The organism is Roseovarius halophilus (ex Wu et al. 2025), assembly GCF_047086965.1.
Genome location: NZ_JBKOTX010000002.1, coordinates 1 through 55,547, shown reverse-complemented (window position 1 = coordinate 55,547; position 55,547 = coordinate 1). Strand labels below are relative to the sequence as shown.

Sequence of the window (55,547 nt, the reverse complement as noted above, 5' to 3'; positions counted from 1 at the left end):
GCAGGTCCAGCAGGCCGGTCTCGTCCTGGTAGGTCAGCCGCGCGCGTTCCTCGGTGATCTGCCAATGCTGACCATGGGCCAGGACAGGGGCCGCCCGCCGCGCGGCCTGCCGCTCGATCACGTCCAGCGCCCCGTCATGCTGGCGCCCGATGATGCAAGGTACGCCCCGCTTGATGATCCCGGCCTTCTCGGCGGCAATCTCGGGCAGGGTGTCGCCCAGGAACTGCTGGTGATCCATGTCCACGGGGGTGATGATTGTCAGCGCCGGGCGGTCAAACACATTGGTTGCGTCCAGCCGCCCGCCGAGGCCCACCTCGAGCAGGGTGTAATCCGCCGGCGTCTCTGCAAAGGCCAGCAGGGCCGCGCAGGTGGTGATCTCGAAATAGGTGATCGGCGCGTCGCCATTGGCGCGGTAGCAGCGGTCGAGAACCCGCGCGAGGTGGTCCTCGGAAATCAGATCACCGGCCAATCGGATTCGTTCGTGGAACCGGGCGAGATGCGGCGAGGTATAGGCATGAACGGTCTGGCCGGCCCCTTCCAGCCCGGCGCGGATCATGGCCTGGGTCGAGCCCTTGCCATTGGTACCAGCGATATGGATCACCGGCGGCAGGCGATCCTGCGGGTTGTCCAGGGCCGCAAGCAGGCGCCAGACCCTGTCAAGCGTCAGGTCGATGATCTTGGGGTGCAGTGCCATCATCCGTTCGAGGATGACGTCGGACCCGGCGCTCACGCCTCGGCGTCCTTTTCCGCTTCGGAACCCTCCGCCGCTTCGTCGGGGGCCTCGTCTGGTGGGGCCATCTCGGCGGGGGGCGGCAAGTCGCCCGCGATGGCCGGGCCCTCGCCCATCAGCATCCGGGTGATCGTGATCAACTCGTCCCGCAACTGGGCCCGCGGTGTGACCCGGTCGAGCATGCCGTGATCCAGCAGGTATTCCGCCCGCTGGAACCCCTCGGGCAGTTTCTCGCGGATGGTCTGTTCGATCACCCGCGCCCCGGCGAAACCGATCAGCGCGTTGGGCTCGGCGATCTGAACATCGCCCAGCATGGCATAGGACGCCGTGACGCCGCCGGTGGTCGGATGGGTCAGCACCACGATGTAGGGCAGGCCCGCCTCCTTGAGCATCTGCACCGCGATGGTGGTGCGCGGCATCTGCATCAGGCCCAGGATGCCTTCCTGCATCCGGGCGCCCCCCGCGGCCGAGAACAGGACCAGCGGACGCCGCGTTTCAATCGCGCGCTCGGTGGCTGCGATGATGGCATTGCCGACATACATCGACATCGACCCGCCCATGAAGGAAAAGTCCTGCCCGGCGGCAACGATGGGGGTGCGACCGATCTCGCCCTCGGCGACCAGCATGGCCTCGCGCTCGCCGGTCTTCCTCTGTGCCGCACGCAGGCGATCGGGGTATTTCTTCTGGTCGCGGAATTTCAGCGGGTCCTCGACCGGTTGGGGCACCGCGACCTCGGTGAAGACGCCGCCGTCGAACAGGGCCTTGAAGCGGTCGCGCGGGGTGATGCCCATGTGATGCCCGCAGGAGGGGCAGACATTCAGCGCCTCTTTCAGCTCTCGGTGAAACAGCATCGTGCCGCATTCATCGCATTTCGACCACAGGTTCTCGGGCACTTCGCGGCGCGAGAAGATCGAGTTGATGCGCGGGCGGACGTAATTGGAAATCCAGTTCATGGGCGCCTCTGACGTTGCGCGACAGGGATAAGGCGGGCGCGAATGGAATGCAATCGGCGGCGGGTCCGGCCCGTTCGGCCCGGTCTGTCGGGCTTGTCCCCGTCCGGCCACCCCATTAAACGGGCGCGGAGGAACGGGCGGAGGAACTCCATGCGCAAGACCATGCTGGCGCTGGCCGGGCTGATCGGGCTGACGGCCTGCGCCGAGGGGCTAGACCTGGCCGGATTGGGGCGCGACGGCACCGGCGAGGGCACCCGCACCCTTGCGCTTCTGGACGGGGCGGTGCGCGTGCGTGGCCCCCGCCGCTACTGCGTGGACCAGTCTGCCAGCGCCGCCGCGCGCGGATTCGCGATCATGGCGGGCTGCGCCGTGCTGTCGGACAGCGCCACGGTGATGCCGGATCGCGCCGGGCTGTTGACGGTGCAGTTCGGGGCGTCGGGAAGCGCCCTTGTCGGCACCGGGGCCGATGACCTGGCTGAGGTCCTGGGCAGCGACGCCGGCCAGGCGCTCATGGCCAGTGGCGACGCGGGTGCCGAGATCGCCGAGGTTGAGGTGCGCGACACGCGCGTTGCCGTGCGGTTCGAGGATCGCGCGGGGCCCCCGCTGCCGGGCACGACCCCTGCGATCTGGCGCGGCTTCGCGGATGTCGGCGACCGGCTGGTCACGGTCTCGGTGCTGAGCTACGCGCGCGATCCGCTGACCCACGAGGCCGGGCGTATCCTGCTTGACCGGACGCTCGATGCGATCGAAAGTGTTAACCGGCCGGCCCCCGGCACCCCCTGAGCGGAGACCCGGACCGGAAATCCCCCGATATCGCCGGTATTTGTTTCCTTTCGCGAAGCGATTTGGCAGGTTCGGTACCGTAAGCGAGGCAAGGCGAAGGCGTCACATGGCAAAGCTGCGCAAAGGGCTGCTGGCATGGTTCGTGAACCGCCGGATGCGGTGGTACTGGTCGCGTGCTGCGGCCCAGGCCCCGCAGACGGAATTGGCGGAATTGCGCCGCCAGCGCACCGCGGCGCGAAATCTGCGGCATACCCTGGATGAGTTGACTTACCAGGCCGACCACCGCCTGGCCCTGCCGCGCATCGGGTCGACGACATTTCCCCGCCCGCAGGGCACCGACTGGTCCTGGCGGCCGCAGGCCTGGCGCGAGGCGCTGCCGGTCAAGGGGCGCGCGGCGATCGAATCGCGCACGACGCTGGGCGAGGAGGTCGCGCTGTTCCACGATTGCCGCATCTCGGAGCTGACCCTGCGCCAGCTGCGCAACACGCGCGAGGCGGATCTCGCTCCCTTTGGCCTGCGCCTGGATGTGTTCCAGTTCGACGGGACCTTCCTGAGCCTTGTCGTCAACCTGCCGCAGGATGCCTGCGACGGGTTGCGCAAGCGGCACCTCATCCGCATGGACATTATCGCCGAGATCGAGACGCCGCTGAAGATCTTTGCGCGCCTGAACGTGCGGCACGGGCCGAATACCGAACAGATCGCACGGGAACTGCCCCTGCAGGAGGGTCAGGTGATGGTCGAGTTCGACCTCGCCTATACCAAACTCAATGAAAAACGGGTCGAGTCCGCCTGGGTCGACCTGATCCTCGAGGGGCCGCAGATGAACCAGGTGACCGTCCGCGATGTCACCTTCTGCCGCGTGCCCCGGGCCGTGCTTTGAAAGGGATGCCATGGACCAGGATGCGACACTGACCAAGCTGCAGATGATCGAGGGGGTCTGGCACGGCGTGCTGAAACGCCCCGGGCACGACGGCTGGCAGCCCGACCTGGCCGTCACGCACCTGGACCAGGAAATCGAGGGCGTCGCGGTCGAACAGGATTTGACCGAAGGTTGCTGGTATGTCCGCGTGCCTATCCCGGCCGAGCGCATCGCGGACGGCGTGCAGACCTTTGTGATCCGCGACCGGTGCACGGATCAGGGTCTTGCCTCCTTCGCCATCGTCGCGGGCGATGCCCTGGCCGAGGATATCCGCGCCGAGATCGGCCTGCTGCGGGCCGAACTGGACATGCTGAAAAAGGCGTTCCGGCGGCATTGTGCAGCGACCATGAGCGACTGAGCCGGCCCCGCATCCCGCCTGACGCAGCGTTGCGCGTGACCTTTGGATCGATGTCCGGCATCAAGCCGCTGAAGGGAGGCGCCATGACCGATTATCCGCACCTGCTGGCCCCGCTGGACCTTGGCTTCACCACGCTGAAGAACCGCGTTCTGATGGGGTCGATGCACACGGGACTGGAGGAAACGAAGGACTGGAACCGTGTGGCCGAGTTCTATGCCGAGCGGGCGCGGGGCGAGGTCGCCCTGATGGTCACCGGTGGGATGGCTCCCAACCGCGAGGGCGGCGTCTTTCCCGGCGCGGCGGGACTTTTCACCCCCGAGGACATCGCCAACCACCGCATCGTCACCGACCGGGTCCACGCGGCGGGCGGCAAGATCGCCATGCAGATCCTGCACGCGGGCCGCTATGCCTACGGAAAGGACTGCGTCGCGCCCTCGGCCATCAAGTCGCCGATCTCGCCGTTTGTCCCGACCGAGTTGGACGAGGCGGGGATCGAGACGCAGATCGCCGATATCGTCACTGCCGCGGCCCGCGCCCGCGAGGCGGGCTATGACGGGATCGAGATCATGGGGTCCGAGGGCTATTTCCTCAATCAGTTCCTTGTCGAACATACCAACAGGCGCACCGACCGCTGGGGCGGCTGCCTGGAAAACCGTCAGCGCCTGCCGGTCGAGGTGGTGCGCCGGGTGCGCGCGGCCGTAGGGCGCGACTTCATCCTGATCTACCGGCTGTCCATGATCGACCTGATCCCCAAGGGCCAGACCTGGGACGAGGTCGTCACACTCGGCAAGAAGATCGAGGCGGCGGGGGCCACCATCATCAACACCGGCATCGGCTGGCACGAGGCGCGCATTCCGACCATCGCCACCAGCGTCCCGCGCCGCGCCTTTTCCTGGGTCACGAAAAAGCTGATGGGGCAGGTGGGTATCCCGGTGATCACCTCGAACCGGATCAACACGCCGCAGGTGGCCGAGGACGTGCTGGGCGAGGGCTGTGCCGATATGGTCTCCATGGCGCGGCCCTTCCTGGCCGATGCGCATTTCGTCAAGAAGGCGGCCAGCGGCAAGGCGGCGCTGATCGCGCCCTGCATCGCCTGCAACCAAGCCTGCCTGGACCATACCTTTTCCATGAAGGTCGCCTCGTGCCTGGTGAACCCGCGCGCCGCGCATGAAACGGAAATCACCCTGGACCCGGCCGCGCAGGCAAAACGGATCGCCGTGGTCGGCGCCGGGCCGGCAGGCCTCTCCGCAGCGGTGACAGCGGGCAGCCGCGGCCACGACGTGACGCTTTTCGACAAGGCCGAGGCCCTGGGCGGGCAACTCAACATGGCGCGCCGCATTCCGGGCAAGGAAGAGTTTCACGGGCTGGTCGACTGGTTCACCGCGAGCGTCGAGGCGGCGGGGGTCAGGACGCGCCTGGGGACAGAGGCGACCGCCGCGATGCTGGCCGATTTTGATGAAGTCATCATTGCCACCGGCGTTGTGCCGCGCGACCCGCAGATCGCGGGGCAGCACGGGCCCAACGTGTTGTCCTACATCGACGTGCTGTATCGCGGCGCGCCTGTAGGCAAGCGCGTGGCGGTGATCGGCGCGGGGGGAATCGGCTTCGACGTGGCCGAATTCCTGACGGTTGACGACAGCCCGACCGAGAATCTGGACGACTGGATGGCGGAATGGGGCGTCGGCGACCCCGAGCAGATGCGCGGCGGGTTGCGGCCCGAGGGGCCGCAACCGGATGCACCGGCCCGGAGGGTCACACTGCTTCAGCGCAAGGCGCAGAAGCTGGGCAAGGGGCTGGGCAAGACGACCGGATGGATTCACCGCGCCAGCCTGCGGATGCGCAACGTTGAGATGATCGGCGGCGTGAATTATGAAAGGATCGACACGGAGGGCCTGCACGTGACATTCGGCGAGGCCCGTGAAAACCCGACCCTGATCGAGGCCGACACGATTGTTCTTTGTGCCGGGCAACATTCCGAGCGCGGCCTGGCCGACGCACTGGAGGCGGCCGGACAGAGCCCGCATGTCATCGGCGGGGCCGATGTCGCGGCGGAGCTTGACGCGAAACGGGCCATTGACCAGGGCGTTCGGCTGGCCGCCGCGCTTTGAGCGTCAAAGCGCGGGGCCCGGACGCGTTTCCGGGCGCTTAACGGTGCGCTGAAAACCCCTAAATTGTCAGGCATGTGCCGCAGTCCTGCCCGATTTCCCGGTCACCCTTTTCGGGTGAACAGGGCCGGGACCGAGGACGCAGGATGGATCGTCTGACCGAGATGGAAGCCTTTGCCACCGTGGTGGACCAGGGCGGATACACAGACGCCGCACGGAAGATGGGGATATCCAAGTCTGCCGTGTCCAAGCACGTCTCGGCGCTGGAGGCGCGTCTCGGGGCGCGGCTGCTCAACCGGACGACGCGCCGCGTCAGCCCGACCGAGATCGGCCTGGCCTACTACGACCGGGCGCGTCGGGTGCTGACCGACGCGGGCGAGGCGGATGCCCTTGTCACTTCGATGCAGTCGGACCCCGCGGGCCTGCTGCGCATCTCGGCGGCCATGGATTTCGGAGTTAATCACCTTTCGCCGATGCTGGGCGATTTCCTGCATGAATTTCCGGATATCACCGTGAACATGGTACTCAACAACCGCTTCGTCGAACTGATCTCCGAAGGCTTCGACATGGCCGTGCGCATCGGCGAGTTGGAGGACAGCAGCCTGCGCGCCCGCAAGCTGACCGAGACCTCGCGGCGGATGGTCGCCAGCCCATCGTATTTCCAGAAACACGGCCGGCCGCAGCGCATCGACGACCTGAACGCACACAAGCTGCTGCACTATTCCAATGCCGCGAATTCCGCCGTCTGGAAACTGACGGCCCCCTCGGGCGAGAAACGCCAGGTGCGCACCGCGGGTTGGCTCACGGTCAACGACGGGCAGTCGCTGCTCAACGCAGCGATCTCGGGGCTGGGCATCGCCTATCTGCCGAGCTTTCTTTATGCTGACGCGATGGAACAGGGCCTGGTCGAGGACGCGATCCCCGACCTCCCGGTGGAAACCCACGGGATCTATGCCGTCTACCCGCCGGGCAGGTTCACCCAGCCCAAGGTGCGCGCCTTCATAGATTTCCTGGCCCATGCATTTGCCGAGAAAGGCCCCGAGCGCTGGTAGCGCCAAGGCGCAGGATCATGCCGGAACAAGGGCCGCCTGTCGTCGCTGCGCTGGCAGGACGGTGATCGCTTTGCAAGGCTGCGGTGTCATAGTCCCAGGTCGGTGGCCAGCCGGGCCACGGCCGCCTCGACCTGCGCGCCATCGGCCCCGCGCACGACGACATGCGTGCCATAGGCCCCGTCCTTCTGAAACGGGTAGGAACCGATGGACAGCTCCGGGTAGGTCTCGGCCAGCCGGGCCAGCGGGGCGGCGACGTCGCCTTCGCCCCGCTCCACGCGCAGGGTCTGGCTCAGCATCGGCGCGCCGCCCACCAGCAGGGGCAGGACGCTGGCCACCATGGCCTGAAAGACGGCAGGCACCCCCGCGAGCACATGCACGTTGCCAAGCGAGAACCCCGGCGCGGCGCTGACGGGGTTGTCGATCAGCGCCGCCCCGTCGGGGATGCGCGCCATGCGCAACCGCGCCTCGTTCAATGTGGTCCCGGCCCGGTCGTAGTGCGCTTGCAGTACCGCGCGCGCGTCGTCGCGAACGTCGATGCCCACGCCGAAGGCTGCGGCCACGCTGTCGGCGGTGATGTCGTCATGGGTTGGCCCGATCCCGCCCGAGGTGAAGACCGTGTCGAAGGCCGCGCGCAGGGCATTCAAGGCGGCGATGATGGCGTCCTGGTCGTCGCTGACCACGCGGACCTCTTTTAGGTCGACGCCGATCCGCGTGAGTTCCCCGGCGAGGAAGTGCATGTTTGAATCGCGGGTGCGCCCGGACAGGATTTCGTCCCCGATGACGAGCATGGCGGCGGTTGGGTTCGGCATGGTCTTCTCCTTCGTTGGGCGCTGGTATAGGTCATGGCTATGCGCTTTGCCACGCCCCTCGTGCCCGGTCGGCTGAAACGCCGCTACATGCGGTTCCTGTCCGACGTGATGCTGGACACGGGCGAAGACGTGAAGGCCCATTGCCCCAATCCCGGTTCCATGCTGGGGCTGAACGCCCCGGGGACAAGGGTCTGGCTCGAGCGCAACGACGACCCGAGGAAGAAACTCGACTGGGGTTGGCGGCTGGCAGAGCTGGACGGCGGCTTCGTCACCATCGACACCTCTCTGGCCAACCGGGTTGTGGGCGAGGCCCTGCGCGCCGGGGCGGTGCCCGCGCTGGCCGGGGCGGGTGCGGTGCGTGCCGAGGTGAAATTCGGCACGGGCAGCCGGGTGGATTTTTGTCTGGGCGGCGACACGTTCGTCGAGGTCAAGTCGGTGACGCTGGCGCGCCGGCCCGGCCTGGCCGAGTTTCCCGACAGTGTGACCAAACGCGGCACCAAACACCTGCATGAGCTGGCCGAGGTCGCCCGGATGGGGCGGCGCGCGGTGATGTTCTACCTGGTCCAGCGCACGGACTGTGTCGACATGAGCCTGGCCGCGGATATCGACCCGGACTATGCCAGCGCCTTCGAGGATGCGCGCGCGGCGGGCGTCGAGGTGATCTGCCATCGCGCCGCGATCACGCCCGAGGCGATCGAGCTTGGCCCCGCCTGCACTTTCCATGGCCCGAATTCGGCGAAATAGACGCAGCGCCGGGCCTTTTGCACCGGGCCGTTTTGCCGTATTCCGGGATCAATCAAGAAGGTAGGTGCCATGGACGACACGCGCGGCAGGATCACGAAGGACGGCATCCGCTTGCACGAGCAGGCGGATTTCGAAGGCATGCATGCGGCCGGTCGCCTGGCGGCCGAGATCCTAGACCGGATCGCCGATCACGTGGTGCCCGGTGCCACCACCGGCGATCTGGACAGGAAGATCACCGACTGGGTGCGCGCGGCCGGGGCGGAGTCTGCAACCATCGGCTACAAGGGGTTCCAGCACGCCAGCTGCATCAGCGTCAATCACGTGGTCTGCCACGGCATTCCCGGCGCGCCGATCCCCAAGGCGCGGTCCGAGACGATTTCGAAGAACTTCGAGAAGCGCCGCGAGGATGACGCGCTGCAGAGCGGCGATATCCTTAACATCGACGTCACGGTGATCCTGGACGGCTGGTTCGGCGACACCAGCCGCATGTTCGTCGCGGGCGGCAAACCCAACCAGAAGGCCGAACGGCTGATACAGGTCACGCATGATGCCCTGATGAAGGGGATCGAGGCCGCGCGGCCGGGCAATACCTTCGGTGACATCGGTCATGCGATCCAGTCCCATGTCGAGGGCCAGCGCATGAGCGTCGTGCGCGATTTCTGCGGCCATGGGCTGGGCCGAGTGTTCCACGCCCCGCCCAACGTGCTGCACTACGGGCGTGCGGGCACCGGCCCGGTTCTCGAAGAGGGCATGTTCTTCACCATCGAACCCATGGTTAACCTGGGCAGACCGGAAACGGTGGTTCTCAAGGACGACTGGACGGCGGTGACCCGGGACAAGCAGCTCTCGGCCCAGTTCGAGCACTCCGTCGGCATCACCGCCGAGGGGGCGGATATCTTCACCCTGTCGCCAGCGGGCTGGTTCCACCCGACCTACTGATCCCCGTCCGGCAGCGGCGCGGCGCGCAGCAGGGTGACATGCGTGTCGCCATAGCGGCGGCTATCGAGCATGGCGAACCCCGCGGACGCGGCCTGCGGCGCGCTGTCTTCCCAGACGATCAGGGCGTCCGGGGCCAGCCAGCCCTGCCGCCGGGCGACACCAAGCGCCGGCCCGCCCAGGCCCTGCCCATAGGGTGGATCAAGAAAGACCAGACCGCAGGGCGCCTCGGCCCGTGGCAGGCGGTCGGCGGCGCAGGTCAGCTGGCGGGCATCCGCCTCGCGCCGCGCCTTGGACAGGTTTTTGCGGATCAGGCGCTGCGCCGTACGGCCCTTGTCCACGAGGGTCGCATGGCTGGCCCCGCGCGACAGCGCCTCGAGCGCCAGCGCGCCGGTCCCGGCGAAAAGGTCCAGCACCCGCGCGCCTTGGGGCAACCCGTAACCCGCCAGCACGTTGAACAGGCTTTCGCGCACCCGGTCCGGCGTGGGGCGCAAATGCGCACTCGCGTCCCCCTTGCCGACCGAGGCGAGCGTGAGTCCGCGATGCTGGCCGCCGATGATCCTCACGCCTTCAGCAGGGCCTTCATGTCGGTTGCCAAATCGGTCACGACCTCGGGTGCGGGGGATTTTCCGGCCTCGATCAGGCGCTTGGCCACCATGTAGGTACGGGCGTCGTTCATCGCGTCCACCGCGATCAGGTCATCGCCCTTGTAATACCAGTGCGACCGGGCTTCGCCACCGTCGCGGACATGCACGGCGTCATAGCCCATGTTCAGCCCGGCGATCTGCAACTTGCAGTCATACTGATCCGACCAGAACCACGGCTTGGGCGCATAGGCCACATCCTCGCCGGCCATGTTCCGGGCCGCGATCTCGGCCATGTCGATGGCATTGCCGACGCTTTCCAGCCGGATGCGCTGGCCCTTGAAATGGCAGGTCGCGCAATCGCCCGCGGCATGGATGTCCGGGTCGGAGGTGCGGCACTGCGGGTCGGTGACGATGCCGTTGTCGATCTCCAGCCCCGCGCCCTCGGCCAGGGCCGTGGCGGGCTGGATGCCGACGCCGACGATGGCGAAATCGACCTCAAGCTCGGTGCCGTCGGTCAGGATCGCGCCGGTGACGCGGTCAGTGCCGGTCAGGTTCTGCAGGCCCACGCCTTCGCGGATATCGACGCCATGCGCACGGTGCAGGTCACGGAAAAAGGCCGAGGTTTCGGGGCAGGCCACGCGTTGCAGGATGCGGTCAGCCATTTCCACGAGGGTGACCTTGACGCCCTTCTTGGCCGCCACTGCCGCGGCCTCCAGACCGATATAGCCGCCACCGATGACAAGCAGCCGCGCACCGTCGCGGAACGCGGGCGCCATGGCGTCTGCATCGCGCAGGTCGCGCACGGTATGGACGCCCTGCAACATGCCGCCGATCTCAGCTGGAAGGGTGCGCGGATGCGCGCCCGTGGTCAGGGCCAGCTTGTCGTAGGTCAGCACCTCGCCGGTATCCAGGTGCAGGGTCTTGTAATGGGCGTCCAGCTGCGTCACCCGCACGCCGGTGCGCAGGGTGATGTTGTTGTCGGAATACCATTGCTCGGGCCGCAGGAAGAGCCGGTCGAGTGTCATGTCACCCAGAAGATAGGCCTTGGATAGCGGCGGGCGCTGATAAGGTGGCACCGGTTCGGCACCGATCAGGGTGATATCGCCGTCAAAACCGCTGTCGCGCAGTTTGGCCACGAGCGATGCCGCCGCCTGTCCACCGCCGATCACGATATGATGCGCCATTATCCACCATCCCCATCTCGCTTTTCCGTGGCGCGACCCTATAGTCCAAGCGGAGCGAAACGCAATTGACGAAAGGGAATGCCGAATGACGATTTCAGTAGGGGACAAGCTGCCCGACGCCAAGGTCCTGCGCATGGGCGCCGAGGGGCCGGAGGAGGTGCAGATCACCGATCTGGCCGGGTCGGGCAAGGTGGTGCTGTTTGGCTTGCCGGGCGCCTACACCGGCACCTGCACAACCGCGCATGTGCCCAGTTTCATCCGCACCAAGGCGGCTTTTGCGGCCAAGGGCGTCGACGCGGTGATCTGCGTCAGCGTCAACGACCCCTTCGTCATGGGCGCCTGGGGCGAGAGCACCGGCGCCGCGCAGGCCGGTGTCCAGATGATCGGTGATGCCTCGGCGGAGTTCACCAAGGCCATCGGCATGAATTTCACCGCGCCGCCGGTTGGCCTGATCGACCGATCCAAGCGGTTCGCCCTGTATGCCGAGGACGGGGTGGTCAGGGTCCTGCACGTCGAGGAAAACCCCGGGGTCTGCGAAACCTCGGGCGGTGAGGCGCTTTTGGCCGAGCTTTGAAATGTCTCCGGGGCGCTGGTCCGGGAATCCATCCCGAACCGGCGCCCCGGTCTTTGCAGGATGCGTGATCCGGGCGTCAGCCCGCCTGCTGGACCATCGTCCGGGTCGGGAAGGGGATTTCCACCCCCTGCTGGTCGAAGGCTTCCTTGACCGCACGGGTCAGGTCGAACTTCAGGTTCCAGTAGTCATCGGCGGCACACCAGGCGCGCACGGAGAAATCTACCGAACTGTCGCCAAGGTTGGTCACCTTCACGAAGGGTTCGGGGTCGGACATGACCCGTTCGTCCCTTGTCACGATGTCGGTGAGGATCGTCTCGGCCGTCTTCAGGTCGGTGCCGTAGGACACGCCGAAAACCAGATCACAACGCCGCGTGTCATAATGCGAGAAGTTGGTGATCGCACCCGAGAAGACATTGCCGTTCGGCACGATGATCTTGACGTTGTCTGGCGTTGTCATCTCGGTCGTGAAGAGGGTGATCTCGTCGACGGTGCCCGACTGGCCGGCCGCGTTGACATAGTCGCCGGCCTTGAAGGGGCGGAAGACGATCAGCATGACCCCCGCGGCCAAGTTTGCCAGAGACCCCTGCAGGGCAAAACCGATGGCCAGACCCACCGCGCCGACCAATGCCGCGAGCGAGGTCGTCTCGATCCCGAATCGTCCAAGGATGAAGATCACCGCGATGGCCAGCACTGCGTAGCGCACCAGGCTGCCAAGGAACCTTGCGAGCGTGAGATCGAATTTCCGGTTCTTCTCGGCGGCCTTGACGATGCGGCCCCTGAGCCAACCGCTCAGCCAGAGCGCGACAACGAAGATCGCCAATGCGACGGCGATATTCAGGACAAGGTCGAAAATGAAGTCTTCTGACATGGCAACAGCCCCTGTGGTGAATCACACTGGAACCGGACAATAGTCCCGGCCCGGGTGTCGCACTAGCCATGCGACCGGGGCGGTGCAACTCCCCCGGTCGGGGAAAGTTGCGCCGCCGGTCCCCTCAGGCGGACAGTTTGTCCATTTTCTGGGCAAGCTTCAGGTCCAGCTCGCTCAGCCCGCCGATGTCATGGGTCGAGAGCGTCACCTCGACCGTCTTGAAGACGTTGAACCATTCGGGGTGGTGGTTCAGTTTCTCGGCCCAGATCGCCGCGCGGGACATGAAGCCCCAGGCCTCGACGAAATTGGCGAAGGTGAAGGTCTTGGTCACCGCGTCGCGACCCTCGACGGCGGTCCAGCCCGCCTCTTGCAGGGTCTTGCGCCCGGCGTCGTCTATCGCATCGGCCATTGTGATCTCCTTTGCTCAGTCGTGGTCCTCGGTCTCGGCCCGGCGGAACGGGCCATAGCTGGTCAGCACTTCGACCTCTTCGTCAACCGCGCGGCGCTCGGCCTGCAGGTAGTTTTCCACAGCATCGCGGAACCCGTCATCGGCGAACCAGTGGAGCGAATGCGTGGTCACGGGCAGGTAGCCGCGTGCCAGTTTGTGTTCCCCCTGCGCGCCCGCCTCGACCGTGCGAAGCCCATGTGCGATGGCATGGTCGATGGCCTGATAATAACAGATCTCGAAATGCAGGAAGGGATGATGCTCGGTGCAGCCCCAATAGCGCCCGAACAGGTTGTGCCGACCGATCAGGTTCATGGCCCCTGCGACGGGTTGCCCGTCACGCTGGGCGAAGACCAGAAGGATGTCGTCGCGCAGCCTTTCATGGGCGATGTCGAAGAAGGCCCGCGTCAGGTAGGGCGTGCCCCATTTGCGCGCACCGGTGTCCTGGTAGAAGGTCCACATCGCGTCCCAGTGTTCGGGCCGGATCGCATCGCCGGTCAGTTGCACGATCTCGCCGCCGAAATCCTGCGCCTCGCGGCGCTCCTTGCGCAGGGTCTTGCGCTTGCGGCTGGACAGGTGGGCCAGGAAATCTTCCCAGTCGGCATAGCCGTTGTTGGCCCAGTGGTATTGCTGCGACGTGCGGCGCAGCAGTCCCGCCTCTTCCCCGGCCAGCGCCTCGTCTTGTGTGCAGAAGGTCGCGTGGACCGAGGACAACCCGTTGTCCGAGGCCAGTTGAACCGCCCCCTGCACCAGCGCTGCAATGCCCTGCGTCTCGTGCCCCGGCCGGGTCAGGAAACGGCGGCCGGTCACCGGGGTGAAGGGGACGGCGATCTGCAGCTTGGGGTAGTAGCGCCCGCCCGCGCGTTCATAGGCATGGGCGAAATTATGGTCGAACATGTATTCGCCCTGGCTGTGCGATTTGCCATACAAAGGGGCGACGGCGATGATCTTTCCGCCGCTGCGGGCGGCCAGATAGTGCGGCTCCCAGCCGGTGCCGGGGCCGGTGCTACCACTGTCCTCCAGCGCAGTCAGGAACCTGTGTGTGGTAAAGGGGTCGATGGGCGGGCCCCCGTCGCTGGCCTCTGGGCAGGCGCAGGCATCCCAGTCGGCGGCCGGAATCTCCGACAGGCTTCGATGTGCGGTGATCTCGATCGGCGAGGCGTCCATTCCCTGAAAATTGGCGCAGGGGGCCGAAGGGTCAAGCCAGGTAGCCTTCGAAAGTCACCTGGTCGGCGCCGTTTGCCAGCGCCGTGGCCTGATCGGTGTTCGACCGGATGGTCCAGCAGAAGACGCGCAGCCCCTTCGCCTTGGCGGCGCTGACGGCGGGGCTGGTCAGGTCGGTCCACTGGTGGCTGATGAAATCCGCGCCCAGGGGGGCAAGGTCGGGCAGGCCGCGCAGGGCGTCCAGCCGCGCCCGGGGCACGGTCGGCCAGTCGTCCGGTATGAAGGCGCAGGTCGTCAAGCCCCGCGGCAGATCGGGCAGCAATTGGCCCATGCGCGCCACGGAATGCGGGTTGAAGGACATCACCGCCGCCGGGCCGGGATAGTCGGCAAGACAGGCGGCGGCGGCTTCTTCCAGTGGGCCGACGTCCGCCCCCAGCGCGCCGTCCTGGTCCTTGACCTCGATCAGCAGGGGAACGGCACCGGCGACCTGGTCGAGGACCTGGCGCAGGGTCGGGATGCCTTCTTCGCTTCCGTTGAGCTGGATCGCCGAAAGGTCTTGCGCGCTGTGCTGGCGCACCGGCCCCCGCGCACCGGTCAGCCGATCCAGCGCATAGTCATGGAACACCATGGCCTGGCCATCTCTGGAAAGCTGCAGGTCGATCTCGATACCGTAGCCGGCGCTGATGGCCGCGTCGATGGCTGAGCGGCTGTTCTCGGGCCGCCCCGGCCCGTGCAGCGCCCGGTGAGCGAAGGGGTGTGCGTGAAAGCCGGTCGGCAGCATCAGTCGATCTCGAAGAGGCCCTCGATCTCGACGGCCACCCCAAGCGGAAGGGCGGCAGCGGAGACAGCCGAGCGGGCGTGGCGCCCGGCCTCGCCCAGGGTCTCGACCATGAAATCGCTTGCGCCGTTGATCACCTTTGGCTGGTCGGTGAAGTCTGGGGTGGAATTGACAAAGCCGGTCAGTTTGACGACCCGCACCAGCCTGTCGAGATCGCCGTCGCAGGCGGCCTTGAGCTGGGCCAGAAGACTGATCGCGCAGAGCCGGGCCGCGGCGGCGCCCTGATCGACGGTCATGGTGTCCCCCAGCTTGCCCTTGACCGGGCCATCGGCGTCCATGGCGATCTGGCCCGAGACATGCACCAGGGATCCGCTTTGCACGAAAGCCACGTAGTTGGCCGCCGGGGCGGGCGCGTCGGGCAGGGCGACGCCAAGTTCGGCAAGACGCGATTCGATGGTCATTTGCGGGCTCCCTGACGTTGCTTGGCCGCGACGCTAGCCCCAATCCGGCAGCCGTGAAAGCCCCAATGCTACCCCTCCCGAAAAGTGCGCGAGATGTAATCCATGAGCGGCTGGGTCAGATAGGCCATGGGCGTGCGGTCCACGGTGCGGATGAAGGTCTCGACCGGCATGCCGGGGATCAGGGTTGTGCCCTCGGGCAGGCGCTCGGCCTCGTCCGCGTTCAGCACCACCTTGGCCTCGTAGTAGCTGCGGCCCGTCGTCTCGTCGGTGAAGGCATCGGCCGAGACCTGGCGCACGGTGCCGAACAGCGCGGGGGTGCGGCGCCGGTCCAGCGAGGAAAAGCGCAGCGTCACCTCCTGCCCGCGCCGGACTGAATCGATGTCCGTAGGCGCCACCCGGGCGGCGATCACCAGAGGCCGGTCCTGCGGCACGAGGTAGAGGACAGGGTCCGCCGGGCGTATCACCGCGCCGGCGCCGAAGACCGTCAGCCCGTGGACCGCGCCCGAGACGGGCGCGCGAATCTCCAGTCGGTCCAGGCGGCGTTGCAGATCGGCCCGCTGCTCGCGCAGCTCCAGCTCGTTGAATTGCAGGTCGCGCAGGCGGGTGATCGCCTCTTCCCGGCGGCCGGTGCGCAGGCGGATGATCTCGAGCGCCAGTCCGGTGATCTTCTCCTCGGCTTCGGCCTTGCGGGCGGCGAGGTTCCCCGCCTGCCCCGACAAACGGGCCTTTTCACGTTCCAGCATCAGGACTGTTCCCGCCTGGGCCAGACCTCGCTCCAGCAGGGATCGCTGGCTTGTCAGTTCCTGCTCGATCAGCGCGAGCTGACGGTCCACCGCCGCCTGCTGCGCCTCGATCCCCGAGACCTGGCTGCGCACCTGCCCGGCGCGGCGGTGCAACTGCTCGGCCTCTTGCGCTGCGGTTTCCAGACGGGCGCGGAACAGTCGTTCCTGCCCCTGCATCAGCTCCGTCGTCGCAGCGCTGCCGGCTGCATGCAGGATCGGGTCGAATGACAGCCTTTCGGCATGGTCCCGCTCGGCCTCATAGCGGGCACGGCGGGCGAGGATCTCGAACAACTGCCCCTCGATGATGGTCAGTTGCGCCGCCAGGTCGCCCGGGTCCAGCCGCATCAGCACCGTGCCCGCGGGCACAGTGTCGCCCTCGGACACAAGGATGTCGCGCACCACGCCGCCGTCGATGTGCTGGACGACCTGTCGGTTCTGCTCGACCTCGATCCGGCCCGAGGCGATCACCGCCCCGGTGATCTGCGCGGTGACGGCCCAGCCGCGCCGAAGCCGCCCAGCAGCAGCAGCAGCGACAGCAGCCCGATCACAACCGGGCGGCGCACCGGCCAGCGGCGGGTTCGCCCGCTCATGTCATGCCCGTGCCGCCGACCGCGCGGGGCGTCGCGATCGAGGCGTGGTTCGCGACGACCTTTTTCATGATGGCGTCGCGTGGCCCGCAGGCCCGCGCCATCCCGTTTTCAAGGTAGAGAATCCGGTCGCATTCCTGGATCGCGGCGGGCCGATGGGCCATGATGAAGATGGCGCGGCCCTCGGCCTTCATCGCGCGGACCGCCGCGTTGAGCGCCTGCGAACCCTCGTTGTCGAGGTGGGCGTTGGGTTCGTCCAGCACCAGAACCACCGGGCCGCCATAAAGCGCGCGGGCCAGTCCGATCCGCTGAGCCTGCCCGCCGGACAGGCGTCCGCCTGTCGTATCCACCCGGCTGTCGTAGCCCTCGGGCAATTTCAGGATCATGTCATGGGCGGCGGCCTGTTTCGCGGCGGCGACGACTGCGGCATCGTCGTGGACGTCGGACATCCGGGCGATGTTGTCCTTGATCGTGCCCTCGAAGAGCCGCACGCGCTGCGGCAGATAGCCGATATGCCTGCCCAGCCTGTCTGGGTCGTATTGGTCCAACGCCGCGCCATCGAGCCGGATATTGCCCCCGGACGGCGGCCACAGACCGATGAGCGCCTTGGCCAGGGTCGACTTGCCTGTGGCGGAGGCCCCGATCACACCCATGGCCTGCCCCGGTTCCAGCCGGAAGTCGACCCTGCGCAGGGTGGCGCTTGTCTGGCCCGGAGGCATGACGGTGACATCGCGGGCCTCGACCAGGGCGCGGGGGGCCGGCAATGCTGTGCGCGGGGGCGCTGGTGATGCCACGCCCAGCAACCTTGCCAGGCTGCGCCAGGCGTCGATCCCGCGGTGCACCACGGCCCATTGGTTGATCAGCGTCTCGACCGGGGCAAGCGCGCGGCCCAGCAGGATTGACGCCGCGATCATGGCCCCCGCGGTCAGTTGATCCTGCAGCACGAGGTAGGCGCCAAGGCCCAGCATGGCCGACTGCAGGAACAGCCGGAATGCCCGCGTCACCGCGGAAAACGTGCCCGCGTGATCCCCGGCCTGCAGGCTGGCCTCCAAAGTGTGGCCGCGCAGGTGTTCCCAGCGGTCCTGCGTTGCCGCGCGCATGCCCAAGGCGAGCACCATCTCGGCCTCGCTGCGCAGGGTTTGGCCCAGCGCCTCGGCGCGGTAGGCGGCGGCATTGGCCTCGGCCAGCGGGGCGCGGGTGGTGACCTGGTTGGCCAGGGCCAGCCCGATCAGTAGCCCGCCCCCGACAATGGCCAGATGGCCCAGCCAGGGGTGGAAGATGAAGATGCCCAGCAGGAAGATCGGGGTCCAGGGCAGGTCGAAAAGCGCCAGCAGCACCGGCGAGGTGATCAGCCGTTGCAGGCCTGTGATATCCCGCTGGCCCGTCGCGGCCTCTTGCGGGGCGCGCGCCGTGGCGCGGGGATCGAGGGTGGCCATGAAGACCCGCCGGTCCAGCGCGGACTGGAACCGCGCCCCGGCCCGGCCCATGATCCGGCCCCGCGCGTAATCCAGCAGCGCCATCATTGCATAGAGAAAGCCCACCAGAACCGAGAGCGCCGCCAGCGTTTCCACGGACCGCGATCCCAGCACCCTGTCATAGACGTTGAGCATGTAGAGCGGGCCGGTCAGCATGAGCGCGTTGACGAAGACGCTGAACAGGGCCACGAACCAGAACAGCCCGCGCGACTGCCGCAGGGCCGCGCGCAGCTCCTGCCGGCCTGTGGCGATCTCGGCCTGTGTCGGGTCGGTGTGTTTCATGGGCGTGTTCTTGCCAATCCTCTTCCCGCGGTCCTGCGCGACGTGGTATCCGGATCACGATTGCTCGTCGCTTTCATGACAGGTCTGTTCATTGCCTGTCTGTTCACTATCTGCCAAAGGTTAGCAAAACCCTGAGTGGAACCGTCATTGCCCCTTGTCCGCCAACCACCCCGCGTGACCCTCTGCGCCATCCTTGTTCTGGGGGCCATGGCTGCTTGTACGCCTGCCCCGCCCGGCGGCGGCTTCAATGACCCCTACGAGGCGACCAACCGCGAGGTACATGCCTTCAACAAGTCGCTGGACCGCGCGGTGCTGCGCCCCCTCGGCCAGGCGGCCGCCGGGGCCCCGCCCGAGATCACCGGCCCGGTGGCCAGTTTCGCCGACAATGCCGGGCTGCCCGGAATGGTGCTCAACGGGGTGCTGCAGGGGGATGTCGGCGGGGCCGGCACCAACACCATGCGGTTCCTGCTGAACACGACCATCGGCCTGGGCGGGCTGTTCGACCCGGCAGGCGGCATCGGCCTGCACGAGAAGACGACGGATTTTGGCGAGACCCTCGCCGTCTGGGGGGCTGACGAAGGCGCCTACATCGAATTGCCCGTTTTCGGGCCCTCTACGGAACGGGCTGCCGCCGGCCGCATCGTGGACATGGCGCTTGACCCGCTGTCGCATGTGGGCACGCAGCCGCAACTGGATTATGGTCTGGCCGCGCGCGGCGCTGCCCTGGTGATCGACCGGGGCCGCTTCATGCAGACCTTCGACGGCGTGCTTTATGACAGCGCCGACAGCTACCTGCAATCGCGCTCTGGCTATCTGCAGAACCGCCGGTTCGACCTGGGCGAGGCTCCGCCCGCGGACGAGGCCGATCCTTTTGCCCTCGATCTGGAAGGATTCGAATGATGACCGTGACCCGCCGCCAGTTCTCCGCCCTTGGCCTTGCCGCCGCTGCTGCGGCAGCACTGCCCATGCCGGCCCTTGCACTGTCGCAGTCGCAGGCGCGCCAGCTTGTCGACCGCGCGGTGGCCGACATCAACGCCATCATTTCTTCTGGCGGCAGCGAAGACCAGATGATCCGACAGTTCGAAAGCGTGTTCGACGACTATGCGCACACGGCGGCGATCGCGGCCTCGGCCCTCGGCGTGGCGGGGCGCTCGGCCAGCAACGCGCAGCGGTCGGCCTTTGCCGACGCCTTCGGGACCTACCTGGCCAACAAGTACGGCCGGCGCTTCCGCGAATTCCGGGGCGGCGAAATCAACGTGCAGCGCACCGTGCCCGTGAACAACTACATGGAAGTGCAGACCGTCGCCGACCTGCCGGGGCAGGCGCCCTTCCGCGTGGACTTCCACGTTTATGACCGCCCCGATCGCCCGGTCTTCTTCAACCTGATCGTCGAGGGCGTGAACATGCTGGTTTCCGAGCGTCAGGAAATTGGCGCCATGCTCGACCAGCGCGGCGGTGACCTGGACCGGCTGATCGCAGACCTGAGGGCTATGGCGTGAGCCGCGCGCTGGTTCTCTTTGTCGCGGCCCTGCCCGGGGTGGTGCTGGCCACGCCCTATGACGGTACTTATCGCCAGAACGCCAACGCCGATTGTGGGCTGGTCGGCGTCGATGGTGGCGCGCTTCGGATCGCGGAGGGCATTTTCTACGGGGTCGAGAGCGAATGCCGCATGTCGCGGCCCGTCAATGTCGTGAACATGGACGCCACGCTTTATACCATGGAATGCAGCGGTGAAGGTGCGCGCTGGACCGAGCGTGCCATGGTCATGAATGCCGCCGAAGGCGACGGCATCATCATGGTCTGGGATGGCTACGCCTTCCGCTACGATCGCTGTAGCCCGCCGACCGGGCAGTAGCGCCGCCCGGGCTACTGCCCGGCAAGTTCCTGCAACACCATGTCGATCAGGGCCGCGGCGGCTGGATCCGACAGCCCCGGGCCACCGGTCTCGGGTTCGGTAGGCGGCTGCATCGGCAGTGGTGACGGCGGCACGCTGTCGAGGATGCCGGTCATGGCTTCGCGCCAGATTTCGGCCGGCAGACCCGAGCCTGTGACCCCGGTCAGCGGGGTGTTGTCGTCGTAGCCCATCCAGACCCCGGCGACATAGTCGGCGGTAAAGGCGATAAACCAGGCGTCGCGCGCCTGTTGCGAGGTGCCGGTCTTGCCCGCGATCTCCCAACCGTCGATCCGTGCGCGCTGCCCTGTCCCCTCTTCCACCACCTGATGCATCATCCAGGTCAGTGTCCGTGCGGCGTCTTCGCGGATCACCCTGTCACGGATGCCGCCCTGCGCGCCCATCAAGGGGGTGTTGTCACCCATCAGGTGCAGCTCGACCAGGCCATAGGGCGTGACTGCCGAGCCGCCGTTGAGGATGCCCGCATAGGCGCCGGTCATTTCCAGCAGGGTGCTTTCCGAGGTGCCCAGCGCAAGGGCGGGACCCCTGGCGAGCTCGCTGTCGATGCCGAACATCTCGGCCACGGTGCGCACGTTGTCGCGCCCTGCGCGTTCCGACACCTTGATCGCAGGGATGTTGAGAGAAGCCATGAGCGCCTGAGTCAGCGTGACCTCGCCTGCGTGGTCGCGGCTGTAGTTCTCGGGGCACCAGTCGTCGGGGCCGGGCACGTCCCAGCAGGTCGGTTCATCCAGGATCACGTCCGTCGGGCGCATCCCGAGGTCCAGCGCCGTGGCATAGACGAAGGGCTTGAAGGCCGATCCGGTCTGGCGCAGGGCCTGCGTGGCACGGTTGAAGGCCCCCGCGGCGCGGGTGTTGCGCCCACCCACCATGGCGCGCACGGCGCCATCGGCGTCCATGACAACGATGGCAGCCTGGGCGCGGGAGCCGTCCCGCACCTCTTCTTCGAACACGCGGGTCAGGCCCTCTTCGGCGGCCTGCTGGAGTCGCTGGTCCAGCGTGGTGCGGATGATCACGTCCTCGGTGGTCTGGCGGGTGAAGAATTCCGGCCCGCTGTCCATGACCCAATCGACAAAGTAGCCCCCCGAGCGCTGCCCCGCTGCCCTCGACAGCGTTGCCGGATTGGTCTGTGCCAATGCCGCTTCCTTGGGCGTCAGGTAGCCCTGTTCGCGCATCAGCCGCAGCACGGTATCGCCGCGGTCCTGTGCGGCTTGCAGGTTGCGCGTGGGCGAGGTGGCCGAGGGCGCGCGCAGCAAGCCGGCCAGCATGGCGGCCTGGGGGGCGTTGACTTCGGCCGCGGAGATGCCGAAATAGCGCTGGGCGGCGGCCTCGAACCCGCGCGCGCCGGCGCCCAGATAGGCGCGGTTCATGTAGACCGTGAGGATCTCGTCCTTGGAATAGCGGGCCTCCATGGCCATGGCATAGGTGGCCTCGACCACCTTGCGCCAGAGCGTCGTCTCGCGGCAGTCGGCCTCGTAGGCGGCTTCGTCTTCCCAGATGTCGGCGTCATAGGCGCGCCCGAAACAGAGCAGCTTGGCCGTCTGCTGCGTGATCGAGGACCCGCCGGCCCCTGAAAGCGGATTGCCGCCATCGCGGTAGTTGCGGACCATCGCCGCCGCTGTCGCGTAGAAGTCGATCCCGATGTGATAGGGCGCGTAGAACCGCTTGTCCTCGGTCGCCACGATGGCATTGCGCAGGTGCGGGCTGACGGTCTCGGCGGTGACCATGCCGCCGAACTGGTCGCCACGCCAGGCAAAGACCTCGCCACTGGTGTCCAGCAGCGTGACCGAGCCACGCGTGCGTCCGTCGATCAAAGCGTCGATGGGCGGCAAAGTGGCGGCGTAGTAGAACACCCCCAGCCCGGTGATCAGCACGACGGCGAGCCCGGCCCGCAGGCCGAAGCGCCAGACCAGCAGAAGGGCCCACTTCACGGCGCCGCCAAGCAAGGCCCGAAGCGCGCCAAGCGGCCCGCGCCGGGGCGCGCGCCTGCGCGGGGTGGGGGATGCCTTGCGTGGCTTGCGCGCCGCCTTTTTCCGCCCGGTCTTCGCCGCATGGCGCTTGTCGGCCACAAGCGGTGGCCGCGGGCTTTTTCCTCGGGACATCTCTGCTCTGCCGTTGCCGAATTTGCGCGCATGATAGCCTGGCGGGATTCGTTTGTAGAGACGCATCGACCTCGGCCCAGCATTTTTATGAATGATTAAATATTAACCAACTAGCATGATTTGTGCATTTTTTGTGCGATTTTTCCCCGCGATGCATTTCGCAGGCGCGGCATTTCATTGAGGTGCGGCCCACCACGCGCCCCTTTTGTGGTCAAGCGCAGTCGTGACGGCTGCGCAGCTACGCCAAATTCAAGGGGAAGCCAGTGAAACTCATCATTGCAACGATCAAGCCGTTCAAGCTCGAGGAGGTTCGCGAAGCGCTCACCTCCATCGGCGTGCGCGGCATGATGGTGACCGAGATCAAGGGGTTCGGGTCCCAGTCCGGTCATACCGAAATCTACCGCGGGGCAGAATACGCCGTGAACTTCGTGCCCAAGGTCAAGCTGGAAATCGCGGTCGGCGCCGCCATGGCAGACGAGGTCGTCTCGACCATCGCCAAGACCGCCAAAACCGACAAGATCGGCGACGGCAAGATCTTCGTGCTCGACCTCGAAAGTGCCCTGCGCGTGCGCACGGGCGAAACCAATGACGACGCGCTTTGAGGCGCTGGCCAAGGGACATCTGACAATGAAACTTCTCAAGACACTTTCGGTCGCCGGGGCCCTGACCGCCCTGCCGACCCTCGCGCTGGCCCAGGACGCCGCGCCGGGCTTCGACGAGATCGGCCCCTATATCATGACTACGCTGCTTTTCCTCATCGGCGGCTTCCTTGTCTTCTGGATGGCAGCAGGCTTTGCCATGCTCGAAGCCGGGCTCGTTCGGTCCAAGAACGTGACCATGCAGTTGACCAAGAACATCGCGCTCTACTCGACGGCAGCGATCATGTACTGGCTGATCGGCTTCAACCTGATGTATCCGGGCGAATTCAACGGATATTTCGCGCCCAACTTCGTGCCCACCGTGCTCGAGCCGGTCGGGCTGGGGGCAGCTGATGCCGATCTCGGCTATGCTTCCGTTGCGTCGGACTTCTTCTTCCAGCTGATGTTCGTGGCCGCGACCGCCTCGATCGTGTCGGGTGCCCTGGCCGAGCGGATCAAGCTCTGGCCCTTCCTGATCTTCGTCGTGATCCTGACGGGTATCATGTACCCGATCTCGGGCTCCTGGCAGTGGGGCGGCGGCTTCCTGTCGCAGATGGGTTTCTCGGACTTCGCCGGCTCGACTGTCGTGCACTCCGTGGGCGGCTGGGCAGCCTTGGCCGGCGCCATCGTGCTGGGCCCGCGTCTGGGCAAGTACAAGGATGGCAAGGTCAACCCCTTCCCGGGCTCCAATCTCGCGCTTGCCACCCTGGGGACGTTCATCCTGTGGCTGGGCTGGTTCGGCTTCAACGGCGGCTCGCAGCTGGCGGCCGGAACCGTGGGTGACATCACCGACGTCGGCCGGATCTTTGCCAACACCAACATGGCAGCCGCCGCGGGCGCCATCGCGGCGCTGATCCTGACGCAGGTGATGTACGGCAAGGTCGACCTGACCATGGTGCTCAACGGTGCGCTGGCCGGGCTGGTGTCGATCACCGCAGAGCCGCTGGCCCCGTCGCTGTTCATGGCGCTCATCACCGGTGCCATCGGCGGTGTGATCGTGGTCCTGACCGTGCCGATGCTGGACAAGTTCAAGATCGACGACGTGGTCGGTGCCATCCCGGTGCACCTCTTCGCCGGTATCTGGGGCACGCTGGCCGTGGCCTTCTACACCGGCAACTGGGGCGCCCAGATCACCGGCATCATCGCCTACGGTGTCTTCACCTTCGTGGTCGCGCTGGTGGTTTGGTTCATCCTCAAGGCCGCCATGGGCATTCGCGTCAGCGAAGAGTCCGAGGTCCAGGGGCTGGATACCTCCGAACTGGGCATGGAGGCCTACCCCGACTTTACCAAAGGCTGACATTCCTTCGTGAAGCCTTTGACAACCTGCCCGGGCGAGCGATCGCCCGGGTTTTTTCTTTGGCCAACGAAAAAACGCCGGCCCCGAAGGCCCGGCGTTTGCCGCGTTCGATGGTGGGGGGTCAGGCGGAGATCACGTCGGCGATGGCGCGGGCCAGCACCGGAACGGTGTCCTTGTTCAGCCCGGCGATATTGATGCGGCTGTCACCCACCATGTAAATCGCGTGATCGGTCTTGAGCGTCTCGACCTGCTCGGGCGTGAGCCCCAAGCGCGAGAACATGCCGCGATGTTCGGCAACAAAATCGAAGGCATCGGAATTGGTCAGGCGGCGCAGTTCCTCGGCCAGTTGCTGGCGCAGATCCAGCATCCCGAGGCGCACCTCTTCCAGTTCGGTCTGCCACTCGGCCCGCAAGTCCGGGTCGGACAGGATCATGCTGACGCAGCGCGCGCCGTGATCGGGCGGAAAGGAATAGTTCTGCCGGTTGAGATAGTTCATGTTCTGCTGGCTCAGCGCGGCCTCGTCCGCATCACGGGACAGGGCCATCAGGATGCCGGTGCGTTCGCGGTAGACGCCGAAGTTCTTGGAACAGCTGGCAGCGATCAACGCGTTGTCGAAGGCCGTTGCCAAGCGACGGGTCACTTCCGCATCCGCGTCCAGCCCGTCGCCGAAGCCCTGGTAGGCGATGTCGATCATCGGGACCAGGCCCTTGCCCTCCATTACCGCGATGACCTCGTCGATCTGCTCCAGCGTCAGGTTGGCGCCGGTGGGGTTGTGACAACAGCCGTGCAGCAGCACGATATCTCCCGCTTTGGCCCCGGCGAGGTCGGCCAGCATCCCGTCAAAGTCGATCCCGCCCGTCGCATCGTCGAAATAGCGATAGGTCGTCTGTGGCATCTGCATGAAATTCAAGATCGACACATGATTGGGCCAGGTCGGGTTCGATACCCAGACAGTGGCGCTCGGATTGGCCAGCCGGACCAGTTCGAACCCCTGCCGGCAGGCCCCGGTGCCGCCGGGCGTGGCGATGGCCGCGACCCTGTCGCGCGCGACGCTGTCGGCCAGCACCAGCTCGATCATCGCGTCGGCAAAGGCCGGATCGCCCGCGAGGCCTGTGTAGGCCTTGGTGTCCTGTTCCGCGACCAGGCGGCGTTCGGCGGCCTTGACCGCGCGCATCACCGGCGTCTTTCCCTCGGCGTTGCGGTAGACGCCGACGCCCAGGTCGATCTTGCCGGGGCGGTCGTCGGCCTTGTACTGCGCCATGAGCGCGAGGATCTTGTCGGCGGGTTGTTGGCGCAGGTTTTCCAGCATCAGGCCTCTCCGGTTGCGATGGGCAGGTCGTCGTACATGCCCCATTCCGACCAGCTGCCGTCATAGACGGCATGGTCCGTCTTTCCGATCCGTTCCAGCCCCAGCGCCAGGATCGCGGCGGTCACGCCCGACCCGCAGCTGGTGATGGCCGGTTTCGTCAGGTCGACCCCGGCCGCCTCGAAGGCGGTTTTCAGGGCCGTGGCGTCTTTCATCGTGCCATCCTCGTTCAGCAGCTCGGCAAAGGGCAGGTTGCGCGACCCGGGGATATGGCCCGCGCGCAGCCCGGCGCGGGGTTCCGGCACCGCGCCGCGAAACCGCTCGGCGGGGCGGGCGTCGATGATCTCGTGATCCTTCAGCTTGGCGGCGCGGGCCACCTGCGTGACATCCTTGACAAGGTGGTTCTGGCGCTGGACGGTCATGTGACGGTCGCGGATGACCGGGGCCATGTCCTCGACCGGGCGGCCCTCGGCGCGCCACTTCGGCAGGCCGCCGTCCAGCACGGCCACATCCGTCTTGCCCATCAGCCGGAACAGCCACCAGACACGCGCGGCGGAAAACAGCCCGGCGCCGTCGTAGATGACCACCTGATGGCCGTCGCCCACGCCCATGGCGCGCATCCGCGACATGAACTTCTCGACCGGGGGCGCCATGTGCGGCAACTGCGAGCGGTGATCGCTGATCTCGTCGATGTCAAAAAAGCGCGCGCCGGGGATATGGGCCGCGTCATACTCCGCGCGCGGGTCGCGGTCCGCGTCGGGCATGTACCAGGAGGCGTCGATCACCCGCAGGTCCGGGTCCTTGAGGTGGCCGGCCAGCCAGCCCGTCGAGACAAGTGTCTTGGGATCGTCGTTCGCCATCGGGTCACTCTCGCGCTGCAAACGCATTGTCCCTACAGCCGCGCCCACAAGACTGCAAGGTTTCCATGGCGCCGGGCCGCGGTCAGCCGTTCTGTTTGAGCAGGCGCTGCTTCTGGCGGTTCCAGTCGCGCTTGGCCTCGGTGGCGCGCTTGTCGGCCTTCTTCTTGCCCTTTGCGGTGGCGACCTTCACCTTCACGACGCCCTTGTGATTGAAATAAAGCACCAGCGGTACGAGGGTCATACCCTCGCGCTGGGTGGCGTTCCACATCCGCGCCAACTCGCGCTTGCTGACGAGCAGCTTGCGGCGGCGGCGTTCCTCGTGCGGGAACATGGCCTGCTGGTAGGGGGCGATATAGGCATTGGTCAGCCAGAGCTCGCCGCCCTCGACGCTGGCATAGCTGTCGGCGATGTTGGACTGGCCGGTGCGCAGCGACTTGACCTCGGAGCCGGACAGCACAATGCCGCATTCGAGATCCTCGACGATCTCGAAATCACGACGGGCCCGCCGGTTTTCGGCGATGACCTTGTAGTTTGGGTTGTCGGGCTGTTTCTTGGTCATGGAGTGGTGAGATAGGCCATGGGGCCAGCGTGCACAAGCGGTCCGGCCCGTGGCGACCGCCGCTCGATCCCCGGCCGGCACTTGGTCTCACACGTCGTGGACGGGCCGGGGCGGGGCGCGATCGCCCGGCGGCGGGCCTAGTTCAACAGGCCCGCATGAACCATGCCGTCGCGGATGTGGGTCTTGGTGCTGTCTTCAAGCGGGGCCAGCGGCGACCGCACTTCGGCGTCGCAGAGCCCCAGCAGGGACATGCCGTATTTGGCGCCGACCAGGCCCGGCTCTTCGAAGATGGCGATATGCAGCGGCATCAGCCGGTCGGTGATCTGCAGCGCCGTTTCGAAATCGCCGGCCAGCGTGGCCTCCTGCATCTCGGAACACAGCTTGGGCGCCACATTGGCCGTGACCGAGATGCAGCCGGTGCCGCCATGGGCGTTGAAGCCCAGAGCCGTGGCGTCCTCGCCGGAAACCTGGATGAAATCCGCACCGCAAGTGATCCGTTGCCGGGGCACCCGGGCCAGGTCGCCGGTGGCGTCCTTGACCCCGATGATGTTGGGGTGACGGGACAGTTCGCCCATTGTCGCCGGGCTCATGTCCACGACAGACCGACCCGGGATATTGTAGATGATGATCGGCAGGCCGCAGTCGGCGGCGGCCGTGTAATGGGCGATCAGGCCTTTCTGCGTGGGCTTGTTGTAATAGGGCGTCACGACAAGGGCGGCGTCGGCCCCGGCCGCTTTCGCAGCCTTCACCAGGCGCACGGTCTCGGCGGTGTTGTTGGACCCGGCCCCGGCGATCACCGGGATGCGCCCGGCGGCGACGGCGATCACCTCGGCGACGACGCGGTCGTGCTCGGCATGACTCAGCGTCGGGCTTTCGCCCGTGGTGCCCACCGGCACGATTCCGTGGCTGCCCTGATCGACATGCCAGTCTACCAGCATCTTCAGCGTTTCAAGATCGAGCTGGCCGTCCTTGAACGGCGTGACGAGGGCGGGAATGGACCCCTTGATCATGACACGCTTCCTTCCGTGGTGCGGGCAGGATTGCCCGGCAGTAAAATCGCGCGGACCCTAGTGCGGTTTTCCGCCTTTGCCAAGTTTGTGAATTGCGGCCCGGCGCGATGGCGCTAGCATGCTGTTTAACCGGCGTCGGAAGGGGCGAAACATGCGGCAGATATTGGCGGCCCTGGGGGTCTGGCTATGCCTGTGCGCCCCGGCCACGGCACAGGAGGGCGGCGATGCGGCCCCTGCCGTGGCGGCCTTTGCTGCGGCTGAGGCGGGCGACTGGCAAACCGCCTATGCCCTGATGGAAGACCAGGATGATATCGGGGACGACCTCGGGCGCGACCTGATCACCTGGCTGCGCCTGCGCGCGGGCGATGCTGTCTTCGCCGAATACCCGGCTTTCCTGGCGGCGCGGGCCGACTGGCCCGGACTGGATGCCGCGCGCGAGGCCGCCGAGGGCCTGATCGACGACACCGTGCCGACCGACCGGGTTCTGGCCTTCTTCGAAGGGCGCAGGACCGAAACCGGCAGCGGCGCGCTGGCCTATGCAAAGGCTCTTGCCGAGGCGGGCCGCGCGGAGGAGGCCGAGGCGATGCTGATCGACCTGTGGACGACGCAAGGCCTTTCCGAGGAAGGGTTCGCGGCGCTATTTGCGGATTATCCTGAGGTGCTGGCCCCCCATCACGCCGAACGGGCCGACAGGATGCTCTGGCGCTGGCGGGCCGAGGATACCACCCGTCTGCTGCCCCTGCTGACCGACGAGGCCCGCGCCCTGGCCCACGCCCGCATCGGCTATATCGAGGGCGCCGAAGACCTGCCCGACCGGCTGGAAGCTGTGCCGGAGGATATGCGGGATGATCCGGCGCTGGCCTATGACAGGTTCAATTGGCTTGCCGGACGCGGTGACTGGACCGACGCTGTGGCCCTGCTGCGCGCGCGGTCGGTCAGTGCCGAGGCGCTGGTCCATCCCTGGCGCTGGGCCAGCTGGCGGCGGATCCTCGCGCGCTGGCAGATGCGTGAAGGCGAACCGCGCGTCGCCTATGAGTTGGCCAGCAAGCATTTTCTGGACGATGGCGCGTCCTTCGCCGACCTGGAGTGGCTCTCGGGCTATCTTGCGCTGACCTACCTGGACGATCCCGCCCTGGCCCTGCGCCATTTCGAGACCTTCGCAGCGGCGGTCTCGACGCCGATCTCGACAGGCCGCGCAGGCTACTGGTTGGGCCGTGCCCATGAGGCGCTGGGCGATAGCGAGGCCGCCCGTGCCGCCTTTTCCCGTGCCGCACAGCATCAGACGACCTTTTACGGGTTGCTGGCCTCGGAGCGTCTGGGCCAACCGCTGGACGCGGCCCTTGCGGGGGGCGAGGGGTTTGCCGACTGGCGGGATGCGTCCTTCGTGACCGATGACAGGTTCCGCGCCGCCATGCTGTTGCTGTCGGGCGAGGAGCGTGGCCTCGCGGTGCTGTTCCTCGCCGACCTCGCGCGTGACCTCGACCGGCAGGAGGTGGGCCAGATGGGTGACCTGCTGATGGAGCTGGACGAGCCCTTCTTCACAGTCATGGTGGCGAAATCCGCCCTGCGCCGGGATCTGCTCGTGCAGGATCACCATTTCCCGGTGCATCCCTTGGCCGAGATGCACCTGCCGGTCGAACCGGCCCTGGCCCTGTCCATCGCGCGGCAGGAAAGCGAGTTTCGCACGGATGCGGGCAGCGCCGTGGGGGCGCTGGGCCTGATGCAGTTGATGCCAGGCACTGCGCAGGACATGGCCCGGGCGCTCGATCTGCCCTATTCGCGGGCGCGCCTGGTGGTGGACTGGCCCTACAACGCACGGCTGGGCGCCGCCTACCTGGATTATCTGCGCGGTGAATTCGGGGACAGCCCGGTCTTGATCGCAGTGGGGTACAATGCCGGGCCGGGCCGGGCGCGCAGCTGGATTTCGGAGCGTGGCGACCCGCGGCGCGGTGACATGGACGTGGTCGACTGGATCGAGCACATCCCCTTCCGCGAGACGCGGAACTACGTCATGCGGGTCACCGAGGGCATTCCCGTCTACCGCGCCCGGCTGACCGGGGAAACCGGCCCGGTGGCATTCCGCGACCTGCTGCGCGGTGCCGCGCCGGTGATACGGCCCCGCCTGCGGCCCGAGGCGCTGGGCCTGCCCGATCTCAGGCCGCGGCTGCGCCCGTCCAACCTTTCAGGCGCCGCGACGGGTGCGCAATAGCGTGAACAGCCCGGCGCCCACGACGATGGCGGCGCCGATGGCGACGTTCGGGGCGAGCGTTTCGTCGAACACCGCAAGCCCCAGTGCCGACGCAAAGACCAGTTGCAGGTAGGCGAAGGGCTGCACGGCGCTGGCCTCGGCGACCTCGTAGGTCTTGATGAGCAGGAAATGCCCCAACGCACCGGTGATGCAGAGCGTCCCCATCCAGCCCCAGTCGGGGGCGCTCATCGACTCCCAGAACCAGACACCTGCCAGTGTCAGGGCGCCCATGCCGCTGACCCCGGTCCAGAAGAACGAGGTGGCGGCACTGTCGCGCCGTGCGGCATAGCGTGTCAGCAGGCCATAGAGCGCGAACATCGTGGCCGCGATCAGCGGGATCACCGCAGCGGGCCGGAACACGGTGATCCCCGGTTGCAGGATGATCAGCACGCCGAGGAAGCCCACACCGATGGCCAGCCAGCGCCGCCAGCCGACACCTTCCCCCAGCACCGGGCCCGACAGCGCCGCGATCAGCAATGGATAGCAGGCAAAGACTGCGTGGCTTTCCACCAGCCCGAGATAGACGAAGGCCAGCACCATCACGCAGATTTCGGCGGCCAGCAGAAGCCCTCGTAAGATCTGCAACGCGGGCTGTGTGGTGCGGGCGGCACCCCGGATCGACCCGGCCTGCCGCCGCGCGATGGCCATGACGAAAAGCCCGAAGAACCAGTAGCGGATCATGACGATCATCATCACGTTGTATTCGCGCGCCAGGTGGCGGCTGATCCCGTCCTGCATGGCAAAGACGAAGGTGGTGGCGATCATCAGCAGGATGCCAAGGCGGGGGTTGGACTGCATCAGCGCCTTGCCCGCGTCATGTGGCGCTTGCGCCCATACCCGGGCGCACGGCTGACCTCGAAACCGGCCGCCTCTAGTGCGCGGCGCACGTGGCCGGCAGCGGTATAGGTTGCCGCCGTGCCGCCGGGGGCGGTGTGGCGGGCCACTTGCGTCATCAGGTCCGGCCCCCAAAGTTCGGGGTTCTTGGCTGGGGAAAAGCCGTCGAGAAACCAGGCATCGGCGCGGCCGGGCCAGAGGGGCAGGGTCTCTCGGGCGTCTCCGAGGATCACCCGCAGGCTGAAATCCGGCCCATCCAGCGCCTCTGGCACGCCGTCGGTCAACATCGCGCCGGGCAGGTCGGGATAGGCGGCAAGCGCCTGCCGCAGGTCGGCGGGCGCCATGGGGTAGGCCTCGAAGCTGATGAAGTGCAGGCGGCCCGAGAGGCCTGCTGCCCGGAAGGCCGCCAGCGCGACAAGAAAGTTCAGACCCGTCCCGAACCCGAGCTCACCGATACGGAACCCGGCGCAGAACCGCGCGGGCAGGTCATTGCCTGCAAGAAAGACGTGCGCCGTCTCGGCCGGGCCATCCTCCAGCGAGAAATAGGGATCGTCGAAGCGCGTCGAGACGGGGATGTGCCCCGCGCGCCAGTCGATCTGTGCCCGCTGGTCTGTCATGATCATCTGTCCTATGGCCTTGGCCGCGAAGATGCGTCGGAAAACGGGGGATTGGCAATGGTGGACGTGACCGTGTTCGGGGCCGGGGCCTTTGGCCTGTCGGTGGCCTGGTGCTGTGCCCGGCGCGGCGCCGCTGTCCGCGTGATCGACCCCGACGGCGTGGGTGCCGGGGCCTCGGGCGGGATCGTCGGCGCGCTGGCCCCGCATGTGCCCGAGCAGTGGAACGAGAAGAAGGCGTTTCAGCTGGAGAGCCTTCTGATGGGCGCGGACTTCTGGGGTGAAGTCGAGGCGGTTGGCGGCCTGTCTCCCGGCTATGCCCGCACCGGGCGCTGGCAGCCTTTGGCGGATGCCGGTGCCTTGGCGCTCGCCCGCACGCGGGCCGAAAGCGCGGCGCGGCTGTGGCAGGGCCGTGCGGCATGGGACGTGATCGAGCGCCCCGACGACGACTGGGCGCCGGCAACGCCGACCGGCTATCTGATCCACGACACGCTGACGGGGCGGCTGCACCCGCGGCAGGCCTGCGATGCGCTGGCCGCGGCCCTTCGCGCCAAGGGCGGTGAGATCGCGACCGGGGGCAGGGCCGAGGGGCAGGTTGTCTGGGCCACGGGCTGGCGCGGCCTCGAAGACATGACCGCCCGGCACACCCGCCTTGTCGGGACCGGGATCAAGGGTCAGGCCCTGCTGCTGGGGCATGACGCAGCCACGATGCCGCAGCTCTTCGTGGAGGGGCTGCATATCGTGCCACATGCAGGCGGAACGGTTGCCATAGGGTCGACGACCGAGCGTGACTTCGCCGCCGCCGACACCACCGATTCCCAATGCGATGTCCTGCTGGCCCGCGCCCGTACCGCCGTGCCCGCCCTGGCCGAGGCACGGGAAATCCGGCGCTGGGCCGGGGTGCGCCCGCGCAGCCGCACCCGTGCGCCGATGCTCGGGCGGCACCCGTTCCGGGAGGGCGACTTTCTCGCCAATGGCGGGTTCAAGATCGGCTTTGGCATGGCCCCGCTGGCGGGTGAGGTCATGGCCGACCTCGTGCTGGAAGGCCAAGACCGCATCCCGGCGGGGTTCGATCCCCGCGCCAGCCTTTAGCCGCGCGCCATGGCCCGCAGTTGATCCATCAGATCGGTCAGCATCCTGACCGAGGCGGCGTTGATCAGCTCGCCATTCTCGTCGAAGGCCTCGCTGCTGCCCGCGATCAGGACCTCCGGCCCCGGGATCACAATGGGACGGAATGGGTTGAGGCAAAGCCGCAGCGAAGATTGCGACCGTTCGCCGCCCGCGCGTCCGGCCGTTGCCGACATGATGGCCACAGGCTTGTCACGCCAGGGGCTGCCCTTGGTGCGGCTGACCCAGTCGAGGGCGTTCTTCATCACCCCCGACAGCGCCTTGTTGTATTCCGGGCAGGAGATGATGACAGCCTCGGCCCCGGCGATCTGGTTGGACAGGGTCTGCACCTTGTCGGGCAGGCCCTGAGCCTCGACATCGCCATTGTACAGCGGCAGGTCCAGGTCGCCCTCGGCGAATTCGGCAGGATCATAGATACGGGCCGCCGCGCGCATCAGCTTGGTGTTGGTCGAGGCCTGGCGGAGCGCGCCTGAAAGGCCGAGCAGATAGGACATAGGGGTCTCTCGTTGATTTCGTTTCCGCGAGAATAGGCGTTCGTCGCCGCCTTGCCACCCCGCGGAGACTGACACATGGTTGTGCGAAATCGCGAAAGGGGGGCGGCATGGCCTGTCACGGTGGTGAAATCCTGGTGAAGCAGTTGCAGCGGCTCGGGGTGCGGCGGGTCTTTTCGGTGCCGGGCGAGAGCTTTCTCGCCGCGCTGGACGGACTGCGCGACAGCGGCATCGCAAATATCGTTTGCCGGCAGGAAGGCGGCGCCGCCATGATGGCCGAGGCCTATGGAAAGATGACCGGTCAGCCCGGCATCTGCTTCGTGACCCGCGGCCCCGGTGCCACCAATGCCAGTGCGGGCATTCATATCGCGCGGCAGGACAGCACGCCGATGGTGATGTTCGTGGGACAGGTCGCCCGCGACCACCGCGACCGGGAGGCCTTTCAGGAGGTTGACTATCGCGCGATGTTCGGCGGGTTGGCCAAATGGGTGGCCGAAGTCGATCAGACCGAGCGCCTGCCCGAGTATGTCGCCCGGGCCTTTTCCGTCGCGGTCAGCGGACGGCCGGGCCCCGTCGTGCTGGCGCTGCCCGAGGACATGCTGTCGGCCCGGGTCGACCCGCCCGTGATCCGCGCGCCGCTGGTGGATCTCGCCCCGCCCCATGCCGGCACCGCCGAAGATGTGCTGGATTGGCTTTCCCGCGCCGAGCGCCCTTTGGTGGTGGTCGGCGGACCGCACTGGTCGCCCGATGCGGCCCAGGATCTGGCGACCTTCGCGGAAACCCAGGGGCTGCCGGTTGCGCTGGGGTTCCGGCGGCAGGACTATCTGGACAATCGCCATCCCTGCTATGCGGGCGATCTGAACGTCGGCATGAACCCTGCGCTTGCGGATCGGGTCCGATCTGCGGACGCGCTGTTGGTCATCGGCTCGCGGCTGGGTGATATCGAAACGCGGGGATATACCCTGATCGATCCCGCCGCCCCGCAGTGCCGGATTTGCCACGTTCACTCCGATGCGGGCGAGCCGGGCCGAGTCTATCAGCCTGATCTGGCGGTCACGGCGGATGCGGTCACATTCACCCGTGCGCTGGCGCGCCTGCCCGCCTGCGGGCGGGACTGGTCCGACTGGACCCGAGCGGCGCGGGCCGACTACGAGGCCTGGGTGGCGCCGCAGGAAACCCCTGGCGAGGTGAAGCTGGAAGAGGTGGTGCTCTGGCTGTCCGACAACTTGCCCGAGGATGCGATCCTGACCAACGGCGCAGGCAACTACGCGGCCTGGCTGCATCGCCATTTCTGCTTCAAGCGGCATGGCACGCAACTGGCGCCAACCAGCGGTTCGATGGGATACGGGTTTCCGGCGGCGGTCTCTGCCTCGCTGGAGCATCCGGGCCGGCCGGTCGTCTGTTTCGCGGGTGACGGATGTTTCCAGATGACCCTGAACGAGATGTCCACGGCCATGCAGCACGGGGCGGCGCCCATCGTCATCGTGGTCAACAATGGCCGCTACGGCACGATCCGGATGCACCAGGAAAAGCACTATCCCGGCCGGGTCTCGGGCACGGCGCTGGCCAACCCGGATTTCGCCGCCCTCGCCCGCGCCTATGGCGGCCACGGAGCGGCGGTCACGGCAACGGCGGATTTCCCGGCGGCCTTCATGCAGGCGCGGGACGCGGGCAGACTGGCCGTGATCGAGCTGCAGGTGGACGCGGATGCGCTGTCACCGACGATGCGGTTGTCCGACGTTTCGCAAGGTACCTGACAGGCCGTCTGCCCGGTAGGCCCGTCTGTGGCGCGAACACCCGAAAGAAAACGGGCGCGCCCTGAGGCGCGCCCGTTCCGGTCCCGAAGGGATATTACTCGGCCGGCACGGCCTGGCCCTCGGCCGGACGGCGGAAGTGGCGCCGGTTCAGGTGGAAGACGAGGGCGATCATGGCCACCTGGAAGGCGATGGCGACGCCGCTGAAGGCCCAGTAGGCGACACCGAACTTGGCGATCAAGCCGGCACCGACAAGGCCCTTGTTGATCCAGAATTGGGTCATGACCGACAGCGCGACACCGGGGCAGACCAGCGCATAGGCACCGGGCGAGTTGCCGTCACCGCGCAGGTAGGCGTCGGCGTAGCCCTGGCGGCGCAGCACCAGCAGGCCAAGCGCCAGGAAGACACCCTGCACGGCCAGAAGCATGGTCGTCGTCATAAGATTGTCCGCCGGGGCGCCGGTGGCCTCGAAGGTGGTGTGCAGCCCGTGGCTCTGGCGCAGCATCATGATGCCCAAGACGGTCAGGATCGGCACGACGACCATCAGGGTCGGGGCGCTTTCCTTGGCGGTGCCATGCTGCAGCATCGAGTTGAAGGCGACCACGGCGGCGACCACGGCATAGAGCGCGGCAATGGTGCCCACGGTGATCGACAGGATCAGCGAAACGCCGACGGTCAGCGGCACGGTGCTCATGGCGGCAGGGGCGGCCAGGCCGACGGCGACCATGGACAGCGCGAAGGCGGGCAGCAGCTGGGCGAAGGAGTTGTTCGCGGTCACGTCGAAAACGCCGCCTTCGGACAACACGCGACCCAGGAAGGCGCCGATGCGGCGGAAGGCGATCCAGCCGATCAGGGCGAAGGCGACCAGCGCCATCGGGAAGAGGTATTCGACGACCCCCCAGAGGCCGGGCACGAAGACAAGGCCGAGGATGAACATGGCGTTCACCGTCATGGCCAGCGCCAGCGGCATTGCCAGCAGCGTGGTCTCGGCGTTGGAATTGACCAGCTTGTCGAATTTCTCGGTGTTGGAGAAGGCCGAAAGCTGGCGCAGGTTCCAGAGCAGCAACTTGATATTCAGGAAGGCGAAGCCGGCAATGCCGGTCACGGCCACCCCGATCGCGGCCTGGAGCGGCAGCCCGCCGGACTGGAAGGCGGCCAGGATGTCTTCGAAGATCGGCACGGGCTGGCCGGGATGGGGGACCCAGAACATCAGGTACATGAAGAAGGTGACGGCAAGGCCACCGGCCCCCAGCGAGGCCAGGAAATAGAGCGGCGAATAGGTGTCCGCCGGGCGTTGCGTGGTGTGGGACATGGGTGCCTCCTGATACATTGCAAAGTCGTTATGTTTTGAACATGGGGGACTCGATAACACATGTCAACAATGAAATGTAATTTCCTGACCATCGCTTGCGGCACGGGGCGCGCGATCAATATCTTGTGGATAATCTGGCAGCGATACCCATATCGGCGCGCAGCGCGTTGACAGGTCGGGAAAACGCGGCTCACCATACACCTTGGACAGGAATCAGACACGAGCAGCCCGCCCATGCGGTTCACCCGCCTCAGACTCAATGGCTTCAAGAGCTTCGTCGACCCCACCGATCTGGTGATCTCGGACGGGCTGACAGGGGTTGTGGGGCCCAATGGCTGCGGCAAGTCCAACCTGCTGGAGGCGCTGCGCTGGGTCATGGGCGAGAACCGCCCCACCGCGATGCGAGGCGGCGGCATGGAGGACGTGATCTTTGCCGGGGCGGCCACCCGGCCGGCGCGCAATCACGCCGAGGTGTCACTGCATCTGGACAATTCCGAGCGGCTGGCCCCCGCGGCTTTCAACGACCAGGACAACCTCGATATCATCCGCCGCATCACCCGCGACGTGGGCAGCGCCTACAAGGTCAGTGGCAAGGACGTGCGTGCGCGCGACGTGCAGATGCTCTTTGCCGATGCATCGACCGGGGCGCATTCGCCCGCGTTGGTCCGGCAGGGCCAGATCAGTGAGTTGATCAATGCCAAGCCCAAGGCGCGCCGCCGCATCCTCGAAGAGGCGGCGGGGATTTCCGGCCTCTACCAACGCCGCCACGAGGCGGAGTTGAAGCTGAAGGGATCGGAATCCAACCTCGCCCGGGTCGATGACGTGATCGAACAACTGGCCGCGCAGTTGCAGCAACTGGCCCGTCAGGCAAAGCAGGCTGCGCGGTATCGCGTCATTGGCGAAGACCTGCGCCAGTCCGAGGGCCTGCTGCTCTATCGGCGCTGGCAAGAGGCCGACGTGGCCCTCGCCGAGGCCGAGGCGGCGCTGACCGGAAAGACCACCGAGGCGGGGCGCGCCGAGACCACGGCGCGGGAGGCGGCCCGCGCCCGCGCCGAGGCCGAGGAGGCCCTGCCCCCCCTGCGCGAGGAAGAGGCCATCGCCGCCGCCGTCCTGCAGCGCCTGCAGGTCCAGCGAGACACGCTCAACGACCAGGACGCGCGCGCAAAACAGACCATCGAGACCCTGACCGCGCGGATCGAACAATTGACCCGCGACATGGACCGAGAGGCCGGGCTGAACAAGGATGCCGGCGAGACCATCGAACGCCTTGAATGGGAGGCCCGGGAGCTTGCCAAGGCCGGTGAGGGCCATGCAGAAAAACTCGAAGCGGCTCAGGCCGAGGCCCAGGACGCGGCACAGGTCTTGCAGGACCGCGAAACCGACCTGAGCCAGCTGACCGAGGACGTGGCGCGTCTGGCCGCGCGGCATCAGTCGGCGCATCGCCTGGTCGATGACAACCGCAAGACCCTGGACAAGGCCGAGGCCGCAGCGGCGCAGGCCAAGTCTGCACAGGGCGAGGCGCAGCTGGCCCTCGAGAAGGCCGCGCAGGACTACAGCGCTGCGCAAGCGGCCGAGACCACCGCTCGCGCCACTGCCGAGAAGGCCGAACAGGTGCTGGCCGAGGCCGAGACCGCGCGCAGCGAGACCCAGACCCGCGAGGCCGATGCCCGCGCCCAGCGGTCCGAGGCCGAGGGCGAGGCCAACGCCCTGCGCGCCGAGGTTGGTGCATTGGCCAAGATGGTGGACCGTGACGCCGAGGAGGGTGTGCAGATTCTCGACCAGCTGCGCGTCGAAGGTGGCTATGAAAAGGCGCTGGGCGCGGCGCTGTCCGACGACCTGCGCGCCCCGGCGATCGAGGACGCGAAGACCTCGGGCTGGATCGCCCTGCCGGGGTATGCGCATCCCCAGGCCTTGCCCGCGGGCGTCACGGCACTGACCAACTTCGTCTCGGTCCCACCGGTGCTGGTGCGCCGGATGGGGCAGGTCGGGCTGGTCGAGGCCGCCGATGGCCCGCGCCTGCAACAGGACCTTTTGCCGGGCCAGCGCCTTGTCAGCATCGAGGGCGATCTGTGGCGCTGGGACGGGTTCCGCGCGGCGGCGGAAGACGCACCCTCGGCGGCGGCGCTGCGCCTGCAACAGCTCAACCGCCTTGTGGAACTCAAACGCGACCTTGAAGAGGCCAACGCCAAGGCCCACGGCGCAGGCATGGCCCATGACAGCCTGACCGAACGGATGGCGGAACTGACCGAGTCCGAAAGCAGTGCCCGCGAGGCGCGCCGCGCCGCGGATGCGCAGGTGGCCGAGGCTGCCCGCGCCCTGAGCCGCGCCGAGGCGGACCGCAACCTGGCCGAGGGCAAGCTGGAAAGCTCTGGCCTTGCCGTAACGCGCAACGAGGACGAGGCGCAGGCGGCCCGCAAGGCCCTGGCCGAGGCCGAGGCGGGCCTCAAGGACCTTGGCGAAAGCCCGCCAAACCGGTCACGGCCAGATCGCAACCCGGCAGGATGCGCCCGGTAAGCTCCAGGTGCAGCTCGTCCAGCTCTTGCGGTGTCACATCGCCCAGAAAGGCGAGCGTCAGGTGCAGGGTCTCCTCGGGCACGGGGCGGCCCGGCAGATCGGCCTGCACCTCCACGAGAGCCTCATGCATGTCCTCGGGCAGCGGTATGGCCAGGAAAGCACGCAACGGGTTACGCCAGCCCGCGCGTGCGGCGGCGGTCGGCGCGCCGGTCGCGGCATCTGCGCCGCCCTGCCCCCACTACGCAGAGGGGCACGTCCGCGGCGCCAGGGGGTGCCGGCCGGGTAACCGCGTCTTGGGTGACAAGCTGCGCCCCAATGGCGGTCTGTTCAGCCAGCAGGAAGGTCACGCCCCGGTCCTCGTAGAGCCGTTTCAAGATACCGAAGGAACGATCCATCAGCCCAGCTCCCGGGCCATGGCCGCGCGGCCCCGATCGACGCGGGGCGTCCGGCACCGCCCCGCGCGGGTCTTGTGTGCCTACCTGTCCTGATAGAGCGCGTCTTCCTCGGCGCTGGCGGAAATGCCCAGCGCGTCCAGCCCGTTCTCGAGGTGGTCGGACAGATGCGGCGACCCCTTGAGGTAGGTTTCCGTCGGGGTGCTGGCCTCGGCACTGGCGTGGCGGGTGGCCTCGGCCAGTTCCTCGGGTTCGTAGGAGCCGCGCCCGATCCACATGATCGCCACCAGGCCGGCCTGTTCCTCTTCGGTCAGGCCGCCGACGAAGGCGTCGAATTCGGCCTCGGCCCGGTCCATTTCCCGCGCGAGGATGATGACCTCGGCGACCTTGTCGACAGTGATGTTCAGCATCGGATCCTCCCGCAGCTCGCTGTCCCGTTCGCCCGTCTATCTTGCGATTCAGATTGGCACGCCACCTTGATCCATGACAAGTTCAGCGCCCAAAGAGGCGGTAATACGCCCAGTCCGGCAGGAATTGCGACAACCGGAAGACCCAGGAAAACACCGTCGGAAAGCTGCGCTTGAAAGCGTCGGTCTGCATGTGCTCGAAAACCTCCTGCGCGGCGGCGGCCGGTTCCATGATGAAGGGCATGCGAAAGTCGTTCTTGTCGGTCAACCGGGTGCGGATGAAGCCGGGATTGACCACCTGCACATCCACGCCGGTGCGGCGCAGGTCTGCGTGCATGCATTCGGCCAAGCTCATGGTGCCCGCCTTGGAGGCGGTATACCCGATGGACCCCGGCAGCCCGCGGAACCCGGTCAGCGACGAGGTGATGACGATATGGCCCGCATCCCGCGCGACCATGCCCGGCACGACCTGCCCCAGCACGCGAATGAAGCCGGTGAAATTGACATTGGCCATGGCGGTGGCCTGCTCGGCGTTCCAGTCCTGCGCGGCGAAGGGCCAGTAGACCCCGGCCAGCAGGACCACCCCGTCCACCGCGCCCACGGCCTCACCGGCCTTCCTGACACTCCCGTCGTCGCCGATGTCCATGGGCTGCACATGGGCCTTGCCGGATAGCTCCTCGGCCAGCGCCTGAAGGCTTTCGGTGGACCGCGCCGAGAGGATCAGCTCGGCCCCCGCGCGGCTGAGGTGGTGGGCCACGGCGCGGCCCAGCCCCTCGCTGGCGCCGACCACCCAGTAGCGTTTTCCTGCAAACTCTCTCACGTTTACTCCTTCCGGGCGACCCTGGCCGCCCTTTTCCCTAAGCGCCTGTCCCCGCGCCGGTCACAGACCGGGCCTCACGCGCCCGGCGTCATCTCGCCATCACCGTGGATCGGGCGCATGGTGGCGACAAGCTCGGCCACCTTGATTCCGAACTTGCGGAACTGGCTGCGATTCATGATCGTGCCATTGGGCATCAGATACATCCAGTCCACCGTGTCCAATTCGTGGCCGCCCGCCTCCTCCGTCAACTTGATGCGGTATTTCAGGCGCACCGCCGATCCGTGCTGCGCGCCCTCGCCCGTGCCGATCACATCGGGCGCCGTCGCCTGTATCCGACCTTCATTGCCCAGGCGCAACAGCCACTGACGCTCTTGGTGACTGCCACTATCATAGTCGAAGACTTCCCGCAGGGTGCCGACATTGCCCTCCCAGCTGCCTTCGAAGCGCGCGACAAAGCGCGAAGCGACACGTCCGGTCGGGCCATAGATCACGCCCTCGCAGGCCAGCGGACCGTTCAGAACGGTCTGGACGTTGAAAACCGGGCCATCGGAGTAATCCTCCGGGCGTTGGGCGGTGAAACCGCCAATCCGGCGTCCAAGGATCATCAGCGCGATGACCAGCGCCATCCCCAGCAGGATATAGAACGCAGTCATGTGGTTTCCTCCAGTTGCGTGGCCGCCAGAAGCGCGATCGCCACGAGTTTCAGCACCGACGGCACCAGTGCGTAGAGCACCGTCAGCATGGCCAGGGCGGCCTCGGGCTGGGCCTCGGCCCCGGCGCGAAAGCCGGTCCATTCCAGCAGGGGCAGCAACACCGCAGCGGCCAGCGCCAGGGTGAACTTGCTGACCAGCGACCACAGGCCGAAGCCTTGCCCGGCATTGGGCGCGATGGCTGCCATGCGCCGCGCGAACATGGCCGGCAGCAGGGTCAGGTCGGCCCCGATGGTCGCCCCCGAGGCGACGCAGATCACCGCAAAGGGTATGGTGTCCCCGGCCCCGAGCATCAGGGTGAACCCGAAGGAGACCACCGCCAGAACCATGGCCGCCAGTAGCACGGGCCGCGCCCCGAAGCGGCGCGCCAGCGCGCTCCAGCCGGGGGCCGAGGCGGCGGCGGCCAGGAAGAACAGCACCAGCAGCGGCCCCTCCCAGCCCGGCGCGGCCAAACGGCTTTCCACGAAGAACAGGAACAGCGTCGAAGAGACCGCCAGCGGCGCGGCATTGACCAGCGCGAGGATCAGAAGACGCCGCGCGACGCGATCCTGCAGGATCATCCCGATGCGTGCGGGCGGCGCGGCGTGCCCGCGGGCTGACCACTCGGGCAGCATGGCAAGCGCGGCCAGCCCGGCCACCACGGCAAAGCCCCCGGCGAAGACCGCATAGGGGGCGATCACCAGCCCGGTCAGCAGCGTGGGCGCGACGGCGGCCAGGCAGACCCCCAGAAGCGCCCCGGTCTCGCGCCAGGCAGCCAGATGCACATGGCCCCCAGCAAGGCCCTCGGCCTTGGCCACGCCCTGGGCATAAAAGGTGATCGTCAGGAAACTGAAGGCGGTGAACAGCCCGGTGATGGTCAGCCCGAACCACCAGACCGGCGCGATGGGCGGGGCCACGGCAAACAGGCCCAGCATCGACAGGGCCAGCAGCCCGGCCCCCAGCGTGGCCGCGCCCGGCCGCAAGCGGCGCAGGCGCTCGCTGACCCAGCCCAGCGCCGGATCCTGGACCACGTCCAGAAGCCGCAACCCGAAAAGCACCGCGCCCAGCAACGCCAGGCTGACGCCGTAATTGTCGGCATAGAACTTGGGCGCGTAGATGTAGATCGGCAGGCCCGCGCCCGAAAGCACGGCGGCAAAGCCCGCATAGGCGGGCAGCCGCTGGGCGGTGGCGCTCATCGGCTGACCTCGTCAGCGGGCGGGTCTGGACGCATCCGATACCCCGCCCCCTTCCACCACAGCTTGAGCGCCTGCCAATGGATCAGCGCCAGCACCCGGCGCGAGCCAAACGGCCGGCGCAGCATCGCGCGCAGGATCGTGCCGTTGCTCAGGGGCTTGCGCGGGCCGGCAAGCGTCGCCACCAGGCCGTTCTCGCCATCCGAGAAGTCGATCCGGATCGCGACCCGGTCGTCGGTGATCTTGAAGTTGAAGCGATATCCGCCGCCGATGTCCTGGAAGGGCGAGACATGAAAGACCTTGCGCGCCTCCAGGGTATCCACGGGCCGGATTTCGCGCTGATCGTCATGGTGGCACAGGTAGGAGTGGCGGTCGCCGAAGGTATTGCTTACCTCGGCGATCACGCAGGTCAGGGCCCCCTGCCCGTCACGGCACAGCCAGAAACTGACCGGGTTGAAGACGTGGCCCAGCACGCGCGGCTGCGCCAGAAGCTCGATCCGCACGGGCCGGGCCAGCCCATGTTGGCGCAGCACGTCCCGGACCCAGGCCGCCCCGCGGCCCTGATGCGGCGGACCGCCGTGATCGCGATCCTGCAGCGACATCGCCCCGCGCCCGTTGCGCGCGAACAGCGACGGATGGGCGGGCGCCCCGTCCTCGGCATCGACAAGCACGTAGTCGATGGAATAGGCGAAGGCGTTCTTCACTGCGCCCTTGCGGCCGTGCCAGGTCTCGCCCGGTATGTGCTGAACGGCTGTCACTGCGCCGCCAGACGCGCCGTGGTCTTTGCACGGATGCCCTCGACCACGTCCATGGCCGAAGACAGGCCATCCTCGTGGAAACCATCCTTCATCCAGGCCCCGCAGAACCAGGTGCCGTTCTCGCCGTTGATCCGGGCGCAGGTCCGCTGGGCCTCGAGCGCTGCCAGGTCATAGACCGGGTGGTGCAGCGTGACCTCGTCCCAGATCAGTTCCTCGCGGATCGGGCGGGTGGTGTTGAGCGTCACGAAGAGCGGTTCGTCCAGCCAGCTTTGCAGAGAGTTCATCCAGTAGGTCAGGTCGATCTTCTCGGTGCGCTTGTCGGGGGCCTCGGTATAGTTCCACGACGACCAGACAGCCCGCCGGCGCGGCATGACCGAAGGGTCGGAATGCAACACGACGGTGTTGGGCTGATAGCGGAAATTGCCGACGCTGGCGCGTTCAGCCTCGGTCGGGTCGGCCAGCATCCGGAAGGACTGGTCCGAGTGGCTGGCAAAGACGACCTCGTCGAAGGCCTCCCAATCCGCGCCCTCGACCTTGATCTCGACACCACTGGCGGTGCGGCGCACGGCATCGACCGGGCAGCCCAGCCGCATCGCCACGCCCCGCTGGGCCATGGACTGGCACAGGCGGCTGACGTATTCCTGACTGCCGCCCTTGACCGTGTACCACTGGTGCTGACCATAGACGCCCAGCAGCGCATGGTTCTTGAAAAAAGTCATCATGGCATGGGCGGGGAAATCGAGGATCTTTTCCTTGGGCGTCGACCAGATCGCGCCGGACAGCGGCAGGATGTAGTAGTCGCGGAACCAGGCCCCGGCGCCGAGACGGTCGAGCAGACCGCCGACGGTCAGATCCGGGTCGCCGGCCAGGTCCAGTCCCCGCGCGTTGAACCGCATCACATCGCGGCACATGCGCAGAAAGGACGGGCGCAGCACGTTGCGCCGCTGGGCAAAGACCGCATTGAGGGAATTCAGGCCGTATTCGAAACGGCCCCCGTCGACCGAGGCCCCGAAGCTCATGTCGGACTTGATCACCGGCACGTCCAGTTCGTCGAAAAGCGCGGCCAGGTGCGGGTAGTTGGCGTAATTGAAGACGATGAACCCGGTGTCCACGGGCTGATCGCCCCGCAGCCCCGCCATCCGCGTGCGCGCATGGCCACCAAGGCGCGGCTCCGCCTCGAAGAGCACGACCTGGTGATCGCGCGACAGTTCGTGCGCGGCCCCCATGCCCGATATCCCGGCGCCGATCACGGCAATCCTCGATTGACGGCTCGCGCCTGCTTGAGAGGGCATCTTGTCTCCATTCGTGCTTGTTGGTCAGGGGTGTTACGGCAGCCCCCGTGACATGGATCGAAAAACAGGGGTGAACCCGGGTGAAAACTTTTTGATCCGGGGATCGAAACCGCGCGTAAATCTCACATGTTGACCGATACCGCCACCCTGACGAATGCGGATGCGAACCGGCGCGCGGCCCCTTATGCTGCGACGCAGGCGATGCGAGCAAGAGGGGCAATGGCCAAGGTGAGACAATCAGGACTGAGAAAGTCGGCCGCGGCGGACCGCATGGCCTGGGTGGCCCAGGTCGAGGCGATCCGGGACCGCCAAGATCAGGCGGCCTTTGCCGAGCTGTTCGGGCATTTCGCCCCGCGGGTAAAGGCGTTCCTGATGAAATCGGGGGCAAGTCCTGAGCTTGCCGAGGAATGCACGCAGGAGGTCATGACCACGCTCTGGCGCAAGGCGCACATGTTCGATCCGGCAAAGGCCAGCGTCTCGACCTGGATTTTCACGGTGGCGCGGAACCGCAAGATCGACATCCTTCGCAAGGAACGCCGCCCCGAACCCGAGGACCTGCCATGGGGCCCCGAGGCCGAGCCAGAGCAGGGCGAGGCCATGGTGCTCCAGCAGGAGACACGAAAACTGGGCCAGGCCATCGCGGACCTGCCCGACAAGCAGAAGGACCTGATCCTCAAGGCCTATTACGGAGAGCTGTCGCACAGCGAGATCGCCGAGCAGACAGGCCTACCGCTGGGGACCATAAAATCAAGGATACGGCTGGCGTTGGACCGCCTGCGCCGCCAGATGAAGTAAGGTTTTGACAATGTCGCAAGAGATCACGCACCACCTGACCGATGCCCTGTTGATGGGCTATTCTGCGGGCGTCCTGCCCGAGGCCTTCAACATCATCGTCGCTGCGCATGTGTCGATGTGTGACGAGTGCCGCGCCCGGCTGGCCGAATTCGACGCCGTCGGCGGTGAGGTCGTCGCCATGACCGAGACCGCCGAGATGGCCCCCGACAGCCTGTCCCGCACACTGGCGGCGATCGCCGACGCGCCCGCCGATGCAAACGACGCACAAGAGGAGCACGCCGCACAGGGCGACGCGGGCGGCCTGCCGCGCCCGGTGCGCGAGTATATTGGCGGCGACCTGCAGACGGTGAAATGGCGCCGCGTGGGCGGCGGCGTGCGCCAAGCGATCCTGCCGACCTCGGCCAATGCCTCGGCGCGGCTGCTGCACATCCCGGCCGGTTGCGCCGTGCCCGATCACGGCCACGCGGGCACCGAACTGACGCTGGTGTTGCAAGGCGCCTTCCGCGACGATACCGATCGCTTCGGCGCCGGTGACATCGAGGTGGCCGACGAGGATCTCGACCATCAGCCCGTGGCGGAAGAAGGTGTCGATTGCATCTGTCTGGCCGCCACGGACGCGCCACTGAAGTTCAACAGCATGTTGCCGAAGCTGGCGCAGCCCTTCCTGCGCATCTGAGCTGCCGGGGCGGCTCAGCCGGTCCCGGGGCCGCCGGAGCCTGGGGTATGATCCGGGCGGGTCGGGGGCACAACGCCGGTCGCGGCGCGATCCTCGGGCGCGATCTCTTCGAAATCGAAGTTGTTGAGCCGCCCGGCCCGCTTGCCCGCCCGTTCGGCGGCCGTGTTGATCTCGTCCAGATCCTTGCGGGCCTGCCCGAAATGGGTGTTCAGCTTGTCCACCCGTTCCACCACCAGTTCCACGTCGCGGTGCAACTGGCCCAGGGTCTTGCGGATCGCGCCCGCCTGTTCGCGCATCCGCGCGTCCTTCAGAATGGCGCGCATGGTGTTGAGCGTGGCCATGCAGGTCGTCGGCGAGACGATCCAGACCCGCGCCGCGAAGCCCTCGCGCACGACCTCGGGGAAATTGGCATGCAATTCCGCATAGACCGCCTCGGAGGGCAGGAACATCAGCGCGCCGTCGGCGGTCTCTCCGTCGATGATATAGCGCTCGGCAATGTCCTTGATATGCTTTTTCACCGCCACGCGCAGCGCCCTGGCGGCCTCGTTCGCCTCGCGGTCGGTACTGGCCCGGCGCAGCGCCTCGTAGGCTTCCAGCGGGAACTTGCTGTCGATGGCGATGGGCCCCGGCGGATTGGGCAGATGAACAAGGCAGTCGACGCGCTTGCCGTTCGACAGGGTCGCCTGCAGCGCAAAGCTGTCACCGGGCAGGGCCTTGCCCACGATGTCGGTCAGCTGGATTTCCCCGAAGGCCCCGCGCGTCTGCTTGTTCGACAGGATATCCTGCAGCGACAGCACATCGCCCGACAGCTTGGTGATGTTCTCTTGCGCCTTGTCGATGGTTTGCAGTCGCTGCTGCAATTCGCCCAGCGATTGCGCCGTGTTGCGCGCGGTGCTCGACAGGTTCTGGTTCATGGCCTCGGTCACCGACGCCAGGCGCTGTTCCATCAACTGAAGTGTCTTCTGCTGCTGTGCCGCCTGCGCCTCGGATACGGAATTGAGCCCGCCGAACAGCTGCTGCTGGCCATCTGACAGCGACTGCACCCGGGCCGTCACCCCGCCCATCTGCGAGGCCAACTGCGCGGCGGTCCGGGCCGCCTGCCCGGTGCGCCGCACGGTGGCAATCAGCAGCCAGAGCACAAGAAGCACGACGAGGCCGCCCGCGATCGCCAGCATCACCGCCGGGTCCGAAAACGCGTAGGAGTTGCCGCCGATCTCGATCATGATCGCCCGAACAGCCGTTCGATATCGGCCAGGTTCAGTTCCACGTAGGTGGGCCGGCCGTGGTTGCACTGCCCCGACAGCGGCGTGGCTTCCATCTCGCGCAGAAGGGCGTTCATCTCCTCGGCCTGCATCCGGCGCCCCGAGCGGATCGAGCCGTGACAGGCCACGCGCGACAGGATCGCCTCAAGCCTGGATTGAACCAGGTCGCTGGAACCCTGGTCGGCCAGTTCATCCAGGATATCCGCAAGCAGCGCCTTGCAGTTCACCTCGCCCAGCAGCGCCGGGGTCTCGCGCACGGCCACCGCGCCGCCGCCGAAAGGCTCCAGCGTCAGGCCGAATCTCCGCAAAGCCTCGGCATGGTCCAGCAGCGTCTGCGCCTCCGCCTGCGACATCTCGACGATTTCCGGGATCAGCAGGGCCTGGGCCGCCACGCCATTGTCCGCCATCTGGCGCTTGAGCTTTTCATAGACCAGCCGTTCATGGGCGGCATGCTGATCGACCAGGATCATGCCGGTCTCAGTCTGGGCGACGATGTAATTCTCATGCACCTGCGCGCGGGCAGCGCCCAGGGGCCGCGCTTCAAGGCGCTCGCTGTCATCGCGGTCCGGCTGTGGCTCGACCCGGGCCGAATAGTCCTGCGCCATCTCCGCAAAGCCCGGTGCCTGGGCCGCGTAGCTGGCAGCACGGGCGCCCGGCGCGGGCCGGTCCATCTGGTAGACGCGCGACGCGGAGGGCTCGGGCCGAAAGGCACCAAGGGTCGCGCCCGCCACCGTCGAAGAAGACCGGTGCCCGGCCTCGGCCAGCGCGTGGCGCAGGGCCGAAACGATCAGACCCCGCACCGTGCCCGGATCACGAAACCGCACTTCGGATTTCGCCGGATGCACATTCACGTCCACCCGGGTCGGGTCGACCTCGATGAACAGACAGGCCGCCGGGTGCCGGTCGCGCGACAGCGTGTCCATGTAGGCCGCCCGCAGTGCCCCGATCAGCAGCTTGTCGCGCACGGGGCGGCCATTGACGAAAAGGAACTGCTGCACCGCCGAGCCGCGCGAATAGGTCGGCAGGGCGGCGAACCCGGTCAGATGCACGCCCTCGCGGTCGGCCTCGATCGGAATCGCGTTCTCGGTGAAATCCTTGCCCAGCACGCGCCGCAACCGGCCCTTGAGCGCCTCGAAGAGATCACCAGTCTGCGCATCGGCGCGGAATGTGATCCGGTCCTGGCCGCCCGAGACATCGCGCAGGATGAAACTGACCTGCGGTTCGGCCATGGCCAGCCGCTTGATCACATCCGTGATGGCCTGCATCTCGGCCCGGTCGGTGCGCAGGAACTTGAGCCGCGCGGGCGTGGCGAAGAACAGGTCGCGCAACTCGACCACGGTGCCGCCACTCAGGGCAGCGGGGCGGACCTGTTCGCCAGCCCCCCCGGACACGGAAAGCTCGGCCCCCGCATGGCCCGCCGCACGACTGCGGATGGTCAGACGTCCGACAGCCCCCAACGAGGGCAAGGCCTCGCCGCGAAACCCGAAGGACTGGATGTTCAACAGGTCCGCCCCGTCGATCTTGGAGGTCGCGTGGCGGGCCAGCGCCAGCGGCAGGTCGGTCTCGGCCATGCCGATGCCGTCGTCAGTGATGCGGATCAGCGTCTTGCCGCCATCGGCGACCTCGATCTCGATCCGCGTCGCCTGTGCATCCAGCGCATTCTCGACCAGCTCCTTGACCGCCGAGGCGGGCCGCTCCACGACCTCACCAGCCGCGATCCGGTTGATCGCGGCGTCGTCCAACTGACGGATCACGGGGTGATCGTCGCCTATGTTGCGATCAAGGGCGGCCATGCCTCAAGGGATAGCATGGTCCGCGCCGATTCTGACAGGGCAAATCGCCCGGGCCGGGGGTGGCCTACTCCAGCCCCTCGGGCTGCCCGACCACCACGAAATGCAGCGCCTCGGGGCTCAGCAATTCACCGGCCACGCGGTTGATCTCGTCAAGCGTGACCGCCTCGATATAGCTGTTGCGGTTCTCGACATAGTCGGGCGGCAGGTCGGTGGCCTGCATTCCGGCGAGGATGCCGGCAATCTCGGCGTTGCCGTCGAAGCGCAGCGGATAGGCCCCGGTCAGATAGGTCTTGGCCTCGGCCAGGGCCTCGGCACTCACGCCCTCCTCGGCCATGCGCGCCCATTCGTCCCGGATCACGCCGATGGCTTCGGCGATGCGATCGTTGGCCGACGCCACGTTCCCGAGGTAGAGCGCCGCGTGATCCTTGGGCACGAGATAGGTGGAGACGCCATAGGTCAGGCCCCGCTTTTCGCGGACCTCCTCCATCAGGCGGCTTTGCACACCGCGCCCGCCAAGAATTTCATTGAGGATATAGGCCGCGAAGAAATCCTCGTCGTCGCGGGCCAGCCCCTCGTGTCCGAACATCGCAACCGATTGCGGGGTCTCGAAGTCTTCCACCGTGGTGCCGCCGTCCAGCGCGAAACCGGCCGGGCCGGGCCGCGCCGGGCCCTCGTCGGGCAGATCCCCCAGCAATTCGTCCAGCAGCGGCCCTAGGGCCTCGGGCGTGATGTCGCCCGCCGCGCCGACATGCACCCGGCTGCGTACCAGCGCGTTGCGGTGGGCGGTCATGATATCCTCGCGGGTCAGCTCGGTGACGCTCTCGGCGGTGCCGTTGAGGGGCGCCCCGTAGGGATGATCGCCAAAAGCCTCCCGGTCGAAGGTGCGCCCGGCGATACTGTTGGGGTCGGTGGCGTCGCTGCGAATGCCCGACAGCACCTGCCGGCGCACCCGGTCCAGCGCGTCCTGGTCGAAGCGCGGCTCGGTCAGGGCCTCGCGCAGCAGAGCGACCGCCTCGTCCCGGTTCTCGGTCAGGAAACGGGCGGTGATGACGACGCTGTCACCGCGGGCATCAAAACCGAAACTGGCAGCCAGTCCCTCGCGGGCGGTCTGGAATTCCCGGGCGCTCATCTCGCCCGCGCCTTCTTCCAGAAGTCCCATCATCAGGTTGGTCGCCCCGCGCTTGCCCGGTTCGTCCAGGGTGGCCCCACCATCGATGACGATCTCCAGCGCGACGAAGGGAATAGCCGGTTCCTCGACCAGCCAGGCCTCGAGGCCGCCCGGCGATGTGACCTCCTGGATGTCGATCTCGGCCCTTGCGGTGAGCGGGGCCAGCAGCAGGGCCAGTGTCAGGACAAGACGTTTCATTGCAGAACCTCCCGGTTGGGCACGACCCAGCCCGTGACGGACCGGTCGCGGTCAAGAACCTCGCGCGCCGCCGCCAGAATGTCCTCCTCGGTGACCGATTGCAGGATCTCCGGCCAGGCCTGAACGTCCTCGACCGTCAGGCCCTGCGTCAACGCGGCGCCATAACGCCGGGCCAGACCCTGCACGTTGTCGTGGGCGTAGACCTCGCTGGCGCGCAGCTGGGTGCGCAGGCGCTCCATCCGGTCAGGGTCGATGCCGGTGTCCAGGAACTCGGCAATGGCCGCGTCCATGGCATCCTCGGCCTCTTGCAGGGTCACGCCCTGCTCGGGCACCACCGTCAGGCCGAAGGTCGTGTCATCCAGCGACCGACCACTGTAGTAGGCCGAGGTATAGACTGCCGTCTGGCTGTCGAACTGCAGCGCCACGGCCAGCGTCGAAGTAAAGGACGACCCGCCCAGAAGCTCGGCCAGATAGGTCAGCGCGGCGGCCTGCTCCTGCGCGCGGCTGTCGCGTTCGGGGGCAATGTAGCTGCGGGTCAGATAGGGCTGCGAAACGCGCGGGTCCTCGAAAATCAGGCGCCGTTCGGCGCTCTGCGGGGGTTCCTGCGAGCGGACACGCTCGGGCAGATCAGGCTCGGCGGGGATGGGGCCATAGTGTTCGCGGGCCAGACCGATGACCTCGTCCGGGTCCACGTCGCCCGCTACCACGAGCACGGCATTGTTGGGCGAATAATAGAGGTCGTAGAAGTCCAGCGCATCCTGCATGCCCAGCTGTTCCATCTCGTGCTTCCAGCCGATGATGGGCGCGCCATAGCGGTGGTTGAGATACTGCGCCGCGCGCATCTGTTCGCGCGCCAGGGCATTGGGCGAATTTTCGACGCGCTGGTTGCGTTCTTCGAGGATCACGTCGCGTTCGGTGGCGATATCCTCTTCGGTCAGCGCCAGATTGTTCATCCGGTCCGCCTCCATTTCCATCATCAGCGGCAACCTGTCGGCGGCGACGCGCTGGAAATAGGCGGTGTAGTCATAGCTGGTGAAGGCGTTGTCGCTGCCGCCCTGGGCCGCGACCACGTCGCTGAACTCGCCCGGCTCGAGCGTTTCCGTCGCCTTGAAAAGCAGGTGTTCGAGGAAATGCGCCACCCCCGACGCGGCCGGGGGTTCATCCGCCGAGCCCGCCCGATACCACAGCATGTGAACCGCGACCGGGGCGCGGTGATCCTCGATCACCACCACCTCCAGCCCGTTGTCGAGCGTGGTCGTCGAGACCTCGTCCGCGTGCAGGGCCGTCGAAAGGCCCAGAACGGTCGCAAGTGCCGCGAGTAAGCGCATGTCGCCTCCGAATGGTCAGGTCGTCGCCATCAAGCTACGTTGCCCGCGGGGCGGTTCAAGAGGACATACGAGGATGTGAGGGCCCAGGTGGCGGCCCGCTACGGCGCGGGCGGGGCACTTGGCACCGCGACGCCCGCGTCGCGGAACCGTGCAAGCGCGGCATAGGCGTCGAGCGCCTGGCCCGCATAGGCGCGGTAATACCGATCACCGCGCGCGAAAAGCCCGCTGACACGGCCGCGGCGGCTGCGGAAACGCGCATCCTCGGTGGCCAGCGTGGCGCGGATGTCGGGCGCGACGCCGTTGCGCGTGGCATAGCTGACAATGGCGGAGTCCGCGGACGGTACGCCCGCCACCGCCGTGGCTGCCGGATTGCCACCCAGCGCGACGATCGCCTCGGCCTGCGGATCGGGATCGGCACGGTTGGGGCCGCTGGGCGTGGGGGCCGGCAGGGTCGAGAGGTCCCGGGGCATTTCCAGCGGTTCCGCGGGGCTGACCGCGAATTCGTCGGGGCCTTCGCCCCCCGCCTCGAGGCTGCGCAGCCCCCCGCCGCCACAGGCGGCCAAGGCTGTCAGCGCGAGAATGGCAATGATCGTCCTGGCCATCGTTGTCGTTCCCAAATCACCCTTTTGCGAAGGTTTGTAACGCAGCCCGCCACCCGCGTCACGCGCTCTTGTTGTCGGGCGCGAAGAGAACGAGGCCGATGGCCCCGGCAAAGATCGCGATGTCGGCCAGATTGAAGGCATACGGGTTCGCAATGCCGCAGCACGACATGTTCAGGAAATCCGCCACCGCGCCGTAAAGCACCCGGTCCAGGGCGTTGCCCAGCGCGCCCCCCACCAGCAGTCCCGCACCGATCATGGCCAGCCGCCCGGGCTGATCGCGGCGGACCCACCACAGCACGAAGACCGACACCGCCAGAGCGATCCCCACAAGCAGCCAGCGCAGGTCCAGCCCACCGAACAGGCCGAAGTTGACGCCCCCGTTCCAGGCCATGGTCAGCACGAGATAGGGGTCAACCACATCGACCCGGGGCGGATAGGGCAAGCGGTCCGGATCGCCCGTGACCTGCCCCCAGCGCAGACCGAAGACCCCGAAGATGACGACGGCCTTGAGCACCTGGTCGGCGACAAAGGTCAGAATGGCGATGATACCCAGCAGGCGCATGGTGGCTGTATCCCTAATGCCGGAAATGGCGCATGCCAGTAAAGACCATGGCAAGCCCGGCCGCGTCAGCGGCGGCGATGACCTCGTCGTCGCGCATGGACCCGCCGGGCTGGATCACGGTGGTGGCGCCGGCGGCCACGGCCTCCATCAAACCATCGGCAAACGGGAAGAACGCGTCCGAGGCCACGGCGGCCCCCTTGGTCAGCGGTTCGGGCAGGCCCAGCGTCTCGGCCATGCGCTCGGCCTTCTTGGCGGCGATCAAGGCGCTGTCCAGACGGCTCATCTGGCCGGCGCCGATCCCCACGGTGGCGCCATCCCTGACATAGACGATGGCATTGGACTTGACGTGTTTGGCGACGGTCCAGGCAAAGCGCAGATCGGCCAGTTCGCTGTCCGTGGGCGCGCGCCTGGTCGCGGTTTTCAGCTCGGAGGCAGGCACATGGCCGTTGTCGCGGTCCTGCACCAGCAGCCCGCCCGCCACCTGCTTGAAGGCCTTCCCGCCCGATTTCGGATCGGGCAGGCCTTCGGTCGTCAGAAGGCGCAGGTTTTTCTTGGCGGCGAAGACCGCCCTTGCGGCCTCGGTGGCGCCGGGGGCGATGACGACCTCGGTGAAAATGCCGGTGATGGCCTGCGCCGTTGCCTCGTCCAGGGGGGTGTTGACGGCGACGATCCCGCCAAAGGCGCTGGTCCGGTCGCAATCAAAGGCCTTCTGGTAGGCCTCCAGCAGGGTTGCACCCTTTGCGACACCACAGGGATTGGCGTGCTTGATGATGGCGCAGGCGGGGCCATCCTCGGGGGTGAATTCCGCGACCAGTTCGAAGGCCGCGTCGGTGTCGTTGATGTTGTTGTAGGACAGCGCCTTTCCCTGGTGCTGCACGGCGGTGGCAACGCCCGGCCGGCCCGTCCCGTCGGTATAGAAGGCCGCGGCCTGATGCGGGTTTTCGCCATAGCGCATGGTCTGGGCCAGCGTCCCCGCCAGGGCGCGGCGGCGGGGGGTCTCCTGCCCGGTCGCGCCTGCCATCCAGGTACTGACCGCGGCGTCATAGGCTGCGGTGCGGGCATAGGCGATCTGCGCCTGGCGCTGGCGAAAGACGTAGGAGGTCTGGCCGTCATGGGCCGCAAGCTCGGCCAGCAGCGCCGCGTAGTCCTTGACATCCACCACGGTGGTGACAAAGGCATGGTTCTTGGCCGCTGCCCGGATCATCGCCGGGCCGCCGATGTCGATGTTCTCGATCAGCTCGTCATAACCCGCGCCCCGCGCCAGCGCCGCCTCGAAGGGATAGAGGTTGACCACCAGCAGGTCGATGCCGCCGATGCCATGGTCCTGCATCGCCGCCTTGTGCGCGGCGTCGTCGCGCAGCGCGAGCAACCCGCCGTGGACCATGGGGTGCAGGGTCTTGACGCGGCCGTCCATCATCTCGGGAAAGCCCGTCACCTCGGCCACGTCACGCACCTCCAGCCCGGCGTCGCGCAACGCCTTCGCCGACCCCCCGGTAGAGAGCAGCTCGACCCCCCGCGCGGCCAGGGCATGGCCCAGGTCCACCAGGCCGGTCTTGTCGGATACGGAAAGCAGCGCGCGGCGCACTGGGCAAAGGTCGGTCATCAAGGGGTCCCCCGGGGCAGGTCTAGTCGGTTCCGTCCGCAAAGGTGCCGGGCAGGCGGTCTTCCAGGTCGCGCACGGCCAGCGGCGTATCCTGCGCCTTGGCCAGCGACCAGCGAACGCGTGTCGCATAGGACATTGCGCGCCCGGATAAAACCACCTGTTGCGTCGCACGTGGCCGCAGACGCCCGTCTTCGAGGTAGACGGAAGGCTCGAGATTAAGGGTTGCGGCCCCGTCCGGGCGGAACACCCAGACCTCGCCCGATTTCAGACTGAGCGACACCGTCGCGCTGTCACTGTCCAGCTCGGCCGCGACCTCGGGGTGCAGGTGAAAGTGCAGCGCCCAGGCCAGGCCCCGAGGGCCGGTGCGGTCCAGTGCAGCATCGAGCACCGGCTGATCACCGAACTCGAGGATGGTCAGCAGATCCTCGCCGGCCAGGCTGCGGCCGTCGTGGGCCAGGTCCAGCGTGCGCACATGGGTCAGCCCGTGGCTGCGACGATAGCCGTCATGCGCCGCGCCCAGCCGCAGACCGTCGGCCAGCCGGGAAAACTCGGCACGCACGTCACCGGGAACATCATCCAGCGGTTCGACCCCGTCGCGCGCGGGCTGGCTGATCCGTGCCGAGGACCCGCCCTCGAGCACGAGGGTCGAATGGCTGGGGGTGGCGCGCCCGGCCCGGCGCCATTCGGGCCCGAAGCTGCGCCCCGAGCCGCAGTTGACGATGAGAGGGCGGCGCCCCGAGGTCAGCTCGAAGGCCAGCGCGAACCTCTTGTAGTCGATCATTCGCGCTTCCTGCGGAACCCAGTGGTCGTTCAACCGGATGTTCAACCCGCCATCGGGCATGTCGAAGTCCGGCAGG

General features: G+C 67.2%; 54 protein-coding genes and 2 pseudogenes (1 of these 56 running past the window's edge). 19 read left to right on the top strand and 37 right to left on the bottom strand.

Annotation, left to right across the window (positions count from 1 at the left end):
- Positions 1–697 carry the 5' portion of a bifunctional folylpolyglutamate synthase/dihydrofolate synthase gene (locus tag ACH107_RS00705; RefSeq protein WP_412504225.1) on the bottom strand. It extends 542 nt beyond the left edge of the window, so only the first 697 of its 1,239 coding nucleotides appear in the window; its start codon is at positions 695–697; the stop codon falls past the left edge of the window.
- A 29-nt stretch (positions 698–726) separates the two neighbouring features.
- Positions 727–1,683 (bottom strand): acetyl-CoA carboxylase, carboxyltransferase subunit beta, encoded by a 957-nt coding sequence (accD, locus tag ACH107_RS00700; RefSeq protein WP_310690139.1) that lies wholly within the window; start codon positions 1,681–1,683, stop codon positions 727–729.
- Positions 1,684–1,833: 150 nt separating this feature from the next.
- Here accD and ACH107_RS00695 point away from each other — a divergent pair, with 150 nt between their 5' ends.
- The 5 genes from ACH107_RS00695 to ACH107_RS00675 all read left to right on the top strand — a co-directional run bounded on the left by ACH107_RS00695 (position 1,834) and on the right by ACH107_RS00675 (position 6,900).
- Positions 1,834–2,466, top strand: coding sequence for a hypothetical protein (locus ACH107_RS00695; protein ID WP_412504204.1), 633 nt, complete (start codon positions 1,834–1,836; stop codon positions 2,464–2,466).
- A gap of 106 nt (positions 2,467–2,572) precedes the next feature.
- Positions 2,573–3,346 (top strand): DUF6478 family protein, encoded by a 774-nt coding sequence (locus tag ACH107_RS00690; protein ID WP_412504203.1) that lies wholly within the window; start codon positions 2,573–2,575, stop codon positions 3,344–3,346.
- 10 nt (positions 3,347–3,356) lie between these two features.
- Positions 3,357–3,743 (top strand): hypothetical protein, encoded by a 387-nt coding sequence (locus ACH107_RS00685; RefSeq protein WP_412504202.1) that lies wholly within the window; start codon positions 3,357–3,359, stop codon positions 3,741–3,743.
- Positions 3,744–3,826: 83 nt separating this feature from the next.
- On the top strand, positions 3,827–5,851 hold the full coding sequence (locus ACH107_RS00680; protein WP_412504201.1) for an FAD-dependent oxidoreductase: 2,025 nt from the start codon (positions 3,827–3,829) through the stop codon (positions 5,849–5,851).
- Between the two features lie 143 nt (positions 5,852–5,994).
- Positions 5,995–6,900, top strand: a complete 906-nt coding sequence (locus ACH107_RS00675; protein ID WP_412504200.1) for a LysR family transcriptional regulator — start codon at positions 5,995–5,997, stop codon at positions 6,898–6,900.
- 86 nt (positions 6,901–6,986) lie between these two features.
- Here the strand turns inward: ACH107_RS00675 and ACH107_RS00670 are convergent, their stop codons facing one another.
- Positions 6,987–7,709, bottom strand: a complete 723-nt coding sequence (locus ACH107_RS00670; RefSeq protein WP_412504199.1) for a competence/damage-inducible protein A — start codon at positions 7,707–7,709, stop codon at positions 6,987–6,989.
- A 39-nt stretch (positions 7,710–7,748) separates the two neighbouring features.
- On the opposite strand from ACH107_RS00670, the gene sfsA reads away from it, so the two are divergent.
- Positions 7,749–8,453 carry a DNA/RNA nuclease SfsA gene (sfsA, locus tag ACH107_RS00665; RefSeq protein ID WP_412504224.1) on the top strand — a complete coding sequence of 235 codons (705 nt, stop codon included), beginning with the start codon at positions 7,749–7,751 and terminating at the stop codon, positions 8,451–8,453.
- 69 nt (positions 8,454–8,522) lie between these two features.
- Positions 8,523–9,392 (top strand): type I methionyl aminopeptidase, encoded by an 870-nt coding sequence (map, locus tag ACH107_RS00660; protein ID WP_310690131.1) that lies wholly within the window; start codon positions 8,523–8,525, stop codon positions 9,390–9,392.
- Here map and rsmD read toward each other — a convergent pair.
- Positions 9,386–9,955, bottom strand: coding sequence for a 16S rRNA (guanine(966)-N(2))-methyltransferase RsmD (gene rsmD / locus ACH107_RS00655; protein ID WP_412504198.1), 570 nt, complete (start codon positions 9,953–9,955; stop codon positions 9,386–9,388). The two genes, map and rsmD, sit on opposite strands and share 7 nt — an antisense overlap.
- Complete coding sequence (locus tag ACH107_RS00650) at positions 9,952–11,160, bottom strand: NAD(P)/FAD-dependent oxidoreductase (RefSeq protein ID WP_412504197.1); 1,209 nt, start codon at positions 11,158–11,160, stop codon at positions 9,952–9,954. Before ACH107_RS00650 ends, rsmD begins: the two co-directional genes overlap by 4 nt.
- A gap of 85 nt (positions 11,161–11,245) precedes the next feature.
- On the opposite strand from ACH107_RS00650, the gene ACH107_RS00645 reads away from it, so the two are divergent.
- A complete protein-coding gene (locus ACH107_RS00645; RefSeq protein WP_310690128.1) occupies positions 11,246–11,734 on the top strand; it encodes a peroxiredoxin in 489 nt (162 codons plus the stop codon).
- 76 nt (positions 11,735–11,810) lie between these two features.
- On the opposite strand, the gene ACH107_RS00640 is transcribed toward ACH107_RS00645, so the two are convergent.
- The 7 genes and pseudogenes from ACH107_RS00640 to ACH107_RS00610 all read right to left on the bottom strand — a co-directional run bounded on the left by ACH107_RS00640 (position 11,811) and on the right by ACH107_RS00610 (position 18,576).
- Complete coding sequence (locus ACH107_RS00640) at positions 11,811–12,602, bottom strand: mechanosensitive ion channel family protein (RefSeq protein ID WP_412504196.1); 792 nt, start codon at positions 12,600–12,602, stop codon at positions 11,811–11,813.
- Between the two features lie 124 nt (positions 12,603–12,726).
- Entirely contained in the window at positions 12,727–13,011 is a 285-nt protein-coding gene (locus ACH107_RS00635; RefSeq protein WP_412504195.1) for a 4a-hydroxytetrahydrobiopterin dehydratase, read from the bottom strand.
- Between the two features lie 15 nt (positions 13,012–13,026).
- A complete protein-coding gene (locus ACH107_RS00630) occupies positions 13,027–14,214 on the bottom strand; it encodes a GNAT family N-acetyltransferase (protein ID WP_412504194.1) in 1,188 nt (395 codons plus the stop codon).
- A 31-nt stretch (positions 14,215–14,245) separates the two neighbouring features.
- Positions 14,246–14,992, bottom strand: coding sequence for a glycerophosphodiester phosphodiesterase family protein (locus tag ACH107_RS00625; protein ID WP_412504193.1), 747 nt, complete (start codon positions 14,990–14,992; stop codon positions 14,246–14,248).
- Complete coding sequence (locus tag ACH107_RS00620; RefSeq protein ID WP_310690123.1) at positions 14,992–15,450, bottom strand: RidA family protein; 459 nt, start codon at positions 15,448–15,450, stop codon at positions 14,992–14,994. Before ACH107_RS00620 ends, ACH107_RS00625 begins: the two co-directional genes overlap by 1 nt.
- A 68-nt stretch (positions 15,451–15,518) precedes the next feature.
- Positions 15,519–16,822: pseudogene (locus ACH107_RS00615) on the bottom strand (HlyD family type I secretion periplasmic adaptor subunit).
- On the bottom strand, positions 16,819–18,576 hold the full coding sequence (locus tag ACH107_RS00610; RefSeq protein ID WP_412504192.1) for a type I secretion system permease/ATPase: 1,758 nt from the start codon (positions 18,574–18,576) through the stop codon (positions 16,819–16,821). The pseudogene ACH107_RS00615 and the gene ACH107_RS00610 overlap by 4 nt, the downstream one beginning before the upstream one ends.
- A 135-nt stretch (positions 18,577–18,711) precedes the next feature.
- Between ACH107_RS00610 and ACH107_RS00605 the strand changes: the two genes are divergently transcribed.
- The 3 genes from ACH107_RS00605 to ACH107_RS00595 are packed head-to-tail and all read left to right on the top strand — an operon-like array spanning position 18,712 to position 20,431.
- Positions 18,712–19,476, top strand: coding sequence for a VacJ family lipoprotein (locus ACH107_RS00605; RefSeq protein ID WP_412504191.1), 765 nt, complete (start codon positions 18,712–18,714; stop codon positions 19,474–19,476).
- Positions 19,476–20,075, top strand: coding sequence for a phospholipid-binding protein MlaC (locus ACH107_RS00600; RefSeq protein WP_412504190.1), 600 nt, complete (start codon positions 19,476–19,478; stop codon positions 20,073–20,075). The genes ACH107_RS00605 and ACH107_RS00600 overlap by 1 nt, the downstream gene beginning before the upstream one ends.
- Positions 20,072–20,431, top strand: a complete 360-nt coding sequence (locus ACH107_RS00595; RefSeq protein WP_310690117.1) for a hypothetical protein — start codon at positions 20,072–20,074, stop codon at positions 20,429–20,431. Before ACH107_RS00600 ends, ACH107_RS00595 begins: the two co-directional genes overlap by 4 nt.
- A gap of 11 nt (positions 20,432–20,442) precedes the next feature.
- Here the strand turns inward: ACH107_RS00595 and ACH107_RS00590 are convergent, their stop codons facing one another.
- Complete coding sequence (locus ACH107_RS00590) at positions 20,443–22,587, bottom strand: transglycosylase domain-containing protein (RefSeq protein ID WP_412504189.1); 2,145 nt, start codon at positions 22,585–22,587, stop codon at positions 20,443–20,445.
- Positions 22,588–22,850: 263 nt separating this feature from the next.
- On the opposite strand from ACH107_RS00590, the gene ACH107_RS00585 reads away from it, so the two are divergent.
- Positions 22,851–23,189: a P-II family nitrogen regulator gene (locus ACH107_RS00585; protein WP_310690115.1), complete on the top strand. Its 339-nt coding sequence runs from the start codon at positions 22,851–22,853 to the stop codon at positions 23,187–23,189.
- Positions 23,190–23,214: 25 nt separating this feature from the next.
- Complete coding sequence (locus tag ACH107_RS00580) at positions 23,215–24,522, top strand: ammonium transporter (RefSeq protein ID WP_310690158.1); 1,308 nt, start codon at positions 23,215–23,217, stop codon at positions 24,520–24,522.
- Between the two features lie 121 nt (positions 24,523–24,643).
- Here ACH107_RS00580 and ACH107_RS00575 read toward each other — a convergent pair whose 3' ends face one another.
- From ACH107_RS00575 to dapA, 4 genes are all read right to left on the bottom strand, one after another.
- Positions 24,644–25,831 (bottom strand): aromatic amino acid transaminase, encoded by a 1,188-nt coding sequence (locus tag ACH107_RS00575; RefSeq protein WP_412504188.1) that lies wholly within the window; start codon positions 25,829–25,831, stop codon positions 24,644–24,646.
- Positions 25,831–26,688: a 3-mercaptopyruvate sulfurtransferase gene (sseA, locus tag ACH107_RS00570; protein WP_412504187.1), complete on the bottom strand. Its 858-nt coding sequence runs from the start codon at positions 26,686–26,688 to the stop codon at positions 25,831–25,833. Before sseA ends, ACH107_RS00575 begins: the two co-directional genes overlap by 1 nt.
- An 82-nt stretch (positions 26,689–26,770) precedes the next feature.
- Positions 26,771–27,247, bottom strand: a complete 477-nt coding sequence (gene smpB / locus ACH107_RS00565; RefSeq protein WP_310690112.1) for an SsrA-binding protein SmpB — start codon at positions 27,245–27,247, stop codon at positions 26,771–26,773.
- A gap of 137 nt (positions 27,248–27,384) precedes the next feature.
- Positions 27,385–28,257 carry a 4-hydroxy-tetrahydrodipicolinate synthase gene (gene dapA / locus ACH107_RS00560; protein ID WP_310690111.1) on the bottom strand — a complete coding sequence of 291 codons (873 nt, stop codon included), beginning with the start codon at positions 28,255–28,257 and terminating at the stop codon, positions 27,385–27,387.
- Between the two features lie 151 nt (positions 28,258–28,408).
- On the opposite strand from dapA, the gene ACH107_RS00555 reads away from it, so the two are divergent.
- Complete coding sequence (locus ACH107_RS00555) at positions 28,409–30,466, top strand: transglycosylase SLT domain-containing protein (protein ID WP_412504186.1); 2,058 nt, start codon at positions 28,409–28,411, stop codon at positions 30,464–30,466.
- Here ACH107_RS00555 and ACH107_RS00550 read toward each other — a convergent pair.
- Together ACH107_RS00550 and mnmD are read right to left on the bottom strand one after the other, a co-directional pair.
- The gene (locus tag ACH107_RS00550; protein WP_310690109.1) at positions 30,440–31,303 is read right to left on the bottom strand and encodes a DMT family transporter; all 864 of its coding nucleotides are present in this window, start codon (positions 31,301–31,303) and stop codon (positions 30,440–30,442) included. The genes ACH107_RS00555 and ACH107_RS00550 overlap by 27 nt on opposite strands.
- Positions 31,303–31,956, bottom strand: a complete 654-nt coding sequence (gene mnmD / locus ACH107_RS00545; protein ID WP_310690108.1) for a tRNA (5-methylaminomethyl-2-thiouridine)(34)-methyltransferase MnmD — start codon at positions 31,954–31,956, stop codon at positions 31,303–31,305. Before mnmD ends, ACH107_RS00550 begins: the two co-directional genes overlap by 1 nt.
- Before the next feature lie 57 nt (positions 31,957–32,013).
- Between mnmD and ACH107_RS00540 the strand changes: the two genes are divergently transcribed.
- Positions 32,014–33,045, top strand: coding sequence for an NAD(P)/FAD-dependent oxidoreductase (locus ACH107_RS00540; protein ID WP_310690107.1), 1,032 nt, complete (start codon positions 32,014–32,016; stop codon positions 33,043–33,045).
- Here the strand turns inward: ACH107_RS00540 and ACH107_RS00535 are convergent.
- On the bottom strand, positions 33,042–33,575 hold the full coding sequence (locus ACH107_RS00535; RefSeq protein WP_310690106.1) for an NADPH-dependent FMN reductase: 534 nt from the start codon (positions 33,573–33,575) through the stop codon (positions 33,042–33,044). The two genes, ACH107_RS00540 and ACH107_RS00535, sit on opposite strands and share 4 nt — an antisense overlap.
- A gap of 107 nt (positions 33,576–33,682) precedes the next feature.
- Here ACH107_RS00535 and ACH107_RS00530 point away from each other — a divergent pair, with 107 nt between their 5' ends.
- Positions 33,683–35,329, top strand: a complete 1,647-nt coding sequence (locus tag ACH107_RS00530) for a thiamine pyrophosphate-binding protein (protein ID WP_412504185.1) — start codon at positions 33,683–33,685, stop codon at positions 35,327–35,329.
- A gap of 94 nt (positions 35,330–35,423) precedes the next feature.
- On the opposite strand, the gene ACH107_RS00525 is transcribed toward ACH107_RS00530, so the two are convergent.
- Entirely contained in the window at positions 35,424–36,638 is a 1,215-nt protein-coding gene (locus ACH107_RS00525; RefSeq protein WP_310690104.1) for a TsoY family (seleno)protein, read from the bottom strand.
- A gap of 234 nt (positions 36,639–36,872) precedes the next feature.
- Between ACH107_RS00525 and ACH107_RS00520 the strand changes: the two are divergent.
- A pseudogene (locus ACH107_RS00520) lies at positions 36,873–39,098 on the top strand (AAA family ATPase); the annotation flags it as partial.
- Here the strand turns inward: ACH107_RS00520 and ACH107_RS00515 are convergent.
- From ACH107_RS00515 to ACH107_RS00480, 8 genes are all read right to left on the bottom strand, one after another.
- The gene (locus ACH107_RS00515) at positions 39,082–39,282 is read right to left on the bottom strand and encodes a 2'-5' RNA ligase family protein (protein ID WP_412504223.1); all 201 of its coding nucleotides are present in this window, start codon (positions 39,280–39,282) and stop codon (positions 39,082–39,084) included. The pseudogene ACH107_RS00520 and the gene ACH107_RS00515 sit on opposite strands and share 17 nt — an antisense overlap.
- A 40-nt stretch (positions 39,283–39,322) precedes the next feature.
- Entirely contained in the window at positions 39,323–39,547 is a 225-nt protein-coding gene (locus ACH107_RS00510) for a hypothetical protein (RefSeq protein ID WP_412504184.1), read from the bottom strand.
- A gap of 80 nt (positions 39,548–39,627) precedes the next feature.
- On the bottom strand, positions 39,628–39,954 hold the full coding sequence (locus ACH107_RS00505; protein WP_412504183.1) for a DUF3775 domain-containing protein: 327 nt from the start codon (positions 39,952–39,954) through the stop codon (positions 39,628–39,630).
- An 82-nt stretch (positions 39,955–40,036) separates the two neighbouring features.
- Positions 40,037–40,771 carry an SDR family NAD(P)-dependent oxidoreductase gene (locus tag ACH107_RS00500; RefSeq protein WP_412504182.1) on the bottom strand — a complete coding sequence of 245 codons (735 nt, stop codon included), beginning with the start codon at positions 40,769–40,771 and terminating at the stop codon, positions 40,037–40,039.
- A 74-nt stretch (positions 40,772–40,845) separates the two neighbouring features.
- On the bottom strand, positions 40,846–41,424 hold the full coding sequence (locus ACH107_RS00495) for a DUF3833 family protein (protein WP_412504181.1): 579 nt from the start codon (positions 41,422–41,424) through the stop codon (positions 40,846–40,848).
- Positions 41,421–42,656, bottom strand: coding sequence for an MFS transporter (locus ACH107_RS00490; RefSeq protein WP_412504180.1), 1,236 nt, complete (start codon positions 42,654–42,656; stop codon positions 41,421–41,423). Before ACH107_RS00490 ends, ACH107_RS00495 begins: the two co-directional genes overlap by 4 nt.
- Positions 42,653–43,411, bottom strand: coding sequence for a DUF1365 domain-containing protein (locus ACH107_RS00485; RefSeq protein ID WP_310690678.1), 759 nt, complete (start codon positions 43,409–43,411; stop codon positions 42,653–42,655). The genes ACH107_RS00490 and ACH107_RS00485 overlap by 4 nt, the downstream gene beginning before the upstream one ends.
- Entirely contained in the window at positions 43,408–44,703 is a 1,296-nt protein-coding gene (locus ACH107_RS00480; protein ID WP_412504179.1) for an NAD(P)/FAD-dependent oxidoreductase, read from the bottom strand. The genes ACH107_RS00485 and ACH107_RS00480 overlap by 4 nt, the downstream gene beginning before the upstream one ends.
- 219 nt (positions 44,704–44,922) lie before the next feature.
- Between ACH107_RS00480 and ACH107_RS00475 the strand changes: the two genes are divergently transcribed.
- Positions 44,923–45,498, top strand: a complete 576-nt coding sequence (locus ACH107_RS00475) for a sigma-70 family RNA polymerase sigma factor (protein ID WP_412504178.1) — start codon at positions 44,923–44,925, stop codon at positions 45,496–45,498.
- Positions 45,499–45,508: 10 nt separating this feature from the next.
- Positions 45,509–46,174, top strand: coding sequence for a ChrR family anti-sigma-E factor (locus ACH107_RS00470; RefSeq protein WP_412504177.1), 666 nt, complete (start codon positions 45,509–45,511; stop codon positions 46,172–46,174).
- 14 nt (positions 46,175–46,188) lie between these two features.
- Here the strand turns inward: ACH107_RS00470 and ACH107_RS00465 are convergent, their stop codons facing one another.
- From ACH107_RS00465 to ACH107_RS00430, 8 genes are all read right to left on the bottom strand, one after another.
- Positions 46,189–47,397: a DNA recombination protein RmuC gene (locus ACH107_RS00465; RefSeq protein ID WP_412504176.1), complete on the bottom strand. Its 1,209-nt coding sequence runs from the start codon at positions 47,395–47,397 to the stop codon at positions 46,189–46,191.
- Complete coding sequence (mutL, locus tag ACH107_RS00460) at positions 47,394–49,229, bottom strand: DNA mismatch repair endonuclease MutL (RefSeq protein WP_412504175.1); 1,836 nt, start codon at positions 49,227–49,229, stop codon at positions 47,394–47,396. The genes ACH107_RS00465 and mutL overlap by 4 nt, the downstream gene beginning before the upstream one ends.
- Before the next feature lie 64 nt (positions 49,230–49,293).
- Positions 49,294–50,595 carry a M16 family metallopeptidase gene (locus ACH107_RS00455; protein WP_412504174.1) on the bottom strand — a complete coding sequence of 434 codons (1,302 nt, stop codon included), beginning with the start codon at positions 50,593–50,595 and terminating at the stop codon, positions 49,294–49,296.
- The gene (locus ACH107_RS00450) at positions 50,592–51,923 is read right to left on the bottom strand and encodes a M16 family metallopeptidase (protein WP_412504173.1); all 1,332 of its coding nucleotides are present in this window, start codon (positions 51,921–51,923) and stop codon (positions 50,592–50,594) included. Before ACH107_RS00450 ends, ACH107_RS00455 begins: the two co-directional genes overlap by 4 nt.
- Before the next feature lie 98 nt (positions 51,924–52,021).
- On the bottom strand, positions 52,022–52,525 hold the full coding sequence (locus ACH107_RS00445; RefSeq protein ID WP_412504172.1) for a DUF3035 domain-containing protein: 504 nt from the start codon (positions 52,523–52,525) through the stop codon (positions 52,022–52,024).
- Between the two features lie 58 nt (positions 52,526–52,583).
- Positions 52,584–53,087: a signal peptidase II gene (locus ACH107_RS00440; protein ID WP_412504171.1), complete on the bottom strand. Its 504-nt coding sequence runs from the start codon at positions 53,085–53,087 to the stop codon at positions 52,584–52,586.
- 13 nt (positions 53,088–53,100) lie between these two features.
- On the bottom strand, positions 53,101–54,690 hold the full coding sequence (gene purH / locus ACH107_RS00435) for a bifunctional phosphoribosylaminoimidazolecarboxamide formyltransferase/IMP cyclohydrolase (RefSeq protein WP_310690688.1): 1,590 nt from the start codon (positions 54,688–54,690) through the stop codon (positions 53,101–53,103).
- 22 nt (positions 54,691–54,712) lie between these two features.
- A partial coding sequence (locus ACH107_RS00430) for a heparinase II/III family protein (protein WP_412504170.1) occupies positions 54,713–55,547 on the bottom strand: 835 nt, incomplete at its 5' end.

Coding starts and splice junctions, on each gene's coding strand:
- accD (WP_310690139.1), bottom strand. CDS start 1,683: ATGAACTGGATTTCCAATTACGTCCGCCCGCGCATCAACTCGATCTTC.
- ACH107_RS00695 (WP_412504204.1), top strand. CDS start 1,834: ATGCGCAAGACCATGCTGGCGCTGGCCGGGCTGATCGGGCTGACGGCC.
- ACH107_RS00690 (WP_412504203.1), top strand. CDS start 2,573: ATGGCAAAGCTGCGCAAAGGGCTGCTGGCATGGTTCGTGAACCGCCGG.
- ACH107_RS00685 (WP_412504202.1), top strand. CDS start 3,357: ATGGACCAGGATGCGACACTGACCAAGCTGCAGATGATCGAGGGGGTC.
- ACH107_RS00680 (WP_412504201.1), top strand. CDS start 3,827: ATGACCGATTATCCGCACCTGCTGGCCCCGCTGGACCTTGGCTTCACC.
- ACH107_RS00675 (WP_412504200.1), top strand. CDS start 5,995: ATGGATCGTCTGACCGAGATGGAAGCCTTTGCCACCGTGGTGGACCAG.
- ACH107_RS00670 (WP_412504199.1), bottom strand. CDS start 7,709: ATGCCGAACCCAACCGCCGCCATGCTCGTCATCGGGGACGAAATCCTG.
- sfsA (WP_412504224.1), top strand. CDS start 7,749: ATGCGCTTTGCCACGCCCCTCGTGCCCGGTCGGCTGAAACGCCGCTAC.
- map (WP_310690131.1), top strand. CDS start 8,523: ATGGACGACACGCGCGGCAGGATCACGAAGGACGGCATCCGCTTGCAC.
- ACH107_RS00650 (WP_412504197.1), bottom strand. CDS start 11,160: ATGGCGCATCATATCGTGATCGGCGGTGGACAGGCGGCGGCATCGCTC.
- ACH107_RS00645 (WP_310690128.1), top strand. CDS start 11,246: ATGACGATTTCAGTAGGGGACAAGCTGCCCGACGCCAAGGTCCTGCGC.
- ACH107_RS00640 (WP_412504196.1), bottom strand. CDS start 12,602: ATGTCAGAAGACTTCATTTTCGACCTTGTCCTGAATATCGCCGTCGCA.
- ACH107_RS00635 (WP_412504195.1), bottom strand. CDS start 13,011: ATGGCCGATGCGATAGACGACGCCGGGCGCAAGACCCTGCAAGAGGCG.
- ACH107_RS00630 (WP_412504194.1), bottom strand. CDS start 14,214: ATGGACGCCTCGCCGATCGAGATCACCGCACATCGAAGCCTGTCGGAG.
- ACH107_RS00625 (WP_412504193.1), bottom strand. CDS start 14,992: ATGCTGCCGACCGGCTTTCACGCACACCCCTTCGCTCACCGGGCGCTG.
- ACH107_RS00620 (WP_310690123.1), bottom strand. CDS start 15,450: ATGACCATCGAATCGCGTCTTGCCGAACTTGGCGTCGCCCTGCCCGAC.
- ACH107_RS00610 (WP_412504192.1), bottom strand. CDS start 18,576: ATGAAACACACCGACCCGACACAGGCCGAGATCGCCACAGGCCGGCAG.
- ACH107_RS00600 (WP_412504190.1), top strand. CDS start 19,476: ATGACCGTGACCCGCCGCCAGTTCTCCGCCCTTGGCCTTGCCGCCGCT.
- ACH107_RS00590 (WP_412504189.1), bottom strand. CDS start 22,587: ATGTCCCGAGGAAAAAGCCCGCGGCCACCGCTTGTGGCCGACAAGCGC.
- ACH107_RS00580 (WP_310690158.1), top strand. CDS start 23,215: ATGAAACTTCTCAAGACACTTTCGGTCGCCGGGGCCCTGACCGCCCTG.
- ACH107_RS00575 (WP_412504188.1), bottom strand. CDS start 25,831: ATGCTGGAAAACCTGCGCCAACAACCCGCCGACAAGATCCTCGCGCTC.
- sseA (WP_412504187.1), bottom strand. CDS start 26,688: ATGGCGAACGACGATCCCAAGACACTTGTCTCGACGGGCTGGCTGGCC.
- smpB (WP_310690112.1), bottom strand. CDS start 27,247: ATGACCAAGAAACAGCCCGACAACCCAAACTACAAGGTCATCGCCGAA.
- dapA (WP_310690111.1), bottom strand. CDS start 28,257: ATGATCAAGGGGTCCATTCCCGCCCTCGTCACGCCGTTCAAGGACGGC.
- ACH107_RS00555 (WP_412504186.1), top strand. CDS start 28,409: ATGCGGCAGATATTGGCGGCCCTGGGGGTCTGGCTATGCCTGTGCGCC.
- ACH107_RS00550 (WP_310690109.1), bottom strand. CDS start 31,303: ATGCAGTCCAACCCCCGCCTTGGCATCCTGCTGATGATCGCCACCACC.
- mnmD (WP_310690108.1), bottom strand. CDS start 31,956: ATGACAGACCAGCGGGCACAGATCGACTGGCGCGCGGGGCACATCCCC.
- ACH107_RS00540 (WP_310690107.1), top strand. CDS start 32,014: ATGGTGGACGTGACCGTGTTCGGGGCCGGGGCCTTTGGCCTGTCGGTG.
- ACH107_RS00535 (WP_310690106.1), bottom strand. CDS start 33,575: ATGTCCTATCTGCTCGGCCTTTCAGGCGCGCTCCGCCAGGCCTCGACC.
- ACH107_RS00530 (WP_412504185.1), top strand. CDS start 33,683: ATGGCCTGTCACGGTGGTGAAATCCTGGTGAAGCAGTTGCAGCGGCTC.
- ACH107_RS00525 (WP_310690104.1), bottom strand. CDS start 36,638: ATGTCCCACACCACGCAACGCCCGGCGGACACCTATTCGCCGCTCTAT.
- ACH107_RS00515 (WP_412504223.1), bottom strand. CDS start 39,282: ATGCATGAGGCTCTCGTGGAGGTGCAGGCCGATCTGCCGGGCCGCCCC.
- ACH107_RS00510 (WP_412504184.1), bottom strand. CDS start 39,547: ATGGATCGTTCCTTCGGTATCTTGAAACGGCTCTACGAGGACCGGGGC.
- ACH107_RS00505 (WP_412504183.1), bottom strand. CDS start 39,954: ATGCTGAACATCACTGTCGACAAGGTCGCCGAGGTCATCATCCTCGCG.
- ACH107_RS00495 (WP_412504181.1), bottom strand. CDS start 41,424: ATGACTGCGTTCTATATCCTGCTGGGGATGGCGCTGGTCATCGCGCTG.
- ACH107_RS00490 (WP_412504180.1), bottom strand. CDS start 42,656: ATGAGCGCCACCGCCCAGCGGCTGCCCGCCTATGCGGGCTTTGCCGCC.
- ACH107_RS00480 (WP_412504179.1), bottom strand. CDS start 44,703: ATGCCCTCTCAAGCAGGCGCGAGCCGTCAATCGAGGATTGCCGTGATC.
- ACH107_RS00475 (WP_412504178.1), top strand. CDS start 44,923: ATGGCCAAGGTGAGACAATCAGGACTGAGAAAGTCGGCCGCGGCGGAC.
- ACH107_RS00470 (WP_412504177.1), top strand. CDS start 45,509: ATGTCGCAAGAGATCACGCACCACCTGACCGATGCCCTGTTGATGGGC.
- ACH107_RS00465 (WP_412504176.1), bottom strand. CDS start 47,397: ATGATCGAGATCGGCGGCAACTCCTACGCGTTTTCGGACCCGGCGGTG.
- mutL (WP_412504175.1), bottom strand. CDS start 49,229: ATGGCCGCCCTTGATCGCAACATAGGCGACGATCACCCCGTGATCCGT.
- ACH107_RS00455 (WP_412504174.1), bottom strand. CDS start 50,595: ATGAAACGTCTTGTCCTGACACTGGCCCTGCTGCTGGCCCCGCTCACC.
- ACH107_RS00450 (WP_412504173.1), bottom strand. CDS start 51,923: ATGCGCTTACTCGCGGCACTTGCGACCGTTCTGGGCCTTTCGACGGCC.
- ACH107_RS00445 (WP_412504172.1), bottom strand. CDS start 52,525: ATGGCCAGGACGATCATTGCCATTCTCGCGCTGACAGCCTTGGCCGCC.
- ACH107_RS00440 (WP_412504171.1), bottom strand. CDS start 53,087: ATGCGCCTGCTGGGTATCATCGCCATTCTGACCTTTGTCGCCGACCAG.
- purH (WP_310690688.1), bottom strand. CDS start 54,690: ATGACCGACCTTTGCCCAGTGCGCCGCGCGCTGCTTTCCGTATCCGAC.